Source organism: Pseudomonadota bacterium (assembly GCA_039028155.1).
Classification (GTDB): Bacteria; Pseudomonadota; Alphaproteobacteria; order SP197; family SP197; genus JANQGO01.
In genome coordinates this window covers 113,413-157,550 of the sequence record JBCCIS010000006.1, presented here as the reverse complement: position 1 = coordinate 157,550, position 44,138 = coordinate 113,413, and the positions used below count along the sequence as shown (strand labels likewise).

The window sequence follows — 44,138 nt, the reverse complement described above, 5'->3', positions numbered from 1 at the left end:
GATGCCCTTGTCCTCGATCGCACAGTGGAATTTGCCGCGCTCGCTCCACTGGCAATCGATATTATGGGTCTGGACGAGCTCGCGCAGCCAGTCGATCGCGGCGTGGTTCAGCCGGCGCGTGCGGTGGTTGACCGTCTGGTCTTCGATGTCGGTCGAATCGACGTGATGGGGCAGGTCGATGATGAAACCGGCATTGCGGCCCGACGCGCCCTGGCCGGCGCGCTGGGCGTCAATCAGCACGATGTGTTTGTCCGGCATATGGCTCGCCAACTGCCGCGCGACTGCCATGCCGGTGAAGCCGGCGCCCAGGATCACCCAGTCGGCGTCCTTGTCGCCCTGCAGCGGCGTCGCCGGATCCAGCGGCGGCAGGGTGTTGATCCAGCCGCAATCCGTATCGTCGTTGGGCAGCACGCTGACGCGCATTGTTTAGTCCCTCCTGCCTTACGCCCCGACTTTCGGCCCCGCCGGCATTTCAGTCAATCAACGCCTGATTGACGAGCACGCGCAGTTCTCGGCGCAGCGGATAGGCCGAGGACGGGATGAGCTGGGTCAGGAAGATCGCGGTGATGTCTTCCTTCGGGTCGACCCAGAAGGCGGTCGAGGCCATGCCGCCCCAGGCGTATTCGCCCTTCGTCGCCATGACCTGCGCCTTGGCCGGATCGACGACGACCGAGACGCCGAGGCCGAAGCCGATGCCCTCGAACGTCGTCTCGTTCCAGGTCGCCTGACCCATATCCGTCAGATCGCCGGAGAGATGATTCATCGCCATGAAGTCGACGGTGCGCGAGCCGAGCACCCGCTCGCCCTCCAGTTCGCCGCGCCGGCGCAGCATCTCGGTGAACCGGTGATAGTCGCCAAGCGTCGACAACAGCCCGCCGCCGCCGGAAAAGCAGGTGACGTCGTTGGCGTAGAGACTGTCCTCAACACCGTCGACGCGGCGAAAACCATCGCCCTCCTGCTCGTAACACGGCAGGTAACGGTCGAGTTTGTCGGCGGGCACCTGGAAGAACGTGTCGTGCATGGCAAGCGGTTCGAACAGCCGCTCACGCAAAAACACGTCGAATGTCTTGCCCGACAAGACCTCGACCAGATGGCCGAGCACGTCGTTCGACACGCCATAGGTCCAGCGCGCGCCCGGGTGATGATCGAGCGGCATGTCGGCAAGCCGCGCGACGACCTGGGCGAGCGGCCCGTCCTGCGGCTCGAAGTCGACATGACGCTCCAGGTAGAGACGGGTCAGCGCATCGCCGCCGGAGAAGCCGTAGGTGAAACCGGCCGTGTGCATGAAGAGATCGCGCACGGTGATCGCGCGGCCGGCCGGCTCGGTGTCCATGCTGTGCTCGTCGGACCCGGTCCTGACCTCCATCTCGGCCAAGGCCGGGATGAAGGCGCCGACCGGATCGTCCATCTGGAACCGGCCTTCCTCGTAGAGCATCAAGGCGGCGACGGCGGTGACCGGCTTCGACATCGAATAGAAGCGCAGGATGGCGTCTTGCGCGACCGGCTTGGCGGCGTCGACATCGCCCATGCCGGCCTTACCGACATAGACGATGTTGCCGCCGCGCGCGACCAGGCTCATCGCCCAGGGCAGCCTGCCGGTGTCGACATAGGACCGCATCCACGGGCTGATGCGCGCCAGCCGTTCCGCCGACATGCCAACGTTTTCCGGCTGGGTCGTGACCTCGAGAACCATGGTCGTCAGACCTGCTCGTTGCTGAGGCCACGCGGGATCAGCTTCTCAGCGTCATAGAACGGTAGGTCGACGACCTCGACGTCATGTTCGCTGCCGTCCGGCAGGCGCACGGTGAGCGCGTCGCCCGGCCCGAAGCCCGGGCCGTCGAAGCGGACGTAGCCGACACCGCATTCCAGATAGGGCGACCAGGCACCGGCCGTCGTCCAGCCGACAGTCTTGCCGTCACTCAGCACTTCGGTGCCGCGCACCGGCGCGCCGCCTGGCACCTTGATACCGTAGAGCAGGCAAGTGCGGTCGGCTTTCTCCAGCGCCGCCTTGCCGATGAAGTCGGCCTTGTTGAAATCGACGAACTTGCCCAGCCCCGCCTGAAACGGCGTCATGGCGCTATCCATGTCGGTGCCGTTATCCAGAATGCCGCCTTCGATGCGGCGAATGCCCATGGAATCGAGGCCGGTGCCGATGATGCCGTGCGGCTTTCCCGCCGCCATCAGGTCGTTCCACAGCTTGGGGCCATCGATATCATCCAAGGTGTAGACCTCGAAGCCCATCTCGTTGGTCCAGCCGGTGCGCGACACCGCGACCTCCTGACCGCCGATCCGACAGATGACAACATCGAAATACTTGAAGGGTTGCGGCAGACCGTCATCGGCGGCGGCGGCCAGAACGTCGAGCGACTTCGGACCCTGGACCTGCAGGACCCAGGAATCGGGATCCCTTACCGTGACGTCCATGCCGACACCATGGGCCTTCAGCCAACCCAGGAAATCGCCATCGGCCTGGACGTAGAAGAACCGGTCCGGCGCCAGACGCAACAGGACGCCGTCCATCAGGATGCCGCCGTCTTCCTGACATGCCAGGCCGTAGCCGGCGCGCCCGACCTTCAGCTTCGCCATGTCGCGGGTCAGCACCCGGTCCAGCAGGCGCTCGGCGTCCGGGCCGACAATTTCGATCGGCGTCTCCGGCACGTCATACATCGCGACCGCGCGGCGCAGCGTCCAGTAGTTCGCGACGACATCGTCGCCGATGCTCCACGGATAGATCCGCCTGTTGTAGACGGCGACCAGCGTGCCGGGCGGCGCATAAGTGTCGAAAAACGGCGACCGCGCGAAGCGATGGGCGCGGATGTTGAAGGGCTGTTCGGCGGCGATCGGCATGGCGGCTCCCAACAAAAAAGGTGCCGCGACGCTATAGCCGCGCGGCGTCTAAATCCAGCGCGGAAGGTGCTGCAAGATCTCCCTCTCCCCTTGAGGGGCGAGGGAGAATGCTCAGCGGAAGATGGCATCGCCCAGTTGCGTCTTCTTAGCCGTCCACCCATGGAAGTCGAGGACCTCGATTCCGTAGCGTGTAATCAGATCGGCGAGGCCGCCGGAGACCATCTCGTGGTACTGCGGCAGACCGGTCTCGTAGACTACGACGTGAACCCTGGCGGGGTCGGGCTCGATGAGGTCGAGCACAGCCTCGCGCCCTTCCGGGCTCATGACGGTCATCAGATAGGCGCCGCCATGGCTGCCGCCCATCAGGCCATAGAGCTCCATGACGGATGATCAGGCGGCGGTCGCCTGGGCCTGGGCGGCGACCTGTTCCTTGACCTTCAGGAACCGGATGTCCGGCGCATCTTCTTCGGCCTTGTTCAGGTGCCAGGCGTTCCTCGCCAGGAAAACCGGCGCGCCCGCATGGTCCTCGGCCATGGCCGAACGGTTGGCGTCGGCGAAGGCCTTGACGGTCTGGTCCTTGTCGGCCTCCAGCCAGCGGGCGGTATAGAGGTTCGCGTTCTCGAACCGAACGGGCACGTCGTACTCCGTGCGGATGCGGTCGGCCAGAACGTCAAACTGCAGCGGCCCCATGACGCCGACCACCCAGTCGGCGTCCATCACCGGCTTAAAGACGCGCGCCGCGCCCTCTTCTGCCAGCTGCTGCAGCGCGCGGCCAAGGTGCTTCGCCTTCATCGGATCGGTCGAGCGGACACGCTGCAGGTACTCCGGCGCGAAGCTCGGGATGCCGGTAAAGGCGAGGTCCTCGCCTTCGGTCAGCGTGTCGCCGATATGCAGGTTGCCGTGGTTGGGGATGCCGACGATGTCGCCGGCCCAGGCGTCCTCCGCGACCTCGCGGTCCTGGGCCAGGAACATCAGCGGATTGTGCATGGTCAGCACCTTGTCGGTCCTCAGGTGCTGCAGCTTCATGCCGCGTTTGAAGTGACCGGAGCAGAGGCGCACGAAGGCGATGCGGTCGCGGTGCTTGGGATCCATGTTGGCCTGGATCTTGAAGACGAAGGCCGCGACCTTGTCCTCGGTCGGCGCGACCTCGCGCGTCACGGCGGGCTGGGCGCGCGGCGTTGGCGCGAAATCGGCCAGGCCCTGGAGCAGTTCGCGCACGCCGAAATTGTTGATCGCGCTGCCGAAGAAGACTGGCGTCAGGTTGCCGGCGAGATAGGCCTCGCGGTCGAACGGTGCCATCAGGCCGCGCGCCATCTCGACCTGCTCACGCAGGGTGGCGACCGCGTGGTCGGGCAGCAGCTCATCCAGCTTGGGATCGTCCAGCCCCTCACAGGCGATGCCGCCGTCATCAATCTTGTCGCCCTTGCCGCGCGCCATCAGGATCAGGCGGTCGTTCAACAGGTCGTAGCAACCCAGGAAGTCGCGGCCCATGCCGATCGGCCAGCTTGCCGGCGTCGTGTCGATCTGCAGCGTTTGCTCGATCTCGTCGATCAGCTCAAAGGGATCGCGGCTTTCACGATCCAGCTTGTTGATGAAGGTCGCGATCGGCATGTCGCGCAGACGGCAGACCTCGAACAGCTTGCGCGTCTGCACCTCTATACCCTTGGCCGCGTCGATCACCATGACCGCGCTGTCGACGGCGGTCAGCACGCGGTAGGTGTCTTCGGAGAAATCCTCATGGCCCGGCGTGTCGAGCAGATTGAAGGCCCGACCCTCGAAGTCGTAGCTCATGACAGAGGCGGAGACCGAGATACCGCGCTCGCGCTCCACCTTCATCCAGTCCGAGCGCGCACGCCGGGCATCGCCCCGCGCCTTGACCGCGCCGGCAAGCTGGATCGCGCCGCCAAACAGCAACAGCTTTTCGGTCAGCGTCGTCTTGCCCGCGTCCGGGTGCGAAATAATGGCGAAGGTGCGCCGCCTGGCGACCTCGTCGGCAATGGTCATGGTTCTGATCCGTTATCGGACCGGCGCCCAAAGCAATCTGCCGGTCTCCTCGGGCGTCTATGTCGTCTGTTTGGGCCGGTTTGTCCAGTCGGCCGCCGCTATCGGCCCTGTTTCAGGACGTGGTCGCGGATCAAGCCCAGAGTCCACCAGGCCGAGCGCACGGCGCCTTCCTGCCAGCCCGACCAATAGCTCAGGCCGTCCCCCGCCATGTAGACCCGCGCGGAAGTGTCGATCGGCTGGATCAGCCGTGCATAGGCCTCGGGCCGGGTCAACGTCATGTCGAAGACCTGGAGGCCGTACTGGTAGGGCTGGTTGTTCCACGACACCGAAAGGCCTTCCTCGGCATAGACGTTCTCCGTGAAGCCCGGGTGCAACAGCTCGCCGCCCTCGAGCGCCAGCTTGGTGCGGCCGGCGTGATCCAACTCACCCCACAGGAACGCCGGGCGATCGGACATGGGAACACTGTCGGGATCAAGGGCCGTGCGGTAGTCGCTGTCGGCATCGTAGACCTTGCCGTCCATATCGGTCGCATACATGTCGTACATATAGGCACCGGTCAGAATCCCGGTCGGACCGTGATAGCCGTCGGAGGGGTACCAAATCTGCTTGATCTCCTGGGTCGTCCAGCTGATGCCACCGAAGATCTGGACATCCGGGTCCTCCCAAAAACGTCGGCGTGCTTGCCAGCCGTACTTGCCGCTGAAACCGTAAACGATGGAGCGCAGCATGTCGGCGACCCCGCTCGCCAGCAGACCGTCCATGTTCATGGCATCCATGACATGCGGCGATGAGGTCACGACGACATAGTCAAAGGTCTCCCGGCCGCTGCCGCCCGGGCTCTTGTAGCCGACCGAGACCGTCGAACCCCCATCACCGGCGTAACTCAGGTCGGTCACGTCATGCTCCAGATGCACGCGCTCTCTAAGCTCGGTGCCCGCGACCTCTTGTGCAAGGAAGGCCTGCCAGATCATGTCCATGCCGCCGATCGGCTGAAGCAAGGGGAACTGCCACATGTATCGTTCGCCCAGATAGAGATCGGGCCAGAGATCGCCGGCATTGAGGAGTTCATCAAGCGCCAGCGGTTCGTGCAACAGGCCGGCATTGGTGCCGGCGCCCGGTTCGATTGCGTAGCCCGACCGTGATGTGTTCTGAAAGGCGCCGTCCGGCGTCAGGTCACCAAACATCGTTAGTAGTTCGCGAAGTTTCGTCACCGCCGATGGATCCGCCGCCGCCACGCCGGCCGGCACAGCCTTGTCGGCTGTGGCGTAAAGCATGGCGCCGAAGTAGCCCTGCAGGTCATACTGGAACCGGCGCATCTGAACCGGCGTGCCGCCGTTCAGGTCCTCCGCTTGCATGAGGTTGGAGTCACCGGAGAAGATAAAAGGCTCCAGCGGCACGCCAAACGTGCGGCAATAGTGCAAAACGCCCGTGTGATGCGTTGGAATGCGGCCGGGGCCGCAGTTCAAGTGGAGGTCGACGTAGCCGTCGCCGACACGATAGGGCGTGAACTGCGAGACCAGTTCGCCAACCTGCGCACCGCGTACCTCTGCCGGGATGAAATCGCAGTAACTGTCAGCCTTCACGAACGGGTTGTTGTCCAGGTACCACGCCCTGTAATCGGCGTCGGAAGGACGAACTGTCAGACTGCGGCCGCCATAGCGCTTCTGGCCTTCATAAACAGTCACGTCAAAACCGGCCTTCAACAGTTCATAGGCCGAAGTCAGACCGGCAATGCCGGCACCAATCACCGCGACCCGCTTGTTTTGACCGAAACCGTCGGGAAAGTCAGGCAAGTCCTGTGCTGCCGCCGGGGGAATGCGCAACAGGCCACCCAGCAAGGGCGAGTGAAGGCCGCCAGCCATCAGCGCCATGGCGGCGGCGTTTCTGAGGAAGCGGCGACGGGACAGCATCATACTGAGCGACCTCTTTGGAAGATGACGCAGGCGGCGCGGCGGCGGGGCACCACACTAGTATGCACCGGCGAAGGCGGCGACCATGACCTGGTGCGAAGGTGCCACCGCCATCAGGGCATCGATTTAGCCATCCTTCGGGCGCAAAAAGGGCTCAATCCGGCGCTTTGGGGGGTACTTGTGCCCTCAACCCATTGTGATTTCACCGAATTGAGGCTCCGCGCCATATGTTGGCCGTGGTCACTGACTGACCTGACGCGAATTTGCTATGGTTGCATCATTATGACGTCGAATCGCACTTTTGCCGCGCTTTTCCTTGCGACGGGCCTCATCCTGTCCGGCCCGGCGCTGGCCTATGACGTGACCAGCCTGGCCTCGCCCGGCGGTATGCAGGTGGAAGCTTGGATCGAGGGCGACAACCGCCTCGTCATCGGCCTCATTCCCAATGACGGCAATAAGCTGAACGGCCAGCTGGGCGTGGCCATCAGTGCCGAGGCATCCGATGCCTGGAACCAGGATCTGCCACTCGTCGTGACCGAGGACGGCGACTATTTCGAGTTCCCGTTCAGCGAGACCGTGTCGTTCGACCCGGATGCGCTGAGCGAGCCGACCGCGCTGTCGGTCGAGTACGGCACCTGTCAGCTCGCCGCCGCGATTTGCGTCTTCGAGGAAACCGAGGTGACCGTCCACCCCGGTGAAGACGGCGCGCCCTGGGTATCGCTCAGTAACGTCATGCCCTGATTGATTGGGCCGGCTGCACCGCAAACTAATCCGTCATTGTAGGTAGACTGTAGCCGGCGGCATAGGTCCGCCGGATTGCCGCGAGGCACGCCGCACGCGATGTCGCGTTGTCGAACCGTGAGGGATGTACCATCGGCAAGTCGTCGCCTGGTTCACCCGCGACCATCCAATGCGCGAGAAACTCGCCGGAACCGCCGCCGGTACCGATGCCGATGTTGAAGCCCGTCGCCAGCCACAGGCCGTCATGGCCGACGACCGGGCCCAGCAGCGGCAAGCCGTCGGGCGTGTAGCAGATCGGCCCGTTGTTGACCGCCTTGATGCCGGCCGATCCAAAGGCCGGCAGTCGTTCGATGACACGCAGCAGGTGCGGTTCCAATCGTTCGAGATCCGGTGGCAGGAGTTCTTCGGTGAAGTCCGGCGGTATGCCGTCTATCGCCCAGAACTCTGGTTCGGACTCATAGACGCCGCACAGAAAGCCGTCGCGCTCCTGCCGTGTGTTCGAGGGTGCAGCGGGATCACGCACGGTCGGCACCTCGAAGTCGAGCGCCTTTAGCTCCGGCACCGCGTCGGTAACGACCTCATGATGCTGCAGCGGATAAAGCGGAAGGTTGAGACCAAGTCCAAGCACCATCTCGCGCGCCCAGAAACTGTTGGCCAGCACGACGTGTTCGGCCATGACGTCACCTTCCGCTGTTGCAACCCGCCAACCGTCCCTCGTCGATGTTAGGCCGGTTGCCCCACGCCAGCGTTTGATTGTCGCGCCCCGCGACGTCGCCGCCTTGGCAAGCGCCTGGGTCGCGCCGGATGGATCGACATGGCCGTCGGTCGGGGTATGGGCCGCACCGAACAAACCGTCGGTCACAAGCAGTGGATGGATGTCGGCGATCTGCTCGCGCGTCACGACCCGATAGGGCACGTCCATCGTCCGATAGAGCGGTTCCAGATGCCGATAGAACGCCAGTTCGTCGTGGGACGTGGCGAGACGGAGGCTGCCGGCGGAATGAAACCCGATCGCTTGGCCGCTCTCGTCCTCGGCCGCCAGATAGGTCTTTACTGAGTTGATGAAGAGCCTCGTGATCGCTGGGTAATGCCCGAAAAACGTGGTGTTGCCGGCGGCATGCCATGTCGAACCAGACGTGAGATCGCGGCGTTCCAACAGTAGGGTGTCGGTCCAGCCGAGCCTGGCAAGCCAGTAGAGAACGCTGGCACCGACGATGCCGCCGCCAACGACGACGACGCGATAGTGATCGCTCATGCAGACGTCGGGCCTAAGGCGTCACGGTTAAGGTTGATCACATAGGTCGTCCGCAGGTCGGCGTCGAGGTCCGGATCGATATGCCAAGGCCGATGGCTCTCAAGGACTGCGTGGACCACGCGCGTCGCCCGCTGCGCGATGTCCAAGGCACCGGCCTCGGCCCAATCGTCGGGGTTCGAGCGGTCGGCCAGGCGCGGGTAAACGTACTCGGTCTCCATCAGATCCATGGTCTGCCTGGTGCCCAGGAAGTGCCCGGGTCCGGCGGTGACGTCGCTGATGAGGTCGACCGACAACGTCTCGTCGTTGACCTCGATACCGCGCGCGATACGGCGGATGTTCGACAGCATCTCGTCATCGATCACCATGGCCTCGAGAGAACAGCCCAAAAGGCTCGCCACCATGCCGGCGGACTCGTAGACCATGCCGGAACCCGACAGCGCGGCGAGCGCTATGGTCAGACCTTTTTCGAAACCCGCCTGATTGTCGGGCAACTTCGAATCGGTCATGCCTGCGCCCATGCCACCGGGGACGCCATAGAATGCCGCCATCTGGCCGGCGGCAGCGCCGAGCAGTGCCTGTTCCGCGCCGCCGCCGCTAAAGGCGCCGGTCCGGAGGTCGGACACGAATGCCCAATTGCCGAGAACGACCGGGTGGCCAGGCTTCATAAGGTTGATGATCGTCAACGAAGCCAGCACCTCCGCACAGATCTGTGCCAGCGTACCAGCCAGCGCAGCCGGTGCCGTGGCGCCGGCCTGCGGCCCGCTCTGACAGTGGATCGGCATGCCGATATCAACCGCAGCACAGGCGACATCCAGACTGTCGGGCGCGAAGGTCATGGGCGAAACGACCATGGTCGCGTGCACGGTGCAGAACGGCCGCTTGGCGAACCGCCCTTCGCCGCCGGCCAAGCCATCGAGCAATGGCACCAAACGTTCTACGTGCTCGCCCAGGGTGATGCTGGTCGCGATGTGCTTTCTGGTGCCGGCGGCGCAGGCATAGATGGTGTTGACGTCGAGATCGAAAATGTCAGCGATGTCGGTGGCGACGACAGGTCGCGCGAACCACTGAATGTTGGGCAGGGTGTCGCACAGCCGCGCGAGATCATAGAGGTCGCGAAGCGTGCTGGGACGATAGGTCCGCGATTCCAGATCGAGCATGCTGACCGCCGCACCGCCGGTGCAGAAATTGACCGTGCCGACCCGTGCTTCGAAGTCGAACACGGGGTCGCGCCCATGCACAACGACAGACGTTGCCGCGCGCGCCAAGACGTCTTCGACAAGCAATCTTGGAAACAGGAGGCGTCCGGTCTCTGACAACGAACAGCCATTCGCCAGGGCAACCGCCGCGACCCGTTCCGTCGGCTGCGCCATGCCGATCCGCTCAAGCAGATCGAGCGCGGCCTGATGGATACGCAGGACATCCGAGTCGCTCAACGGCGCGAACCGGGACCCCAGTTTGGTGCCCGTCTCCATCGTGGTTCGCTCAGCTGTCTCTTTGCGCTGAAGGCGGCGGGCCTGGCGGCCCCCCTGGCGTTTGGTTGCCGTGCCGGCGTTTGTCATTGATTTGATTGTTCCATATTACAGAACTACTTGCCTGTAATACGGAACTCTGGCTTACTGCCTGTGCGAAGTCAATTCGCGCCGCGACAATGGGGGTCATGGCGATGAGTTCGATCGTTGCGAAATCAGCCGGTCTGCTGGACATCGTGTGCGCCAACAGCACACCGTTGACCTTTACTCGTTTGGTCGAGCTGTCCGGCATGACGAAAAGCTCGACGCACCGGATCCTCTCGGTCCTGGTCGCCGAACGCCTCCTCTCGTTCGACCCTGATCGGCAGACCTATCAGCCCGGCGTTAGGCTACTCGGCTGGTCGAGTCGTGCGCTCAGCGCGAACGACCTTCCCAGCGTCGCCTCCGACATCATGGAATCGCTCAATCGGAACACAGGCGCGCATGTCTGTCTGTCGGTGCTTGCCGGCAACACGGTCCTCTTTATCAAGACCGTCGACAGCATCGAACCCTATCGACTGGCGCCGCGGGTCGGTGAGTATTCGCAGATCCATGCCAGCGCCGCCGGCAAGGTCATGTTGGCCCATCTGCGCCCGGCCAAACGCGACGCCATAGTTGCCGAGATGAACCTGGAGAGATGCACGGAGAACACCATCACGTCGCGTCGCGCATTTGCCAAAGAGCTGCGCGATGTCGCCAAGCGCGGGATCGCGCTGTGCGACCGCGAGGAGTTCCTTCTGGTCAACGGTATCTCGGCGCCCGTCTTCGGACATCACGGCGAGGTAATCGCGGCGATGAGCCTGTGGGATCTCGTCGAACGCAATCCGATCAATGCGCTACTACGCCATGAGGAGGACCTTCGGGCAGCCGCCCGTGCTCTATCGGCGCGCCTCGGTGCCCAGGACGGCATGCCGGACGCAGCCTGATGGATCGTGTCGCGCATGCATCTCGGTCAACACCTGGCGCAGATCGCATAACCGTCTCGGGGACTAGGCAACCTACCGAATAGGTGGCGGATGCCGAGCCGTCCGCAAAACGATCAACAATGATGACAAAGGGAAGGATCAGGTCATGAAAGCAAGATCAGTTTTGGCAGGCCTCACCATGTTGCTGGCGTCAGCTACGGCGGCGCCCGCGATTGCCGCCGACATTGTCGTCGGCGTCCCCAACTGGCCGTCTGTTCGGGTGACCGCGCACATCGTGAAGGTCGTCCTGGAAGACAACCTGGGTGTCGAGGTCGAACTGCAGCAAGGCACCAACCCGATTGTCTTCGAGGCGATGGATCAGGGGTCGATGCATGTTCATCCAGAAGTCTGGCTGCCCAATCAGCAGAACCTGCACGACCAGTATGTGGTGGAAGCGCAGACCGTTGAGATGAACCCCAACGGCGTACCCGCGTTCACGGCATTTTGCGCAACTAAGTACACAGCTGACGAGCATGGCGTCACCAGCCTCACCGACCTCACGGATCCAGAGAAAGCCGCGCTGTTCGACACCGATGGCGACGGCATGGGCGAAATCTGGATCGGTGCGTCCGGTTGGGCGTCGACCAATATCGAGAAGATCCGCGCCAAGAGCTATGGCTTCGATCAGACCATGAACCTGCTTGAGATGGACGAGACCCTGGCGCTCGCCGCACTCGACGCGGCGGTCGAGGCGAACGACCCGTTTGTCATGATGTGCTACACCCCCCACCACATGTTCTCGCTGCATGACCTCGTGCCGCTGAGCGAACCAGACCACGACCCGGAGAAATGGGTCATCGTCCAGCCCACCGATGACGCTGACTGGCTCAACATGTCGAGCGCACCGGTTGCGTGGCCGGCGCCGCAGCTGCACCTGCACTTTGCGAAGTCACTGCGCGAGACCAATCCGGCAGCAGCGGAGTTACTCTCCAACATGGCCTTCGACACCGATCAGTTGAGCGCGATGACCTATGCTCTGGTTGTCGATGGGGTCGACCCTGAGGAATACGCGAGGAATTGGGTCCAGCAGAACTCCGACACTGTCGACTCCTGGCTCCAATAACATTCCGTCGTGTTCTAGGCTGAGCGGTCCGCCCCTTTCTAACGGGCGGCCGCTCTTCTCTTTGATCGCGCCCTGCGGGTCGCCGTGTCATTGACCTTACCGCTCGTGGCAATGACAACACCATAATCATCGCGTGCGGCCTTTCGGCTTAAGAGACCGGCCGCGACGTCGCGCTGCACATCCTCAGGCGGCCGCTCGAACGGGTCGCCGTAACCGCCGCCGCCAGGCGTCTGAAAGATCAGCCGTTCGCCGGCCGGGATCTGCTGCTGGCCCTTGCCGCTGAAGACCTGGCCGGAAGCCAACGCGATGTGGCCCGGCGCGCCGCTCGATCCGCCATCGCGGCCGAGCGCCGGATACTTGATCCGGTCGACCGACGCGAACAGTGAAAATGGCACGCCTTCCCGGTTCTCCACCTCGATGATCTGCCCAAGGCCCCCGCGCATGCGTCCGGGACCGCCGGAGTCTTGACGAAGTTCGCGGCGGCGGATCAGCAGCGGTGTGATGCTCTCACTGATCTCGACCTGGGATCCATAGACACCGCTCGGATATCCCGTCGCTGACAGACCGTCCTTGGCCGGGCGTGCGCCGGTGCCGCCGTTATGGGTCAGCTCGATAGCAAAGGGTGTCGCGTTGCCGCGCCCGCCCGCGTCGAAGCCGCCGCGGATGGGCAGGTCATACATGCATGAAGAGCCTTCAGCCGGTATCTGACCTGGCAGGGCTTGGTGCAGGCAGCCGAAGACCAAGTCCGGCATGATCTGGCCGATGATATGGCGCTGTGCAACCGGCGCCGGACGCTGTGCATTAAGGATGCACCATTTCGGTCCGGTAACACGAAACGGCGCCAGCGAGCCCGCGTTGTTGGGAACTTCCGGCGCCACGATGCAGCGCAACCCGAATACCGAATAGGCCGTCGCGTAGTTCAGCGGCACGTTGATGCCGTAACGCGAGCATGGCGAGCTGCCGTCGAAGTCGACGAGGATGTGGTCGTCGTGGACGCTGAGGCTGGCGACCAGTTCGATCTCGAAGTCGTAGCCGTCCAGCATCATGGTGTTGCGATAGACGCCGTTCGGGATCTCGCGAATCGCCTCGATCGTGACCTCCGACGATCGCCCGATGATGTAGTCAGCAAGCATGTCCAGGCGATCGATGCCGAACTCCGTCATCATCGCCGCGAGGCGATCGGTCGCGACATCGCAGCACGCGATCAACGCATAGATGTCGCCCTCGTTCTGCGACGGCGAGCGGGAGTTCGACTTGATAAGGGTGAGCAGTGTCTCGTTGATCGTACCGGCATCGACCAGCTTGATCGGCGGGATCAGGAGACCCTCGTCGAAAACATCGCTGCCGTCCGGTCCCATGCCCAGACCGCCGAGATCGACGAGATGGGATGTGCAGGAGACCAGGCCGACCAACTGTTTACCTTTGAACGACGGCTGCACCAGAACGAAGTCGTTCAGATGGCCAGATCCCAGCCAGGGGTCGTTGGTGAGGTAGGTGTCGCCGGGGCGCATGGTCTCCAGTGGAAACGCCTCGATGAAGTACTTGACCGATTCAGCCATGGTGTTGATGTGACCGGGCGTGCCGGTCACCGCCTGGGCCAGCATGTTGCCCTTAAGATCGAAGACGCCCGCGGAGATATCGCCGCTTTCGCGCACGATCGGGCTGAACGCCGCGCGCATCAGGGTCTCCGCCTGTTCATTGACGACGGACAACAGCCGGTTCCACATGACCTGAAGGTCGATGGCCGCGGCTTGCGAGATCTTTTTCATGACCTTCCTCCCGCCTGCGCATGTCGGTTCATCACGATGTTGCCGCCACGGTCGATCACCGCGTCGAAACGGGGACCGACCAGTGTCGTCGTCTGCGGCTCGACAATCAGTGCCGGTCCTTCGATACGGTCGCCTACCCTAAGGTCGTCACGGTCAAAGGACAGCACCTTGGACGCCCGCTTCGCGCCGCCAAGATAGATCGAGGCGCTGCCGTTGGCGGCCGGCTGTGTTGTCTTGCCGGACTTGCGCAGCTTTGCGACCGCCGTCTCCTCGGTCGACACGGTGACCGCCCAGTTCAGGATCTCGATGTCGACATTGGGCACGGTCCGCCCGAAGAGCTTCAAGTAGAGCGCGGTATAGGTCTCCAGCAAAACGGTGCCGGTCTTCGCGCTGATGCGGCCGTTGGGTACGGGCACCTCGAGCTCATGGCCCTGACCTTCGTAGCGCATGAAAGCGACGCGGCTCTTCTGCAACGCCCCCTTGGGCGCGCCCGCGCGCACCACCCCGGTCGCCTTCTTTTCCATCGCCGCGAACAGGCGGGCGACGGCCGGTGCGTTGAACGTCTCGATGGTCATGTAGAGGCTACGGATAATCTCGAACGAAATCGGCGCGCTCAGGAAGCCGACCGCGGAGCCGACGCCGGGATCACGCGGGATGATGATCTGCGACACGCCGATCTTGTCGGCGACCCGGCTGGCGTGAAGCGGCCCGTTGCCGCCGAACGCGATCAGCGATCGCGTCGTCAGCTCCTTGGCGTGCTCGACAGCGTGGACGCGCGCGGCGTTCGCCATGTTCTCGTCGACCATCTGCGCAATGCCATAGGCCGCCGTCGCGGTGCCGACGCCGAGCCGCTCGCCGATCTGTTCATCGACCGCAGCTACCGCCGCTTTCTTATCGAGGGTCACGCGACCTTCGGCGAACTTCTTCGGATCGATCAGGCCCAGCGCAACGTCGCTGTCGGTCACCGTCGGCGCCTCGCCACCGCGCCCGTAGCAGACCGGGCCGGGGTCGGCGCCGGCGCTTTCCGGGCCCACGGCGATACGCTCAAGCGAGTCGACCGTCGCGACGGAGCCGCCGCCCGCGCCGATCTCGATCATCTCGATCACCGGGATGCGCACCGGCAGGCCGCTTCCCTTCATGAAGCGGGCAGCACGCGCGATTTCGAACTCGCGCGACTTCTGCGGCTTCGCGTCGTCGATCAGGCAGACCTTCGCCGTTGTGCCGCCCATGTCGAACGACACGGCTTCGCGCAGGCCGCACTGGCGTGCGATGGTCGCGGCCAGGATGGCGCCGCCGCTGGGGCCTGACTCGACCAAGCGAATGGGAAACCGCACCGCCGTGTCGACCGTCGTCATACCGCCGCCCGAGGTCATGATGTAAAGCGGGCAAGTGAACCCCTCGCGTGCAAGTTCGCTCTGAAGCTCATGCAGGTAACGGCTCATCAACGGCTTGATATAGGCGTTGGCGATCGCCGTGCAGCAGCGGTCGTATTCGCGGATCTCCGGACAGACCTTCGATGACAGCGTGATCGAGATGTCGGGATGGCGCGCACGGATCAGTTCGCGAAGCCGTTCCTCGTGCGCCGCATTGGCGTAACTGTGCAGCAGACAGATTGCCAGACTTTCGACGCCATCGATCTTCAGCTGTTTGACGAGGTCGTCGATCTCGGACTCATCGAGCGGTTCGACCACATCGCCGTTCGTATCCAGGCGTTCGGCAATGGTGTAGCAGCGCTCGCGCGGCACCAGCATGTCGGGCTTGTCGAGATTGATTGCGTACTGGTCATAGCGCCGCTCGTAGGCGATCTCCAGGATGTCGCGAAAGCCGCGCGTGGTGATCAGACCGAGCTTCGCGCCCTTACGTTCGATCAGCGCGTTGGTCGCCAGCGTCGTGCCGTGGACCACAGACGCGACGACACCCGGTTCGATGCCGCTATCGGATAGGATGGTGTGCACACCCTCCAAGACGCCATCGACCGGATGGGGTGCCGTCGTCAGAGTTTTGGCGGTGATCAAAGAGCTGCCGACGGCAAGCGCCGTGTCGGTGAACGTGCCACCGATATCGATCGCAAGCCGGGCGGTGCGTTGTGTAGCCATCAGCTGGACAACGCCCAGGCGGCGCACGTGTCGTTAAAGGACATGGTTCGGCCTCGGTAACCGCGACAACAAGGAAACGCGTCTACTCATCGCCGAATTGTCCACTGGACGCCAACAATCAAACGACATGAGCGGACCCGCTTCCGACTCGCTGATGCCACGTGAAATCGACGTCAGATCTCAGAAAACCTAGTTCTTTGCTGCTCTCATCGCGTCAGCATGCGGATCGTCCGACGGCAACAAAGTCGACATCATGACGCGATCCTCGCTGGGCGGCAGACCGAACAATCGACGATAACAGCGCGCGAAATAGGAGGTCGATTCGAAGCCGCAGGCCGCCGCGACCTCCAGCACCGGCATGGATGTTCCCTTCAGCAGCGTCCGCGCGCGGTGCAGGCGAAGCTGCAGGTAGTAGGCGCGCGGCGTGCAGTTCATGTGGCGGCGGAACAGGCGTTCCAAATGGCGCACGGATATGTCGATGGATCGCGCGATCGCCACCAAGCTGACCGGCACCTCCAGGTTCTCTTCCATCACCTCGACGGCACGCACGATCGCGCGGTGCCGAATGCCCAGGCGGAACGGTAGTTCCGAGCGCTGGTGTTCGCGTTCCGACCGGATCTCTTTAACGATGACCTGTTCGGCGACTTTCAACGCCAGCTCGATGCCGTGGCGCACAGCCACCATGGACAACAGCATGTCCATGGCCGATGTGCCGCCGGAACAGGTGAAGATGGATCGATCGATCTCGAAGATCTCCGTCGAGACATCGAGATCAGGATAGGTCTCACGGAACGCGGCGAGGTCCTCCCAGTGGATTGTGCAACGCCGGCCGTCGAGCAGGCCGGCGCGCGCCAGGACCCAGGTGCCGGTAGAAATCGCGCCTACTCTGGCGCCATGCGCGTGCTGCCGGCGCAGCCAGGCGCCGACGCGGTCGTCATCGAACTGGTTGCCGCCGATACCGCAGCACACGACGATCGAGGACGATGCCGGGGCATTGTCGAGCGTATAGTCGGCGGCGACCTTGAAGCCGCTCACGCTGTCGACGGTGCCCGGCTCGACGCCGATCGAAAACCAGCGATAGAGCGGGCGGCCGCTGACATAGTTGGCCATCGCAAGCACATCGGCGGCCGACGACAGACCGACGAAGGAGAACCGCTCGATCAGAAGAAAGCCGAAGGTCTCGGTTTCCAGACTGTCGGCAAGATCGTCACGGTCAGGGGACATGGCCACACGGTGCGGTGCCGCGCCATCACGTGGCCGGCGGTCAAGGCTGGGCCGCTTTTGGGCGGCGTCAGGGCCTAGTCTGCGCCCAGGTAAGCCACACAATCCATCTTAATCAGCATGTCCCAGACTTGGCCCGCGCCGACGGTGAGCCGCGCTGGATAGGGCTCGGCGAAGTATTCGGCATAGACGGCGTTGAACGCCTCGTAGTCCGAACTCTCCTGCAGATAGACGCTCATCTTGACGACATCATCCAGGGTCGCGCCGCAGGCCCGCAGGATCGCCTCGATGTTTGCCATGGTGTGGCGCGTCTGCTCGGCGACCGTCGCGCCCTGAATGGCGTGGGTATCGGGATGCAGCGCGCCGATGCCCGACAGGAAGACGAAGTCGCCGGCCTTGACCGCCGGCGCGTAGGGACCGGCGCCAAAGGGCGCATCGTCGGCGATTACGGCTGTTCGCGGCATGGCGCCACCTCCTCAAAACGGTTGGTGGCCATGATGCGGCGCGGGTTGGACAACGAGCGGTTGGCCAGCGACATCCAGACGCCGGCAAACGACTCCTTGCTGTAGGGCTGCTGACCTTAGCTCGGCACGTTGTGCCAGGCGCCATCAAGGCCCAGAAACTCCGCACCATCGGCGCGATAGAACGAGGCTGCACCCGCATCCTTCAGGACCCGCAGCATTTGCGGCAACGGCTTGCCCTCGCCTTCCAAGCGCTCGATCACGGCACTGGGACCGATGATGTCGAGCATCTGAAACGGCCCGTTCTTCCAGGCGAAACCCCAGCGCATGGCGCGGTCGATGTTGACGATGTCGTCAGCGATCTGCGGCACCAGATTGGCGGCATAGAGCAGCGCGCCGCCCATCAGATCGCGGGCGAAGGCGCCCTGGGTGTCATCCGAGTTCATCAGCGAGACCAGTTCACTGTGGCTTTCGGCCAACGCGACCTCATCGGCCAGTCGCCAGTCGCCGGCATCCAGATCGAAAACCTCTTTCAACCGACCGCCGTCCTCGGTCTTGGTGACGCGATAGAAGCCGCCGCCGGTCTTGCGGCCCAACTGACCGCGCTCCAGCATCGCCTGTTCTTCCGGCGGGAACTTGGTATAGGCGTGACCGGGGTCGCCCTGGGGCAGGTTGATCGCCAGGTTCTTGCCGACGAAGTCCATGACGTCTAGGCCGATCAGGTCGATCAGGCCATAGAGACCTGTCGGCGGCAGGCCGACCGGCATCGACATCAGCGCGTCGATCGTTTCCATCGAGAGCCCGGCGCCGCGCGCTTCCTTCGCCTTGTGCAGTCCCGACAGCATCCAGAAACAGCCGATGCGGTTGCCGATGAAGTTGACGGTGTCCTTGGCGTGGACGACGCCCTTGCCCAGCTTCTCGGCGCCGAAACTCGCCATCGCCTGGATGACATCCGGCGTCGTCTCCTCGCCCGGCACGACCTCCAACAGCTTCATCACCTTCACGGGATTGAAGAAGTGGGTGACCACGACGTCGCGGCGCAGGCGCTCGGGCATGCCTTCGGTGATGTCGCGCAGCGGGATACCCGATGTGTTGGTGCTGACCACCGAACCCTCATCACGGGCCGCCTCCAACTTCACGAACAGATCGCGTTTGGTGGCGAGATCCTCGATCACCGCCTCGCAGATCCAGTCGTAGCCGGCTATGCGGTCGAGGTCGTCAAAGGTGCCGGTTTCGATCAGCTCGGCCTTGGCCGGGTCGTCCAGCGCCGGCGCGCGACCGCCGGTAATCCGCTCCATCGACTTGTCGACGGCCTCCTGGTTGATATCCAGAAGCAGCACCTTGCAATCGGACATGGCGCAGGCGCCGGCAATGCCGGCACCCATGGTGCCGCCGCCCAGAACGGCAACCGAGGTGATCTCGCGGGTCATGATGGTCGCTCCCCAAACGTTGTCCGGCGTTACCTAACCCAATTTCCCCCGACTTGGAAACGCCGCCTGATCGTGATCGTCCTCGTGCCTGGACCGCCGGTCACGGGGCGTTTAGGGTCGCCGCCGACAGCTCCAGGAGGCCGCCGATGGCACTACCCAATTATCCAGGTTTCGACACGCTGACGCTGCATGCCGGCCAGCAACCCGATCCCGTAACCGGCTCGCGCGCCGTGCCGATCTACCAGACGACATCCTATGTCTTCCGCGACGTCGATCAGGCCGCCGCGCTCTTCAACCTGGAGCGGCCGGGCCACATCTATTCGCGCATCTCGAATCCGACCGTGGCGGTGCTGGAGGAGCGGGTCGCCGCGCTCGAGGGCGGCGTCGGCGCCGTCTGCACCGCAAGCGGACAGGCGGCGCTGCATCTGGCGATAGTGACGCTGATGGACCAGGGCAGCCATATCGTGGCGTCCGGCTCGATCTATGGCGGCAGCCACAACATGTTCAACTACACCCTGCCGCGCTTCGGCATCGAGACGACCTTCGTCAACCCGCGCGACACCGAGGCGATCAAAAATGCCATCCGGCCGGAGACCCGGCTGATCTTCGGCGAGACGCTCGGCAACCCGGGCCTGGAGGTGATGGACATCCCCAAGGTCTCGGTGATCGCGCACGATCACGGCATTCCGCTGATGGTCGACAACACCTTCGCCTCGCCGGCGCTGGCCCAGCCGCTGACCATGGGCGCCGACATCGTCATGCATTCGGCGACCAAATTCATGGGCGGGCACGGCGTCGCCATCGGCGGCGTCATCGTCGACCGCGGCGCCTTCGACTGGGAGGCGTCGGGCAAGTTCCCGACGCTCACCGAACCTTACGCCGGCTATCACGGCATCGACTTCGCCGAGGAGTTCGGGCCCAACGCCTTGCTGATGCGCGCGCGGGCCGAGGGTGTGCGCGATTTCGGCGCCTGCCTGAGCCCGACCAACGCCTTTCACATTCTGCAGGGCGTCGAAACGCTGCCGCTGCGTATGGCGCGCCATGTCGAGAACACGAGGAAGATCGTCGCCTTCCTGGACGGCCACGACGCCATCGAATCTGTTGGCTATCCCGAGCTGGAAAGCCATCCCGATCACGCGCTCGCCAAGAAGCTGTTGCCCCACGGCTGCGGCGCGATCTTCAGCTTTGTCTTGAAGGGCGGGCGACCTGCGGGCGCCAAGTTCATCGAGGCGCTGCAGCTTTTCTCCCATCTCGCCAATGTCGGCGACGCGAAGTCGCTCGTCATTCATCCGGCCAGCACGACGCATCAGCAGATGGATGCCGCCGCACTGGAAGCAGCCGGCATCTCCGAGGGCCTGGTCCGGCTCTCGGTCGGGCTGGAGGATCCGAACGATCTGATCGAGGATCTCGAACGCGGCCTGCGTGCCGCCAAGAAGGTTTGAGGCGATGGCGCTCGATCTCACCGTCGACGGCAAAAAGGTCTTCGCGGCGACCGGGGGCAAAACCTTCGACCCCAGCCTGCCGGTCATGATGTTTGTCCACGGCGCCAGCATGAACCGGACGGTCTGGGCGCTGCCGGCGCGTTACTTCGCCCATCACGGTTATGCGGTGATGGCGGTCGACCTGCCCGGGCACGGTAACTCGGAAGGCCCGCCCCTGCCGACCATCAGCGCCATCGGCGACTGGCTGATCGCCGCCCTGGACGCGGCCGGCGTCGAACGCACCACGCTGGTCGGACACTCCATGGGCACCCTGCCCCTGATTGACGCGGCCGCGCGCCACGGCGATCGCATTGAGCGTGTCGTGCTGCTCGGTACGTCGGTGCCGATGCCGGTCGCCGATGCGCTGCTGGATAACGCCGAGGCCAACAACCACGCGGCGTTCGACATGGTGACGCTGTGGGGCTTCAGCAAAAAAGCACAGATCGGCGGCAACCGGGCGCCCGGCACCTGGGTGACGGAGACCGGCCTGCGTTTGTTGGAGCGCGGCGCACCGGGCGTGCTGCACAACGACATGAAGGCCTGCAACGACTATCAGTCGGGCCTCGAAGACGCCGCCAAGATCGCCTGCCCGGCGGTCCTCATCCTGGGCGACCGCGACATGATGACACCGCCGCGCAACGCCAAGAGCCTGATGGAGGCGTTGCCCAACGGCCGCATGATTGTGCTCAAGGGCTGCGGCCACATGATGATGGCCGAGCAGCCGGACGAGACCCTTGACGCCATGATCGAGGCGATGGCGCCCTAAAATCGACTGTCCCATAACGGGACCCAGATAACCGAATCGAAGCAGTTTCAGCGCTGGACGGGCCCCATGCCCGCCGGCGCTTTTGCTGTTCGCCACAATTTCGCTTGATTTGTCTCCAAACATCCCCATGTGTATACAAATGTAAACATTCGCTGACATAAGCTTGGAGGCTTCAGCCCCGTGCCCAACAAGACCGTGCCCTTGAGCGTCCGTATCTCGGAGGCGGACGCCGATTTTCTCAACGGCCTCGCCATACCCGGTGCCACGACCCACAGCGAAAAGCTGCGCGCCCTGATTGCCGAGGCGCGACGAAGACGGTCAGGAAACCGCAGTTATGCTGATGTTCTGGCCGTTTTGCAGGATATCGAAGCGCCGGCCGAGCGCCGGCTGCGGGATGCGGAGGGCCGCGTGAAGCAGCACTCCGAACTGCTGGCCCAGGCAGCATCCTGGCTGCCGGACACCATGGCCTACCTGATGGGCAATCTGCCCAACGCCGACGACGAGGAGGCGGCGGACAAGCTTCAGAAGCTGGAGGACGGCCTGGCCGACAGGGTGTTTGTTTTTGTTGAGCGGGTGTTACGTATGGCGGTAACGCGGCACAACCCTTGCTACGATAGCTCGGCTATCTCGCGCCGCATGGAACCCGTGGTTGAGCTTTGTGACATCATTCGTGCCCAACTAGAGACGGAGAAAGGAAGGACCGATGGCTGATAATCTTGGATCACGCGTTGGCCGTCTGATCAGCGGCGCTGCTAATCAGGTAATCGACGCGGCAGAGAACATGGCGCCCGAAGCGGTCATGGAACAGGCCGTGCGTGAAATCGACAAAGGCATCGACGACGTCCGCGCCGAACTCGGCAAGGTCGTCGCGCGCAAGCACCTGGCGTCGAACCGGCTTGCCGACGAGAACGCCAAACACAACGCGCTTTCCGAAAAGGTCCAGCTTGCGATCAAGGAAGGCCGTGAGGACCTGGCCGAGACGGCGGTTGGCAAACTGCTCGATATCGAGGCGCAGATCCCGGTGCTCGAACAGTCGATTGCCCAGGCCGGCGAAGACGAAGCTGAGATGGAAGGTTTCATCACGGCGCTTCAAGGCCGCAAGCGCGAAATGCAGGACGAGCTCGCTCAGTTCCGCAAAGCGCAGAAGCAAAGCGGAGCGCAAAGCGCGACCGGCGGCAGCCCGGCCGGCCCCAGTGTCGCCGAGTCGGTGAGCCGGGCCGAGAAAGCCTTCGACCGCGTGATGGAGCGTTCGGCGGGTCTTGCCCCCGGCAGCTCGACGCCTGACGCGAAGACGGCCAAAGAGCTCGCCGAGCTCGACGACCTCTCGCGCAAGAACCGCATTCAGGAGCGGTTGAGCCAATTCAAGTCAAGCGCGTCCTGATCGCGCCCGAGGAGGGATAACCACCACCATGTCCAGCCTGTTGCAGCCCGAGAACGTTCTTTTCACGACGGCCATCGTCGTGATGCTCGGCATCGCCGTGCTTGAAGGCGTCGCGACACTGCTGGGCATGGGCATGTCGTCGTTCATCGACAACATGCTGCCCGACACGCCCGACGTGGACGTGGATCTGGATGTCGACATGGATGTCGATATGGACATGGACCTCGATGCCGATGCGGCTATCGACGCACCGGAGCTCGGACATGCCAGCGCGCTGTCGTCCCTGTTGGGTTGGCTGTGCATCGGCAAGGTGCCGGCGCTGGTTCTGCTCGTCGTCCTGCTGACCGTGTTCGGTCTGGGCGGGCTGATCGTGCAGTCGATCATCGTCGGCGTCATCGGTGGCCCCCTCACTGCGTGGATCGTCGCGCCCATCGTGTTCATCGCCAGCTTGCCGGTGGTGCGCATGTTCGGGCTCGGCTTCTCCAAGCTCATACCGAAGGAGGAAACATCCGCGGTGACGCGCGACAGCTTTATCGGCCGCGTCGCCACCATTACCCTGGGCACCGCCAAGAAAGGCATGCCGGCCCAGGCCAAGCTCACCGACCAGCACGGCCAGACCCACTACGTCATGGTCGAGCCGGATGTCGACGGCGACGTCTTCGATTCCGGCGACCAGGTGCTCTTGGTCAGCGGCGAAAGCGCGGTCTTCCGCGCCATCACGGCGACCGGTGCGGTGCTCGATACCGATAGCTAAGCCAGCGCAAGAATGGCGGCCGTTAACCCCCTGACGACCAACAGACTGGAGTAGAGACCATGGCCATTATCGACATCCTTATCTTAGCAGGCATCGCCCTTGTCGCCCTGCTAACCATCGGGCTGATCATGGCGCGGCTCTACCAGCGCGCGACCAAGGAAATCTCGTTCGTGCGCACCGGCATGGGCGGTCAGAAGGTCGTCATGAACGGCGGCAGCCTGGTCTTCCCGGTGCTGCACGACACCATTCCCGTCAACATGAACACGCTGCGCCTGGAAGTGCGTCGCAACGATCAGCAGGCGCTGATTACCCGCGACCGCATGCGTGTCGACGTGCTGGCGGAGTTCTATGTCCGTGTCCAGCCGACCGCGGACTCGATTGCGGCCGCTGCCCAGACGCTGGGCAAGCGCACCATGCATCCGGAATCCTTGAAGGAACTGGTCGAAGGCAAGTTCGTCGACGCCTTGCGCGCGGTCGCCGCCGAGATGGCGATGGAGGAACTGCACGAACAACGCGTCCAATTCGTCCAGAAGGTCCAGACAGCGGTTTCCGAGGACCTGTTGAAGAACGGTCTGGAGCTTGAATCCGTGTCGCTGACCGGCCTCGACCAGACCGACCGCGACTTCTTCAACCCCAACAACGCGTTTGACGCCGCCGGTCTGACCAAACTGACCGACGAAATTGAAGACCGCCGCAAGCGGCGCAACGAGATCGAACGCGACACCAAGGTCGCGATCGAGTTGAAGGACCTGGAGACTGAGCGCCAGTCACTGCAGATCGGCCGCGACACCGAATACGCGCGCCTCGAACAGACCCGCGAGGTCGAAGTGCGCCGCGCCGCCCAGGTTGCCGAGATTGCCAGGGAGCAGGCCGAACAGGAGCGTGAGGCCGAACAGGCGCGCATCATGGCGACCCGCGACGTCGAGCAGTCGAAGATCGAGGCCGAGCGTGAGGTCGAACAGGCGCGCATTGAGAAAGACCGCGAGGTCAAGGAGCGCGACATCAACCGCAACAAGGCAGTCGAACTGGCAAACCAAGACCGCGAGATCGCCGTCGCCGAGAAGTCGAAGGCGCAATCGGTCGCCCAGGCCGAAGCCGACCGCGCGCGCGCCGAGGCAGTGCGCGAGGAGGAACTCGTCATCACCTCGCGCGAGACCGAACAGGCCGAGCGTCAGAAGATCGTCGAGCTGGTCGAGGCGAGCCGTGTCGCCGAACGCGACGCGATCAAGATCAAGGTCGCTGCCGAGGCCCAGAAAGAGGCCGCCAATGACGAGGCCGACGCCATCCGCACGCTCGCGGAAGCCGCGTCGGAAAAGGTGCGCATCGAGGCCACCGGCGAATCGGAGGCCGAGAAGCTGAAGGCCGTTGCGGCGGAGATCCGCTACGCGGTCGAAGCGGCCGGGCGCAAGGCGCTCAACGAGGCCGACAACACGCTGACCGAAGAAATCGTCGCGATGAAGGTGAAGCTCGCCATCATCGAGAACCTGCAGTCGATCATCCGCGAATCCGTCAAGCCGATGGAGCAGATCGACGGCATCAAGATCGTCCAGGTCGACGGCCTGACCGGCAACGGCAATGGCGGCGGCGGCAACGGTGGCGCCGCCGTCGAAGGCGCCGGCGCCGGCGGTGGTGCCGGCCTCGCTGACCAGGTGGTCGCCAGCGCGCTGCGTTATCGCAGCCAGGCGCCGCTGATCGACGCGCTGATGAAAGAGGTCGGCCTCAACGCCGACAACCTCGACGGGTTTGTCGACAGCTTGAAGGACGAGGTCGGCCGTAGCGACGCGGGGGACTAGGGCCCGCGCAAGGGGCGGCTTCGGCCGCCCCCTCAGACGAAGGAGGAACGTGGCATGAGTCTTCTGTTGTTCCTTGGTGTACCTCTCATCTTTGTCGGCGGCTGTCTGACCGCCGCCGGCTTCATCCGGCCCGGCAGCCACGCGTTCATCAGCGGCTACGGCCCGAAGCAACCGGTCGGCAGCCGCGCCTACCGCCAGCCCTTCGACCCCGGCAGCCGCAAACGGCGCATCACACTGGGCCTCAAACTGTTTGCTGTCGGCGCCGTTCTTGTGGTGGTGGCGGGTCTGTGATGCCGAAACGATGGACCAACCAGCGGAAGGGGGAGTGATATGTCCGCACTCGCGCTCTTGGCGTCCCCTCTCATTATCGTCGGCGGCTGTCTTGTCGCCGTAGGAGTCATGGGATCGATGGGCAGCGCCTACATATCTGCTGGGCACACGTCGAACACGTACGATGAAACACGTTCGCTTCGCGACGAGCAGAACCGAACAGGCCGCAAAGGCGCGGTCCTAAAGATCGGACTTATCGTACTGGCCACAGGCATTCTGCTTTTGCTACTGGCCATGCTCTAGGCGTGCCTGCGTGATGCGAGTACCAGCACGTCGGCTCGAATGGACGACCTGATAACCAACGACGAAGGAGAAGGAGCCATGGGATTTGTCATCGGATTAGCGTTTGTCTGTGTCGGTTGCCTTGTGACCGGCGTCGGCGTCTTCTCGGCCGCCAACCTCTACGGTCTGTTGGCAAAGGAAGAGCGTTATCATGGGACCACCACGGACAAGGGTGTGCATCGCACCAACCTGTGGGTCCTGTTGACCGGGCTCGGCCTGCTGGTTATCGGATTCGTAATGATGTTTCTTGTGGGCGCCTGATCCGGGCGACAACGACGGGGGATCGCGACTATGGCCCTTTCCGCAATCATCTTCATAGCCGTTGGCATCGTTCTCATCGGCTTCGGTCTGATGTCGCTCAGCAACATTTTCAACATGCCGTATACCGATCACCAGGAGGAGCATGCCGACATCACCAACACGAGCCATCAGCGCAAGCTCGCCAAGGTCACGTTGACCGGATTGATCATGATCGCCATCGGCGTCGGCCTGGCCCTGCTGACCGAGATATGAGCTGTGTGGAACGCGCTCGGTGACTGGATCGGACCAGCCAGCAACGCGCTGATCATCATCGGTGTTGCCATCTTCTATGTCGGCGTCACCCCACCGGACGTACCGAACTTCCCGAAGGACCACGGTACTACTGCGTCGAGGTCAAAGCGCCGGGTGACGCAAAGACTCCGTTGGCGGATGACTGGACTGGCATTGCTACTTTTGATCGCAGGTTTCGTCACACAACCAGCGTCGCCGTACAGCGGCCGTCTGCACATCATCCGAATGTTTGACGGGGGCGCAGAGCTACTCGCCACGATCCTCGTTTCTACCGCTGTGCTTCTGGCTGCAACATGGTGGCATGCGACGGACCGCATGCACCGTTACCGCTGGCAGGATCCGGAGCTCTATCGGATCGTCGACTTTCGCCAGGACATTGGTCTTTCAGCGCGCACCAACATGGTCGCGCTCGGCATGATCGCCTTGGCTTTCATCCTCTGCGCCTTAGCTGCGTGACCGCCGATGTATTACTACTACCTTAGCCCCGCTGAGTGGCTCGATTTCTTTGTAACGACCTTGATCTGCGTCGGCGTTGTTTGCGTCATCGGGGCGCTCGCGCCGGCGATGTTCGAGAACAACGTTCAAAGCCGTTACGTCACCATGGACGCGCGCAATCACCGCATCTGGCGATGGATCAGGCTTTGTGCCTTGTTCGGCGGCGTTGCCCTCATCATCGGCGGCACGCTGGCTCAGCTCTTCTGGCTTGATGGAACATGACGATGCCGACCCTTTCGGTCATGGGCTTTACATCGATTTCCCTTCTTGCCCTCGGCCTTGGAGCCATGATGCTCGCAGTTAACGCCTGGGTCCTCGGAAACCTGGTGAAGCGTCGGCAATTCGAACTCAACAGAGTCGCCGATCCCAACTTCGTTCAGAGTGTCTCCAGAATGTTCTTTTGCGGCCTCGCGATGATGGCGACTGGTGTCATGTTTGGGGTCGTGGTCATCGCGATAGAAGATCTTCTAGCATTCACGTCGGGGCCAACGTGACCGACGCTCTAAACATGGTGTGTGTTACGCTACCGGCCTAAAGCGAGGAGGCTTGAGCCATGGCCCTGTCCGCCATCATCTTTCTCGTCCTCGGCATCGCGTTGATCGGCTTCAGCGTGCTGTCATTTCAGAACATAGGCGACATGCCGTTCATGGACCGGGAGATGGAGCAGTCCGACAGGGCGGGGTCGCGCTTCGCGCGCTGGCATATCAACGTCGCGCTGTTCGGCGGTCTTCTACTGATCATCGGCGCGGCCTTGGCTCTGCTGTCGGAGTCCTAGATGAACATTTCCATCGAAGACCTCGGCATGGCCAGCAGCATCGGTGGTCTGATGGTCATGTTCGGGATGGCGATGATTGTCATGGTCTTCATTCCACAAAAGCTGACAAGAGGACACATCCATCGGTCGTCCGATTCCCTGGATCGCGATTACAGGCTCTGGCGCCGGTTCAAGGTCGGCATCGCCACGTTCGGCGTCGGACTAACGGTTGCCGGTACGCTGGTAGAGATGTATTGGATCTAGCATGACCTCCACCCTTCACATCCGCTGCGGCTCCGACATTCGCGACGGGCTCGGCCAAGCCGGTGTTCCCGGCGACTTCCTGGAATTCTCCGATCCCGTCTGCAAGGGAGGCACGCCGGCCGGTGACGACGATGCCTTCCATGCCGCGCGTCTGGACTATCTGACCGTCGAGCTTGGTGTGTCCCGCGCGCAGACAGACACAGGCCTGCGCGAAGCGCTGAACAGCCTGGAGCAAACACGAGACTACGAGCGGGTCGTCCTGTGGTTCGAGCACGATATCTACGACCAGGCGGTCCTGATCCGCTTGCTCTCGTGGTTCGCTGATCGCCCCGAGCTTGAGCCGCGCCTCAACATGATCTCGATCGACCGCTTCCCCGGCATCGACCGTTTCATCGGCCTGGGTCAACTCGAACCCGACCAGTTGAAGACGTTGTGGGGCAGCGAACGACCGGTGACGCCGGCGCAGATTACCCTAGGCCGACGCGCCTGGCAGGCGTTCCGCGCGCCGGAACCCCTCGCACTGTTTGAGCTCGCGGCGGCGGGCACACCCGATCTGCCGTTCCTGGCGCCGGCCCTGATGCGCCATCTGCGAGAGCTGCCGTGGACGACGGATGGGCTCTCGCTCACCGAACGGTTGACGCTGCGTGCCATCGCGGAAGGTGCGGAGACGCCCGGCCAGTGTTTCCGCGACCTGCACGGCCACCTCGAGCCGCAGCCGTTCCTGGGCGATATCATGTACTGGCCGATCGTGACCGGGCTTGCCCGCGCCAAGGTTGGCGCGCTGACCGAGCCGGAGACCTGGAAATCACCGATCGCATTGACGTCGTTAGGCAACGATCTCCTTGACGGCAAGACCGACTGGGTCGAAACCAACGGCATCGACCGTTGGGTCGGTGGCGTGCACGTCAGGCCCGGTAATCTCTGGCGCTGGGATCCCTCCGGCAGCAGGCCGGTAAAAGCCTCCGCTTAACTGAATACGGCGTCCGGCGCATCGTGCACGGCGGCGGCGCCTTGCGTGACGATAGCGGCAAGCGCGGCGGCCTTGGGCAACTCCTGATCCATGTAGAACCGGGCGGTCGCCCGTTTGGCCGCCATAAAATCGTGGTCGCCGAGATCTGACCGCTCTTGTGCGGCCAGCGCCTGGCACACCATCTGCCAGCCGCCGGCGACAGTACCGAACAACTGCTGATAGGTCGTTGCCGAGGCAAGCGCCATGTCGTTGTCGGTGGCGGCCGTCGCGATGATCCAGTCGGTCGCATCGCGCAGGCGACCCAGAGCCTCGTCCAATTGAGCAGCGAGGCGTTCGAAACCGTTGTCGCGCGCCGTGTTGGTGACGCGGTCAATCTCGTCAAACAGCGCGCGGGCCGCCGCGCCACCGTCGCGCACGACCTTTCGGCCGAGGAGGTCGATCGCCTGAATGCCGTTGGTGCCCTCATAAATGGGCAGAATGCGGACGTCGCGATAGTGCTGGGCCGCGCCCGTCTCCTCGACGAAACCCATGCCGCCATGAATCTGCAAAGCCGTCGACGTGATGTCGGCGGCGTTGTCGGTGCACCAGGCCTTGGTGACAGGCGTCAGAAGATCGAAGCGTGCGTGGGCCGCCTGGCGCACCGCCGGGTCGGGGTGCTTAGAGGCGCGGTCGAATGCGGCGGCCGCGCAGAACGTTAAACCTCGGCCCGCTTCGATGCGCGACTTCATCGACAGCAACATGCGCCGGACATCCGGGTGTTCGATGATCGTAGCGTCGGCACCGTTGCGCCGCCCCTGAACGCGATCACGCGCGAAGGCCAAGGCCTGCTGATAAGCGCGCTCGGCGATCGCGATACCCTGAACGGCGACGGCGACCCGGGCGTTGTTCATCATGGTGAACATGTACTCGAGCCCGCGGTTCTCCTCGCCGACCAGGAAGCCGGTCGCGCCGCCGTCATCGCCATAGGCCATGACACAGGTCGGGCTGCCGACGATGCCGAGCTTGTGCTCCAGCGACACGGCGCGCAGATCGTTGCGCGCACCGGGCGTGCCGTCGTCCCTGGGCACATACTTCGGCACGATGAAGAGCGAGATGCCTTTGACGCCAGCCGGCGCATCGGGCAGGCGCGCCAGCACCAGATGCACGATGTTCGCGGTCAGCTCGTGCTCGCCATAGGTGATGAAGATCTTCTGGCCCGTCACCGCGTAGGTCCCGTCGTCGCGTCGTTCGGCGCGGGTCCGGATCCGCGCGAGATCCGTCCCTGCCTGCGGCTCGGTCAGGTTCATGGTGCCCGACCACGTGCCGGCGATCATGTTCGGCAGATAGAGAGCCTTCTGCTCGGCCGAACCGTGATGACTCAGCAGTTCGACCGCGCCTCGGGTCAGCAGCGTGCCGACGGCGAACGCCATGTTGGCGGCCTCGAACATCTCCTGGACCACCAGCGACAAGGTCCACGGCAGGCCCTGGCCGCCATAGTCCGGATCGAAGGACAGCGTGTTCCAGCCGCCATCGACATAGGCGCGGTAGGCCGTATCGAAACCCTCCGGCAAGCGGACCACACCATTCTCCAGTCGCACGCCCTCCAGATCACCGGTTCTATTTGTCGGCGCCAACACGTCCGCTGCAAGCTTGCCGGCCTCCTCCAGAAGCGCCGCCACAAGGCCGTCATCCGCTGCCTCGAATCCGGGCAGGACAGCGAGGTCATCGAATTGCGCCTGGGCGGCCAAGGCAAACCGAATGTCGTACAAGGGGGCGGTGTAATCGCTCATCCAAAAAGGCTCTCAAGTTGACCGATGACGCACGTTGGCACAGGTGTCGCGGGTGATGCCAGCGTGAGACATCCAACTAGCGGTGGATCCCATCATGGACTACGCTTTTGGCAGCCTCACGGATTGGCCGTGGGGCGTGTTCTCAGGGCGGGGTGGAAGTCCCCACCGGCGGTGAGCACGACTGTGCAAGCCCGCGAGCGCCTTCCGGTGCCAGCCGGAAGGGTCAGCTGACCCGGTGCAACTCCGGGGCCGACGGTCAAAGTCCGGATGGGAGAGAACAATCAACGTGGCCCGCCCGATCCGGCGTGGGTTGACGCGTGATTGCACGCCCTGATTCAGGTCAAACGGAGTGATGACATGAATCAGACCACACAGACCCAAGACAGCTACAACATCGCTTTTGTCAAAGCACGTTGGCACGCCGACATCGTCGAGCGTTGTGAAGAGGGTTTCCTGGACGAGCTACGCCGGCGCGATTGGCGGGCCGGCCGGGTCGACACGTTTGCCGTACCCGGCTCGCTGGAGATACCGCTTCTGGCCCGCCAGCTCGCGCTGCGCGGCGACCACGCGGCGATCGTCGCGTCCGGCTTAATCGTCGACGGCGGCATCTATCGCCACGACTTCGTCGCGTCGACCGTGATCGATGCCTTGATGCGGGTTCAGCTTGAAACCGACGTGCCCGTGCTATCAGCGGTGCTGACGCCACACCACTTCCACGAACATGCGCCGCACACCGCCTTCTTCGCCGAGCACTTCGTGACCAAAGGTCGGGAAGCAGCGCAAGGCTGTCTCGCGGCGATCGAGGGGCTGGCGCGCCTTGCCCCTGAGAGCCGCATGGACTTTCAGGACACGAAAGCCATGGCGAGTTAACCGCGCCTTATTGCCGGGATGCCATCGCGCGGTTATGTGCTCTATGGTGCGCATCCCGGCAGAACGGAGGGACATCATGAGCGATGGCGGCGTCCAACAGTCGCAGCATCTGGAACTGGCCAACAGGTTTGTCGAAATCGCCAACGCCATGCTGCAGGAAGGCGGCGATGCCGAGGCGATCGGCCTCGCCATGACCCATGCCGCCGCCAACTTCACCGCCTTCGCCGCCATACAAATGGAAGGCAGCGAAGACGAGTTGAAGAACGTCGTCGGCGAGTACGAGCGGCTTCTGTTTGCCTATTACAAAAACCGCCAGCCACTGTAGATCCGTGTTCGTAAGAGGGTCCGTGTAACCATGGCGGCGCCTCCGGCCACGCTGCATCGCCATGCACCGGCCCAGGCAATTGTGCTGTGGTGTTTCGCCGCGCTTCTGTTCACCAGCCAGGGCGCCATCTTGAAGTGGCTGTCGGATCACTACCACTTCTCGGAGATCCTGTTCTTCCGATCAGTCGTGGTCGTCGCCGTCTTGACGATCTTCCTGGTTCGCGGCCCAGGCCTCGGCGCGCCGTTTCGCACCCGCCAGGCCAAACTCCATGTCGCGCGCTTCCTGTGCTTCTTTGTGGCGCTGACCTGCTTCATCGAAGCGGTCAAACAGATCTCGTTGAGCGATGCCATCGCCGTCACTTTCGCCGCACCGCTTATGATGACGGCGCTCGCCGTGCCGCTCCTGGGCGAACGCATCGGACCACGCCGTTGGACCGCCGTCATCGTCGGCCTGGGCGGCGTGCTGGTAATCGGCAACCCCTCCACCGGGATTTTCGAGGTCGCCGCGCTCTGGGCGCTGGGCTCGGCACTCGGCTACGCGCTCGCGATCATCGTGACTCGCAAGCTGACCGGCACCGATCCAACCGTGGTGATCGTCTGGACGCTGAACGCCCTTTACCTCGTCACCATGCCGTTCTTCATACCTTTCACCTGGGTCGTACCGACCTGGCCCCATCTCGCCCTTATGGCCGTTGGCGGCCTCGTCGTTCTGGTCGCGCAGCTGGTCGCGGTTCATGCCTGCCGGCTGGCGCCACCCCAGGTGCTGGCGCCCTTCGATTACACCGCGATGATCTGGGCCATTCTGCTGGACCTGATCATTTGGCACGTGCTGCCGTCGCTCACCGTCATCGGCGGCGCGGCGATCCTGATCGCATGCGGCATCTATATCCTCTATCGCGAGGCAAAGGTCTCGCGATCCAAGGCGCATGACACGACGGGTGGTTCTTAGGGCCGCGTCAATTCCTGGGCGACCCAGCGGGCGACGTGCTGATTGTGTTCTTCAAGCCAGCTGAGCGGTGCCGGCTGCGCCCAGGCGCTTTGCAAGCCTTTCTGGATGGCGGCGTTGACGACACGGTCCTCTTCGTTGAACTGGTGAAAAAAGGCGACCGCATCGGCCAGCCGGGTGTCGAAGTCCGGCATCGCCTTCGTTGAAGGCGGCACGAGAAAATCGACATACATCCGGATCCGGCCCGCGGCGGTCGGAAACATGCGCACCTTCATCCCGTAGTCGGGCTGCAGATAGATAAAGAAGTTCGGCAGAACATAGATCAGCATAAAGTTGTGCCGCTGCCGCTCGGTCAGTCCGGGGACGGGCTCGAAGTACATGGGCACGTAGTCGAGCCCGTCATCATGACGTGTCCTTTTGCTTTCCCTCGCCGCGCACCATTGGATGATGGTCGGGCCGTCACACTGGGTGACCGTCGTGCGTGCGGGAAAGTTGGCTTCGAAGGTCTCAGGGTGGGCGCCGATATGGTGGTAGCACTCACCGTTGTCCTGCATGACCTTCCAGTCCCACGGGTACTCATCGCAATCGACGGTCTCGACCACCTCCCAGGTCTCGACGCCGAACTCGGCGATCTCCTTATCGATTGGGGCTAGCTGCGGCGCCAATGGCTCGGCCTTGCCGTCCAGATTGACATAGACGAAACCCTGCCAGACCTCGTGACGCACCTCAGGCAATGCGACGGTTTTAGGATCGAAGCCAGGATGTTTCTTCATTTCGACGGCGCCGCGCAACCGGCCGTCCAGCTCATAAGTCCAGGCGTGATAGGGACAGACAAAGGCCTTGCGATTACCGGTGCCGTCGCACACCTTCATCCAGCGATGCCGGCAGACATTGGAAAGCACCCGGACCTCGCCCTTCTTGTCGCGCACCAAGACGATGGGTTCGCCGACGACGTCCAGCGCCATGTAGTCGCCGGGATTAGCCACCTGATCAACACGCCCGATGCACAGCCAGTGGCGGCGGAAGATCCTATCGACCTCCAGGGCGTGAAGCTCGGGCGAAAAGTACGCCTCGGGCGGCAGCGTCCGCCATGCGCTGTTCTCCGATTGCGCGATCTCGCGCAGGGAATCCATCAGGTTGTCTATCTCGGCGGACCCGGTGTTCTCGGCAAGCGATGCCATCGCGCCTCACATCGTTCGAACGACTGTTTGGCAAACAGTACTGGAGTTACCGCATAGCTCAATCCCCCACGTGCCCGCGCCGATTCCGATGGTATCCCGTCGACAACATGCGGTAGTCATGGGGACATCATCATTCCATGGTTATTCTCCATACGGCACGGGTTAGACAACCGGTGAAGGGGGCTTTCATTGCCTGAGCCAAAGCAGCAGGACGACAGCACGGGACGTGAAGGGCGGACGCCGCTCCTGACCATCTTCCTCGTGTTCCTGCGGCTGGGATGCACATCCTTTGGTGGTCCAGTCGCCCATATCGGCTACTTTCGCGACGAGTTTGTCGGGCGCCAGAAGTGGATCCAGGACCGCGCCTACGCCGACCTGGTCGCGCTGTGCCAGTTCCTGCCCGGACCCGCATCGAGCCAGGTCGGCATCGGTGTCGGACTCTCGCGCGGCGGCCTGCCGGGCGCGTTCGCCGCGTGGTTCGGTTTCACCATGCCGTCGGCGCTCCTCTTGATCGCGTTCGGCTATGGTGTCGTCGCGTTTCAGGACGCCATGGATTCCGGCCTGCTCCATGGCCTCAAGGTGGTCGCCGTTGCGGTCGTCGCCCAAGCTGTCTGGGGTATGGCGCGCAATCTGTGCCCGGACGTACAACGCGTTACCATCGCCGTGTTGGCCGCCTGCGCCGTGCTCGCCGCGCCGACACCGCTTGTGCAGGTCGGTGTCATCATTGTTGGCGGTCTGGTGGGTCTTGCCTTCCTGCGCACCGAGGTGACGACGGAGCATGTCTCGCTCGGGATTCCCGTCAGCCGCGGTCTCGCTATCGCGTTTCTGGTGGTGTTCTTCACCTTGCTGATCGGCCTGCCAATCCTGTTGACGGCCTATCCCTCTCACCTGCTCTCGCTTATCGAGAGCTTCTATTCGTCGGGATCGCTGGTGTTCGGCGGCGGCCATGTCGTCTTGCCGCTGCTGCAATCCGAAGTCGTGCCGCCAGGCTGGGTATCGAACGATGCGTTCCTGGCCGGCTACGGCGCCGCCCAGGCAATACCCGGTCCGCTCTTTACGTTCTCGGCTTACCTCGGAACGGTGTTGGAGCCGGTACCGAACGGCGTGGTCGGCGGCCTGATCTGTCTCGTCGCGATCTTCGTGCCCTCTTTCCTACTCGTCATCGGCGCCCTGCCGTTCTGGGATTCCATACGCCGGGCCAAGGTCATGCAAACGGCGCTGCTCGGCATCAACGCGGCGGTCGTCGGGCTCTTGCTCGCCGCGTTGTACGATCCCGTCTGGACAAGCGCCATTCTGTCACCGGCGGACTTTGGCCTGGCCATCGTCGCCTTCGCCCTGCTTGTGTTTTGGAAGCTGCCGCCGTGGCTGGTCGTCATCCTGTCGGCGCTCGGCGGCTGGGCGATCGCCGCCCTGCCGACGATCCTGACCTAGCAACCCGCCGGATCCGCGACGGTCAGTCCGCGAGCAACGTGTCGTAGAACGGCCGCGCCGAGTCCGTCTCGACCAGGCGGCCGCGCTCGATCACGAAGAAGCGGTTCGCGACATCGTCGACGAAGCGCCGGTCGTGGCTGACCATGACGGCGGTCAGGTCGCGGGTCAGGATTTCGTCTTCAAGGCGCTCGCGCCCGTCGATATCCAGATGGTTGGTCGGCTCGTCCAGAATCAGCAGGTTCGGTTGTTCGAACTTCAGGAGCAGGAACAGAAGCCGCGCGCGCTCGCCGCCGCTCAGGCTCTTGATCGCCCGGTCGTGCTCGACGAACGGAAAGCCGGCGCGTACCAACTCGGCACGCACCCGCGTATCCGCGACCGAAAACGTGCGCGCGAAGAACGCAAACATCGCCTGGTTGTCGGGCAGACGCGACAGATCCTGATCGAAGTAACCGGCGTCGACCTGCGGATTGAAGTAGACCGGCGCGGTCTCCGCGATGCGGTCGCCGTGATCGGCGTACTCGGCCAGCAGGTGGCGCAGAAAGGTCGACTTGCCGGACCCGTTGATGCCCAGGATTACCGCGCGGTCGCCGCGCGCCAGCGCCAGACGATCGATCCCGAAGAGCCCGGTGCCATCCGGCGCATCGATTGTCAGGTTGTTGCAGCGCAGCAGCATGTTCGACTGCACCTGGCCGTCGGCGAGTTCCAGGTTCCGCCGGTCGTCGGCCGCGACCTCCGTCATCGTGTCCTTCAGCTTGTCGATGCGCTTTTCCATGCTGCGCGCGCGCCGGGAGAACTTCTCGTTGTCGAAGACCTTGCCCCAGCTCGCCAGCCGCTTGGCGCTGCGCTCCAGCCGCTTGACCTCCGCCTCCTCGGCCTCGCGCGCCCTGGCCGCCGCCAGATCGTGCTCGGTCAGAAGCCGGCGCGCTTCCGTATAGGGCGCGGAGAAGTCATAGAGCTTGGTGTCGCGCAAAAACAGTGTTCGCCGCGTCACCCGGTCCAACACCTCACGGTCATGGCTGACGACGATCAGACCGCCCCGCACCTCGTCCGCCAGCCAGCGTTCGAGATGGAGGATCTTGGCGAGATCCAGATGGTTGGTCGGTTCGTCCAACAGCAGCAGATCGGGCTCGTTGATCGCGGCGCGCGCGATCAGCGCCAGCCGCTGCCAGCCCCCGCTGAGCGCGCCGAGTGCGCGGTCGTGGAACTCGTAAGGGAAACCGAGGCCGCTCATGATTACGTCGACACGCCAGGCTTCGTCGTCCTGGAGCGCGGCGGGCAGCGCCGCCAGCACCGCGTCGCGCAGCGTCACGTCGGTCAGATGTTCGGGAAGCTCCTGTTCGGCATAGCCGATCGTGAGTCCGCGTTTGAACGCCAGTTTGCCGCTATCGGCCTCGTGCTCGCCGGCCAAAACCCTTAGGAGCGTTGACTTTCCGCTGCCGTTGGCGCCGACAAGGCCCACGCGGTCGCCATCGCCGATCGAAAAACCGGCGTTCCGAAGCACGGTCGTCGCACCATGGGCGACGCCGAGATCAGAGGCGATGACGAGCGACATCTCACGTGGGTCTGAGCCCCAATTCGAATCAAGAGGGCGGCCCTTTTACTGCGTGATGCCCTGAACGTCGACCCCGGAACGCGAAAAAGTCGCCGTGGGGATGACTGGGGCAATCAGCGTGGCGATGGCAACCCATCCGCACTACATTAATCAAGACCGCTCAGACGACCGATGGAGACCACCCATGCTTGCTGTGATTTCACCCGCCAAGGCGCTTGATTTCGACCGGCCGACCAACGGCCTGGACAAGAGCGAGCCGATCTTCATCGACGACACCCGAAAGCTCGCGAAGACCGCGCGACGGCTGTCGCGGCGCAAGCTTTCCCAGATGATGGATATCAGCGCGGATCTGGCCGACCTCAACTGGCACCGCTTCCAGGCTTTCGAGGCGGAGCCTTCGGCAGAGGCCGTCAAGCCGGCCGCGCTCGCCTTCAACGGCGACACCTATCGCGGGCTCGACGCGCCCAGCCTCAGCCATGACGACATGGATTACGCCCAAGATCACCTGCGCATCCTGTCGGGTCTTTACGGTCTGCTGCGCCCGCTCGACATGATTCAGCCCTATCGTCTGGAGATGGGTGTGAAGATCCACACCCGGCGCGGCGAAACGCTTTATGACTTCTGGGGCGACCGCATCAGCAAGGCGCTCAACAAGGCGAGCGAAGACCACGACGACCGAACGCTGGTCAATCTGGCGTCCGCCGAGTACTTCAAGGCGATCAAGGCGAAGAAACTCGCCGGCCCGGTGCTGACCATGGCGTTCAAGGAAGAAAGCGGCGGCATGGCCAAGATGATCGGCTTCCTTGCCAAACAGGCGCGCGGCATGATGGCCCGTTACATGGTGCAGAACCGCATCGACCGACCCGATGGTCTCAAGGACTTCGATGGCGGCGGCTACCGCTACCAGCCCGCCCTATCGTCGGACAACGAGTGGGTGTTCACGCGGCCAGCCACCTAAGGTGAAAGCCGATGACAAGAATTGTCGTGACCTCCGAGGTTGAAGATCTGAAGGCTTTCGAGAAGGCGTTCAGGACACACGGCCCCATTCTGAAGAAACAAGGGGTCATCAGTCCGTGCGGTTACGGCTTCGCGACCGAGGGGAACAAAGCCGCGCTTTGTTTCGAGGTCGACGATGTCGAAGCGCTGAAGGAAGCCCTGAAGGACCAATCCGCCATCGACGCCATGGCCGAAGACGGTGTCGTTCCCGGCACCTATTCGCTCTTCGTGATCGACAAGAACCTCGAGTTTTAGGCGCGGCGCAACTGCGAGGCCCAGCGCGAAGACTCCTTCTCAGATCATTGATAGCCTTGTGCCCGACCAAGGAGGTGGGGTCATGGCAACATACATCCTGCTCGCCAACTGGACGGAGGCGGGTTTTCGGGAAATCAAGGATTCACCGGACCGTCTTGATAGCTTCAAGGCGGCGTGTCGGGAGCACGGCGGCGAGATCCTCGGCTACTACATGACGATGGGCCCTTACGACATGGTCATCATCGTCGAAGCGCCGGATGACGAGACCATCGCCCTGCTGGCGCTTGCCGGTGGCGCGCAAGGACGCACCCGAACACTAACGCTGAAGGCGTTCAACGAGGACGCGTACCGCAAGCTTGTAAGCGCGCTGCCGTAACACATGGTCTCCTCTCCCCTGGAGGGAGAGGGATACGCAGGCTTGGCGCGTCAGCGCCTTAGCCGGCGTTGGGTGAGGGGGACCGGCTCGGAAAACTCTGCCATGCTTCATCGCGCGCTGACGCGCGGACCCCTCACCCCGGCCCTCTCCCTCTAGGGGAGAGGGACACGCGCCTAAGCGCCGGCGCGCAGTTCGTCGACCATGTTGAGGTACTTCTCACGCCACGGCGATTCGATGGTTTCGAAGTAGACGCCGGTCGCAAGCGCCTCCTCAGGATTGGCGATCCCGATGCCTTTCAGCATCTCCTGATCGACCAGTTCGAAGGACTTGCGGTTGGCGGCGCCGAAGCCATAGGTGTTCAAGAGCGCGACGCCGGCCTCGACCGAAATCACCGCGTCCATGAAGTCATAGGCCTTCTGTTCGTCGCCCGCGCTGCCTTCGACCAGACAGTAACCGTCGGTCCAAGTCAGGATACCCTCAACCGGCACCATATAGCCGGTCGGCACGCCGTGGTTTGAAAGCGCGGCGGCGGTCGAGTTCCAGCCATAGGCGGCGACCACCTCGCCCGTCGCCATGGCTTGGGCGACATCGGTTTCGCTTTGCCAGTAGTAGCGCAGCAACGGACGCTGCTCGACCAGGAACTCTTTCACTTGCGCGATCTCCTCGTCGGTCATGGCAAACGGGTTTTCGATGCCGAGCACCAGTGCTGCCGGGATGACGATCGAATCCATCTGATCGTTGGTCGCGAGGCGCCCGGCGTAGCGCTCGTCCCACAGGATCTTCCAGGTGTTGTTCTCGATGTACTCGGGATCCACCAGGTCGGGCCGGTAGACGACAGACGACGTGCCCCAGTCCCACGGCACGTACCACGTCTGATCGCCGAACACGGTGCCGTCGACGGTTTTCAAACCCTCCAGCATGTCCGGCCAGTTCGACAGGCGCGAGGTGTCGATCGGCTTGATGATGCCGGCATCGTGGAACTTTTTGACCAGCGGGTTGGAGGGACAGACGAGGTCCGGGCGAAAACCGGCATTCACCTTCTGGAAGGCTTCGTCGTTGTCGGCGTAGAAGCTGAACGCGGGGTCGCTGCCATACTTCGCCGTGTAGGCCTCGAAAAACTCCGGCAGCTCATAGCCGCTCCAGGTGAAGACGGTCAGATCCCCTTCCGCCGCGGCCGGGCGGCGCAGCATCGGCATGGAAACCGAGGCCAGGCCGACCGCCGACATCGCAGTCATGATGTCGCGCCGGCTCAGCTTGCCGTCGGTGAGGTCGCGCAAAAACTTCTTGGTGTCCATGGGCGGGGTCCCCCTGTTTTTGAGAAGAAGTCAGTTAGACTAACAAGTTGAGATGGCTCAGCAAACCACACGTTTCGGTGACCCCAGTCACCATGCCGACTATGGCCTCAGTCCAGGGCGTGCTGCGCTAGCAGATCGGGCCAGATGTCGACCCAGCAGCAGTTGTGCGCCATGCCGTCGACCACGACGATCTCCGTCAGTGCGTCATCGGGCATGCGCGCGAGGTAGGCCTCGGCAACAACGACCGGCACGTTCGTATCGTCGGCGCCAACAAAATGGACCTGGGGCACCAACGCGAGATCGGCGGCGACACTGGTAGCGTTCAATGAGTTCCTAAGTCGCGAAAGTCCGTGGATCGCCGTCCACGTCTCATGGTCCAGGTTCGCTGCGACCGTCACAATCCCCGTGACGTCATCCCGGTTGGCGGCGACGAGTGTGGCAATCACGCCACCACCGGAAAAACCAAACAGGCGGACCTGCTGGCTTCGGGTCGTCCTGACAAAGTAGTCGACCATCAGATCGATCGACGCCACCACCTCCGGCGCGTAGCGCGCCATGAACCAGTAGTCCGACGAACAGGCAGCCAGTGACTCGGCATCAAGGAACTGGCAGGGACGCGCGATGTAGACGGTGTTGGGCGAAGGATCGCGCACCGCAAGTTCGAACGTGCGCGGCACACGCGGTGTCGGGTCGGTGGGCGGCTGGGTCGGTGAAGGCCATGCAGCGCCATCACCGCCGATATAGACCGCGAGCGTCTGGTCGGTGGGGTCGGTTATCCGGCTGTAGGCGGTCAGCAGAAAGTCGCCGGCCTGTACGCGATGGTATTGCCAGCCATTGGTCTCCGCGAGCCGCGTCGCCGCGACCCGGCCATCCTCGTCAGCCTCGGCGCAGTCCGGCGCGGCAAGCGCCAGACAGACGAGGATAGAACGGGTGATCCGGCGAATCAGGGCGCACCTCTGGGCGGCACCACGCCCGTTGCCTCGACAATCAGGCCGTAGTGTTCCGGCCGGCGATGGGCGGCGAAATTGAAGACGCTGCTCTTCAGGTAGTTGCCGGCGTCGAGATCACAGTCGGCGACGATCAGTTCATCTTCCAGCGTCACGGCCTGGGCGGCGATCTCGCCATTGGGCGAGACGATGGCGCTGCCGCCCATCAGGTCAAAGCCGTCCTCGCGGCCTGCCTTGGCGATGCAGGCGACCCAGGTGGCGTTCTGATAGGCGCCCGCCAGCATGGAAAGCGTGTTGTGATAGGCGCGCAGATGTGGCGGCTCGAAGGTCTGACCGTTCAGCGTCGGCGTGTTGTAGCCGATCATCACCAGCTCAACGCCCTGCAGGCCCAGCGTGCGGAAGGCTTCGGGCCAGCGCCGATCGTTGCAGATCAGCATGCCGATCTTGCCGCCCATGACCTCCCACACCGGAAAGCCGAGATCGCCGACCTCGAAATAGCGCTTCTCCAGATGCTGGAAGTCGCGGTCCGCCTCGAATTCGGCGTGGCCGGGCAGATGGATCTTGCGGTACTTGGCGACGATCTCACCTTTCTTGTCGACCAGGATCGCAGTGTTGAAGCGATGCTCGCCGGCAATCTCCGCATAGCCCAGATGAAAACCGATGCCGAGCTCCTTGGCCGTGTCGAACAGCGGCTGGACATCGGCGTTCGGCATGGTGGCCTCGAAGCAGGCGTCGAGCTCCGCCTTGTCCTCGATCAGCCAGCGCGGGAAAAAGGTCGTCAGCGCAAGCTCGGGGTAGACCACGAGGTCGCAGCCGCGTCCCGCCGCCTGGCGCATCAGGTCGACCAGCCTGGCCACGGCGGAAGCTTTGGTCTCCGCTCGTTGGATCGGTCCAAGCTGTGCGCCGCCAACCGTCAGAACCCGTGAAGCCATACAATCGTCTCCTTACTGCCGTGCCGCCTGCACGGCGCCAATTGCCAATGTTGTCGCGGCCTGTGTCGGATCAATGACCGGGATCCCCAGGTCCGTCTCCAAACCCGCACGGTACTGCGCCATACCGGCACAGCCCATGACCAGAACATCGCATCCATGGCCGTCGCGCAGTTCGGTCCCCACCTCGGTCATGCGCCCGCGCACCTTGTCGCCCTGATGCAGTTCCGTCACGCCAAGCTCGATCGCGATATCGCCACCCAACCGATCGAGCAGACCGAGAGACGCGATCTGCCGGCGGTGACGCGCCACCGACCGCGACAGGATCGAAATGACGCCAAAGCGGTCGCCGCGCGTCAGCGCGGTCGCATAGCCACTCTCGCCGATGCCGAAGACCGGCACCCGGCTCGCTTCGCGCGCGGCATGGATGCCGGGATCGGAAAAGCAGGCGATGACGAAAGCCGACGTCTGGTTCTGCTCGCGCTCGACGGTCGCGGTGATCGGTCCGGTGACCTCGGCGATATGCCGGTCGGTCTCGATCCCCGGCGGTCCTTCGGCCAGGGTCATGCAGTCGACAACCGGACCGTCCTCGAAGCGCAGCCCGTCCAGCGCCGCTGACATGCGCTGGGTGACATCCTCGCTGCTGTTGGGGTTGATGACCAGAATACGTTCGCTCATGGGACCCTCACGACGGTCTGACAAAACGGCCTGTGCCCGCGGGCGCCGTCATGGTCTCGCCATCAAAGACCTTGGTGCCGCGCAGCCAGACATCACCGACTCGGAAATCGAGTTCTCGGCCATGATAGATCGTCCAGGGCGCGAGCTCACAATGCAGTTTCGTCTCATCCACCGTGTGTCGCTCGCGGCGCAGGATGGCGAAATCGGCATCGCTGCCGACCCTGATCGCACCTTTCTGCGGGTAGAGACCGAAGTGACGGGCCGGCGCCTCGCACAGCATGTCGGCGACCACGCCCACATCATGACCGCGGCGGATGATTGCTTCATCGGCCATGACCGGAAACAGGCATTCGATACCGGGCGCGCCGGGCGCGGCCTGAAAGATGTCGTCGTCCGGCTTTCGCTCAAGCGGCCACGAGCAATGGTCCGAGGACACGAAAGCAACCTCGCCGTCCAGGATATGCTGCCAGATCAGCTCTTTCTGATCGGGCCTGATTGGCGGGTTCACCTTGCCGCGCGCGCCCATCTCGATGACATCGTCTTCGTCGAAGATCAGGTAGTGCAGGCAGGTCTCGGCCGTCGCGTGACAGCCCTGGTCGCGATAGCTGCGGGCCATGTCGAAACCGCGCGCCAGCGAGGAATGCACGATGTGCGCGCGCGCGCCAGTCGCCACGCCGATTTCCAGGATGATGCTGTTGGCCAGCAGCTCCGACAGCGGTGGTCGCGACGGATGGTGTTGGTTCGCGCCCTTCTGGCCGGCCTCCTGGAACCGCGCGATCGCGTCGTCAACGATCTCCTGATCTTCGTTGTGCACGGCAACGGTCAACCCGGTCTCGGCGATGGCGGCGAACGCACGCTCCATCTGGTGATGGGGAATGCGCGGGAAGCGCGCACTGGCATGATAGGTCGACATCTTGAACGCACAGGCGCCGGCATCGGTCTGGCGCGCAATTTCGTCGGTGTCGACATCCGGCTTCACGCCGCCATAGATCGCAACATCACAATAGGCGACCTTGTCCGCGGTCGCCGCCTTTTCGGCCAGCAGCGCGCCCGTCGTTACGGGATCAGGCGAATCGAACGGCATGTCGACGATGGTCGTGACGCCACCCGCCGCCGCACTGCGGGTGAGATCCTCCAGGCCGGGGAAACCGGCGATCGATCCGGCATGGGTCTGGCCGTCGACAATGCCGGGAAAGACGAGGCCATCGGCGGTGACGTGTTCGCCGGCATCAGGCATGTCGCCTTCGCCGATCGCGGCAATCTTGCCGCCCGTCACGGCGACCCAGCCGTTTTCCTTAACGCCATCGGGCAACACGAGATCGCCAGCAATGACCAAGTCGAACCTCATGGTTCTCTCCTCCAATCGAACAATAGCCTAGCAGGTCTTCGCCCGCTTCGGCATCAACGGCACATCAACACGATGTCGGCGGCACCATGCGATGCACATGATAGGGCCGGCTTGAAAAGCAGATGCAGTGATCGGCGACCAACGGTTCC

General features: G+C 63.4%; 47 protein-coding genes and 1 riboswitch (1 of these 48 running past the window's edge). Of the genes, 25 read left to right on the top strand and 22 right to left on the bottom strand.

Going from position 1 to position 44,138, the window contains the following annotated elements; translation table 11 throughout:
• The 6 genes from AAF563_05345 to AAF563_05320 form a co-directional block, all read right to left on the bottom strand.
• The coding region (locus AAF563_05345; protein ID MEM7120681.1) for an FAD-dependent oxidoreductase at positions 1 to 423 on the bottom strand (423 nt) is incomplete at its 3' end.
• A gap of 49 nt (positions 424 to 472) precedes the next feature.
• Complete coding sequence (locus tag AAF563_05340; GenBank protein MEM7120680.1) at positions 473 to 1,693, bottom strand: serine hydrolase domain-containing protein; 1,221 nt, start codon at positions 1,691 to 1,693, stop codon at positions 473 to 475.
• A gap of 5 nt (positions 1,694 to 1,698) precedes the next feature.
• Entirely contained in the window at positions 1,699 to 2,847 is a 1,149-nt protein-coding gene (locus tag AAF563_05335) for an aminomethyltransferase family protein (GenBank protein ID MEM7120679.1), read from the bottom strand.
• Positions 2,848 to 2,958: 111 nt separating this feature from the next.
• A complete protein-coding gene (locus AAF563_05330) occupies positions 2,959 to 3,228 on the bottom strand; it encodes a hypothetical protein (GenBank protein MEM7120678.1) in 270 nt (89 codons plus the stop codon).
• Between the two features lie 9 nt (positions 3,229 to 3,237).
• The gene (locus AAF563_05325; GenBank protein MEM7120677.1) at positions 3,238 to 4,851 is read right to left on the bottom strand and encodes a peptide chain release factor 3; all 1,614 of its coding nucleotides are present in this window, start codon (positions 4,849 to 4,851) and stop codon (positions 3,238 to 3,240) included.
• Between the two features lie 98 nt (positions 4,852 to 4,949).
• Entirely contained in the window at positions 4,950 to 6,764 is a 1,815-nt protein-coding gene (locus tag AAF563_05320; GenBank protein MEM7120676.1) for an FAD-dependent oxidoreductase, read from the bottom strand.
• A gap of 279 nt (positions 6,765 to 7,043) precedes the next feature.
• On the opposite strand from AAF563_05320, the gene AAF563_05315 reads away from it, so the two are divergent.
• On the top strand, positions 7,044 to 7,502 hold the full coding sequence (locus AAF563_05315) for a hypothetical protein (GenBank protein MEM7120675.1): 459 nt from the start codon (positions 7,044 to 7,046) through the stop codon (positions 7,500 to 7,502).
• 25 nt (positions 7,503 to 7,527) lie between these two features.
• On the opposite strand, the gene AAF563_05310 is transcribed toward AAF563_05315, so the two are convergent.
• Together AAF563_05310 and AAF563_05305 are read right to left on the bottom strand one after the other, a co-directional pair.
• Entirely contained in the window at positions 7,528 to 8,757 is a 1,230-nt protein-coding gene (locus AAF563_05310) for an FAD-binding oxidoreductase (protein MEM7120674.1), read from the bottom strand.
• Entirely contained in the window at positions 8,754 to 10,316 is a 1,563-nt protein-coding gene (locus AAF563_05305) for a trimethylamine methyltransferase family protein (protein MEM7120673.1), read from the bottom strand. Before AAF563_05305 ends, AAF563_05310 begins: the two co-directional genes overlap by 4 nt.
• A gap of 104 nt (positions 10,317 to 10,420) precedes the next feature.
• On the opposite strand from AAF563_05305, the gene AAF563_05300 reads away from it, so the two are divergent.
• Together AAF563_05300 and AAF563_05295 are read left to right on the top strand one after the other, a co-directional pair.
• Positions 10,421 to 11,191, top strand: a complete 771-nt coding sequence (locus AAF563_05300) for an IclR family transcriptional regulator (GenBank protein ID MEM7120672.1) — start codon at positions 10,421 to 10,423, stop codon at positions 11,189 to 11,191.
• 145 nt (positions 11,192 to 11,336) lie between these two features.
• Positions 11,337 to 12,293 (top strand): glycine betaine ABC transporter substrate-binding protein, encoded by a 957-nt coding sequence (locus tag AAF563_05295; protein ID MEM7120671.1) that lies wholly within the window; start codon positions 11,337 to 11,339, stop codon positions 12,291 to 12,293.
• Positions 12,294 to 12,331: 38 nt separating this feature from the next.
• On the opposite strand, the gene AAF563_05290 is transcribed toward AAF563_05295, so the two are convergent.
• The 5 genes from AAF563_05290 to AAF563_05270 all read right to left on the bottom strand — a co-directional run bounded on the left by AAF563_05290 (position 12,332) and on the right by AAF563_05270 (position 19,270).
• Complete coding sequence (locus AAF563_05290) at positions 12,332 to 14,062, bottom strand: hydantoinase B/oxoprolinase family protein (protein ID MEM7120670.1); 1,731 nt, start codon at positions 14,060 to 14,062, stop codon at positions 12,332 to 12,334.
• Positions 14,059 to 16,158, bottom strand: a complete 2,100-nt coding sequence (locus AAF563_05285) for a hydantoinase/oxoprolinase family protein (GenBank protein MEM7120669.1) — start codon at positions 16,156 to 16,158, stop codon at positions 14,059 to 14,061. The genes AAF563_05290 and AAF563_05285 overlap by 4 nt, the downstream gene beginning before the upstream one ends.
• A gap of 189 nt (positions 16,159 to 16,347) precedes the next feature.
• Entirely contained in the window at positions 16,348 to 17,382 is a 1,035-nt protein-coding gene (locus AAF563_05280; GenBank protein MEM7120668.1) for a GlxA family transcriptional regulator, read from the bottom strand.
• 74 nt (positions 17,383 to 17,456) lie between these two features.
• Positions 17,457 to 17,843 carry a Rid family hydrolase gene (locus AAF563_05275; protein ID MEM7120667.1) on the bottom strand — a complete coding sequence of 129 codons (387 nt, stop codon included), beginning with the start codon at positions 17,841 to 17,843 and terminating at the stop codon, positions 17,457 to 17,459.
• A gap of 116 nt (positions 17,844 to 17,959) precedes the next feature.
• A complete protein-coding gene (locus tag AAF563_05270) occupies positions 17,960 to 19,270 on the bottom strand; it encodes a 3-hydroxyacyl-CoA dehydrogenase family protein (GenBank protein MEM7120666.1) in 1,311 nt (436 codons plus the stop codon).
• Between the two features lie 146 nt (positions 19,271 to 19,416).
• On the opposite strand from AAF563_05270, the gene AAF563_05265 reads away from it, so the two are divergent.
• The 15 genes from AAF563_05265 (at position 19,417) to AAF563_05195 (ending at position 29,092) form a co-directional block, all read left to right on the top strand.
• Complete coding sequence (locus tag AAF563_05265; protein MEM7120665.1) at positions 19,417 to 20,712, top strand: O-acetylhomoserine aminocarboxypropyltransferase; 1,296 nt, start codon at positions 19,417 to 19,419, stop codon at positions 20,710 to 20,712.
• A gap of 4 nt (positions 20,713 to 20,716) precedes the next feature.
• Positions 20,717 to 21,517, top strand: a complete 801-nt coding sequence (locus AAF563_05260) for an alpha/beta hydrolase (GenBank protein ID MEM7120664.1) — start codon at positions 20,717 to 20,719, stop codon at positions 21,515 to 21,517.
• 180 nt (positions 21,518 to 21,697) lie between these two features.
• Entirely contained in the window at positions 21,698 to 22,228 is a 531-nt protein-coding gene (locus tag AAF563_05255) for a hypothetical protein (GenBank protein MEM7120663.1), read from the top strand.
• Positions 22,221 to 22,898 carry a PspA/IM30 family protein gene (locus AAF563_05250; GenBank protein ID MEM7120662.1) on the top strand — a complete coding sequence of 226 codons (678 nt, stop codon included), beginning with the start codon at positions 22,221 to 22,223 and terminating at the stop codon, positions 22,896 to 22,898. The genes AAF563_05255 and AAF563_05250 overlap by 8 nt, the downstream gene beginning before the upstream one ends.
• 28 nt (positions 22,899 to 22,926) lie before the next feature.
• Positions 22,927 to 23,652, top strand: coding sequence for a YqiJ family protein (locus tag AAF563_05245; protein ID MEM7120661.1), 726 nt, complete (start codon positions 22,927 to 22,929; stop codon positions 23,650 to 23,652).
• 59 nt (positions 23,653 to 23,711) lie between these two features.
• On the top strand, positions 23,712 to 25,445 hold the full coding sequence (locus AAF563_05240) for a flotillin domain-containing protein (GenBank protein MEM7120660.1): 1,734 nt from the start codon (positions 23,712 to 23,714) through the stop codon (positions 25,443 to 25,445).
• 54 nt (positions 25,446 to 25,499) lie between these two features.
• Complete coding sequence (locus AAF563_05235; GenBank protein ID MEM7120659.1) at positions 25,500 to 25,736, top strand: hypothetical protein; 237 nt, start codon at positions 25,500 to 25,502, stop codon at positions 25,734 to 25,736.
• 360 nt (positions 25,737 to 26,096) lie between these two features.
• The gene (locus AAF563_05230) at positions 26,097 to 26,318 is read left to right on the top strand and encodes a hypothetical protein (GenBank protein ID MEM7120658.1); all 222 of its coding nucleotides are present in this window, start codon (positions 26,097 to 26,099) and stop codon (positions 26,316 to 26,318) included.
• A gap of 30 nt (positions 26,319 to 26,348) precedes the next feature.
• A complete protein-coding gene (locus AAF563_05225; protein ID MEM7120657.1) occupies positions 26,349 to 26,570 on the top strand; it encodes a hypothetical protein in 222 nt (73 codons plus the stop codon).
• A gap of 3 nt (positions 26,571 to 26,573) precedes the next feature.
• Positions 26,574 to 27,065, top strand: coding sequence for a hypothetical protein (locus tag AAF563_05220; GenBank protein ID MEM7120656.1), 492 nt, complete (start codon positions 26,574 to 26,576; stop codon positions 27,063 to 27,065).
• A 6-nt stretch (positions 27,066 to 27,071) separates the two neighbouring features.
• Positions 27,072 to 27,326: a hypothetical protein gene (locus AAF563_05215; GenBank protein ID MEM7120655.1), complete on the top strand. Its 255-nt coding sequence runs from the start codon at positions 27,072 to 27,074 to the stop codon at positions 27,324 to 27,326.
• A complete protein-coding gene (locus tag AAF563_05210) occupies positions 27,323 to 27,598 on the top strand; it encodes a hypothetical protein (protein ID MEM7120654.1) in 276 nt (91 codons plus the stop codon). The genes AAF563_05215 and AAF563_05210 overlap by 4 nt, the downstream gene beginning before the upstream one ends.
• 59 nt (positions 27,599 to 27,657) lie before the next feature.
• A complete protein-coding gene (locus AAF563_05205) occupies positions 27,658 to 27,879 on the top strand; it encodes a hypothetical protein (protein MEM7120653.1) in 222 nt (73 codons plus the stop codon).
• Positions 27,880 to 28,122, top strand: a complete 243-nt coding sequence (locus AAF563_05200; GenBank protein ID MEM7120652.1) for a hypothetical protein — start codon at positions 27,880 to 27,882, stop codon at positions 28,120 to 28,122.
• 1 nt (position 28,123) lies between these two features.
• A complete protein-coding gene (locus tag AAF563_05195) occupies positions 28,124 to 29,092 on the top strand; it encodes a DUF1835 domain-containing protein (protein ID MEM7120651.1) in 969 nt (322 codons plus the stop codon).
• On the opposite strand, the gene AAF563_05190 is transcribed toward AAF563_05195, so the two are convergent.
• Positions 29,089 to 30,861: an acyl-CoA dehydrogenase gene (locus tag AAF563_05190; GenBank protein MEM7120650.1), complete on the bottom strand. Its 1,773-nt coding sequence runs from the start codon at positions 30,859 to 30,861 to the stop codon at positions 29,089 to 29,091. The genes AAF563_05195 and AAF563_05190 overlap by 4 nt on opposite strands.
• A 134-nt stretch (positions 30,862 to 30,995) precedes the next feature.
• Positions 30,996 to 31,144: riboswitch (FMN riboswitch) on the top strand.
• Positions 31,145 to 31,218: 74 nt separating this feature from the next.
• Here AAF563_05190 and AAF563_05185 point away from each other — a divergent pair.
• The 3 genes from AAF563_05185 to AAF563_05175 all read left to right on the top strand — a co-directional run bounded on the left by AAF563_05185 (position 31,219) and on the right by AAF563_05175 (position 33,004).
• Positions 31,219 to 31,731, top strand: a complete 513-nt coding sequence (locus tag AAF563_05185) for a 6,7-dimethyl-8-ribityllumazine synthase (protein MEM7120649.1) — start codon at positions 31,219 to 31,221, stop codon at positions 31,729 to 31,731.
• A gap of 76 nt (positions 31,732 to 31,807) precedes the next feature.
• Positions 31,808 to 32,056 (top strand): DUF3144 domain-containing protein, encoded by a 249-nt coding sequence (locus AAF563_05180; GenBank protein ID MEM7120648.1) that lies wholly within the window; start codon positions 31,808 to 31,810, stop codon positions 32,054 to 32,056.
• A gap of 30 nt (positions 32,057 to 32,086) precedes the next feature.
• A complete protein-coding gene (locus AAF563_05175; GenBank protein MEM7120647.1) occupies positions 32,087 to 33,004 on the top strand; it encodes a DMT family transporter in 918 nt (305 codons plus the stop codon).
• On the opposite strand, the gene AAF563_05170 is transcribed toward AAF563_05175, so the two are convergent.
• A complete protein-coding gene (locus tag AAF563_05170; GenBank protein ID MEM7120646.1) occupies positions 33,001 to 34,182 on the bottom strand; it encodes an aromatic ring-hydroxylating dioxygenase subunit alpha in 1,182 nt (393 codons plus the stop codon). The two genes, AAF563_05175 and AAF563_05170, sit on opposite strands and share 4 nt — an antisense overlap.
• Positions 34,183 to 34,428: 246 nt before the next feature.
• Here AAF563_05170 and chrA point away from each other — a divergent pair, with 246 nt between their 5' ends.
• Positions 34,429 to 35,613: a chromate efflux transporter gene (gene chrA / locus AAF563_05165; protein ID MEM7120645.1), complete on the top strand. Its 1,185-nt coding sequence runs from the start codon at positions 34,429 to 34,431 to the stop codon at positions 35,611 to 35,613.
• 22 nt (positions 35,614 to 35,635) lie between these two features.
• Here the strand turns inward: chrA and AAF563_05160 are convergent, their stop codons facing one another.
• A complete protein-coding gene (locus tag AAF563_05160; protein ID MEM7120644.1) occupies positions 35,636 to 37,165 on the bottom strand; it encodes an ABC-F family ATP-binding cassette domain-containing protein in 1,530 nt (509 codons plus the stop codon).
• A gap of 184 nt (positions 37,166 to 37,349) precedes the next feature.
• Here AAF563_05160 and yaaA point away from each other — a divergent pair, with 184 nt between their 5' ends.
• From yaaA to AAF563_05145, 3 genes are all read left to right on the top strand, one after another.
• Entirely contained in the window at positions 37,350 to 38,123 is a 774-nt protein-coding gene (gene yaaA, locus AAF563_05155) for a peroxide stress protein YaaA (protein MEM7120643.1), read from the top strand.
• A gap of 11 nt (positions 38,124 to 38,134) precedes the next feature.
• Complete coding sequence (locus AAF563_05150; protein MEM7120642.1) at positions 38,135 to 38,416, top strand: hypothetical protein; 282 nt, start codon at positions 38,135 to 38,137, stop codon at positions 38,414 to 38,416.
• Positions 38,417 to 38,498: 82 nt separating this feature from the next.
• Positions 38,499 to 38,792 (top strand): GYD domain-containing protein, encoded by a 294-nt coding sequence (locus tag AAF563_05145; protein MEM7120641.1) that lies wholly within the window; start codon positions 38,499 to 38,501, stop codon positions 38,790 to 38,792.
• 173 nt (positions 38,793 to 38,965) lie between these two features.
• Here AAF563_05145 and AAF563_05140 read toward each other — a convergent pair whose 3' ends face one another.
• The 6 genes from AAF563_05140 to AAF563_05115 all read right to left on the bottom strand — a co-directional run.
• Positions 38,966 to 40,087 (bottom strand): extracellular solute-binding protein, encoded by a 1,122-nt coding sequence (locus AAF563_05140; GenBank protein MEM7120640.1) that lies wholly within the window; start codon positions 40,085 to 40,087, stop codon positions 38,966 to 38,968.
• 107 nt (positions 40,088 to 40,194) lie between these two features.
• Complete coding sequence (locus AAF563_05135; protein ID MEM7120639.1) at positions 40,195 to 40,764, bottom strand: hypothetical protein; 570 nt, start codon at positions 40,762 to 40,764, stop codon at positions 40,195 to 40,197.
• A 266-nt stretch (positions 40,765 to 41,030) separates the two neighbouring features.
• A complete protein-coding gene (locus tag AAF563_05130; GenBank protein ID MEM7120638.1) occupies positions 41,031 to 41,966 on the bottom strand; it encodes an N-carbamoyl-D-amino-acid hydrolase in 936 nt (311 codons plus the stop codon).
• 12 nt (positions 41,967 to 41,978) lie between these two features.
• Positions 41,979 to 42,641, bottom strand: a complete 663-nt coding sequence (locus AAF563_05125; protein ID MEM7120637.1) for an aspartate/glutamate racemase family protein — start codon at positions 42,639 to 42,641, stop codon at positions 41,979 to 41,981.
• Between the two features lie 7 nt (positions 42,642 to 42,648).
• Positions 42,649 to 43,989, bottom strand: coding sequence for an amidohydrolase family protein (locus AAF563_05120; protein MEM7120636.1), 1,341 nt, complete (start codon positions 43,987 to 43,989; stop codon positions 42,649 to 42,651).
• Between the two features lie 64 nt (positions 43,990 to 44,053).
• A protein-coding gene (locus AAF563_05115) for an amidohydrolase family protein (protein MEM7120635.1) crosses the window boundary here: on the bottom strand, positions 44,054 to 44,138 show its 3' portion. 1,427 nt of this gene lie beyond the right edge of the window; only the last 85 of its 1,512 coding nucleotides appear in the window; the start codon falls outside the window, past its right edge; its stop codon occupies positions 44,054 to 44,056.

What these genes read in the sequence shown, in the direction of transcription:
- AAF563_05340 (MEM7120680.1), bottom strand. Translation starts at nt 1,693, where the DNA reads ATGGTTCTCGAGGTCACGACCCAGCCGGAAAACGTTGGCATGTCGGCG.
- AAF563_05335 (MEM7120679.1), bottom strand. Translation starts at nt 2,847, where the DNA reads ATGCCGATCGCCGCCGAACAGCCCTTCAACATCCGCGCCCATCGCTTC.
- AAF563_05330 (MEM7120678.1), bottom strand. Translation starts at nt 3,228, where the DNA reads ATGGAGCTCTATGGCCTGATGGGCGGCAGCCATGGCGGCGCCTATCTG.
- AAF563_05325 (MEM7120677.1), bottom strand. Translation starts at nt 4,851, where the DNA reads ATGACCATTGCCGACGAGGTCGCCAGGCGGCGCACCTTCGCCATTATT.
- AAF563_05320 (MEM7120676.1), bottom strand. Translation starts at nt 6,764, where the DNA reads ATGATGCTGTCCCGTCGCCGCTTCCTCAGAAACGCCGCCGCCATGGCG.
- AAF563_05315 (MEM7120675.1), top strand. Translation starts at nt 7,044, where the DNA reads ATGACGTCGAATCGCACTTTTGCCGCGCTTTTCCTTGCGACGGGCCTC.
- AAF563_05310 (MEM7120674.1), bottom strand. Translation starts at nt 8,757, where the DNA reads ATGAGCGATCACTATCGCGTCGTCGTCGTTGGCGGCGGCATCGTCGGT.
- AAF563_05305 (MEM7120673.1), bottom strand. Translation starts at nt 10,316, where the DNA reads ATGACAAACGCCGGCACGGCAACCAAACGCCAGGGGGGCCGCCAGGCC.
- AAF563_05300 (MEM7120672.1), top strand. Translation starts at nt 10,421, where the DNA reads ATGAGTTCGATCGTTGCGAAATCAGCCGGTCTGCTGGACATCGTGTGC.
- AAF563_05295 (MEM7120671.1), top strand. Translation starts at nt 11,337, where the DNA reads ATGAAAGCAAGATCAGTTTTGGCAGGCCTCACCATGTTGCTGGCGTCA.
- AAF563_05290 (MEM7120670.1), bottom strand. Translation starts at nt 14,062, where the DNA reads ATGAAAAAGATCTCGCAAGCCGCGGCCATCGACCTTCAGGTCATGTGG.
- AAF563_05285 (MEM7120669.1), bottom strand. Translation starts at nt 16,158, where the DNA reads ATGGCTACACAACGCACCGCCCGGCTTGCGATCGATATCGGTGGCACG.
- AAF563_05280 (MEM7120668.1), bottom strand. Translation starts at nt 17,382, where the DNA reads ATGTCCCCTGACCGTGACGATCTTGCCGACAGTCTGGAAACCGAGACC.
- AAF563_05275 (MEM7120667.1), bottom strand. Translation starts at nt 17,843, where the DNA reads ATGCCGCGAACAGCCGTAATCGCCGACGATGCGCCCTTTGGCGCCGGT.
- AAF563_05270 (MEM7120666.1), bottom strand. Translation starts at nt 19,270, where the DNA reads ATGACCCGCGAGATCACCTCGGTTGCCGTTCTGGGCGGCGGCACCATG.
- AAF563_05265 (MEM7120665.1), top strand. Translation starts at nt 19,417, where the DNA reads ATGGCACTACCCAATTATCCAGGTTTCGACACGCTGACGCTGCATGCC.
- AAF563_05260 (MEM7120664.1), top strand. Translation starts at nt 20,717, where the DNA reads ATGGCGCTCGATCTCACCGTCGACGGCAAAAAGGTCTTCGCGGCGACC.
- AAF563_05250 (MEM7120662.1), top strand. Translation starts at nt 22,221, where the DNA reads ATGGCTGATAATCTTGGATCACGCGTTGGCCGTCTGATCAGCGGCGCT.
- AAF563_05245 (MEM7120661.1), top strand. Translation starts at nt 22,927, where the DNA reads ATGTCCAGCCTGTTGCAGCCCGAGAACGTTCTTTTCACGACGGCCATC.
- AAF563_05240 (MEM7120660.1), top strand. Translation starts at nt 23,712, where the DNA reads ATGGCCATTATCGACATCCTTATCTTAGCAGGCATCGCCCTTGTCGCC.
- AAF563_05235 (MEM7120659.1), top strand. Translation starts at nt 25,500, where the DNA reads ATGAGTCTTCTGTTGTTCCTTGGTGTACCTCTCATCTTTGTCGGCGGC.
- AAF563_05230 (MEM7120658.1), top strand. Translation starts at nt 26,097, where the DNA reads ATGGGATTTGTCATCGGATTAGCGTTTGTCTGTGTCGGTTGCCTTGTG.
- AAF563_05225 (MEM7120657.1), top strand. Translation starts at nt 26,349, where the DNA reads ATGGCCCTTTCCGCAATCATCTTCATAGCCGTTGGCATCGTTCTCATC.
- AAF563_05215 (MEM7120655.1), top strand. Translation starts at nt 27,072, where the DNA reads ATGTATTACTACTACCTTAGCCCCGCTGAGTGGCTCGATTTCTTTGTA.
- AAF563_05210 (MEM7120654.1), top strand. Translation starts at nt 27,323, where the DNA reads ATGACGATGCCGACCCTTTCGGTCATGGGCTTTACATCGATTTCCCTT.
- AAF563_05205 (MEM7120653.1), top strand. Translation starts at nt 27,658, where the DNA reads ATGGCCCTGTCCGCCATCATCTTTCTCGTCCTCGGCATCGCGTTGATC.
- AAF563_05200 (MEM7120652.1), top strand. Translation starts at nt 27,880, where the DNA reads ATGAACATTTCCATCGAAGACCTCGGCATGGCCAGCAGCATCGGTGGT.
- AAF563_05195 (MEM7120651.1), top strand. Translation starts at nt 28,124, where the DNA reads ATGACCTCCACCCTTCACATCCGCTGCGGCTCCGACATTCGCGACGGG.
- AAF563_05190 (MEM7120650.1), bottom strand. Translation starts at nt 30,861, where the DNA reads ATGAGCGATTACACCGCCCCCTTGTACGACATTCGGTTTGCCTTGGCC.
- AAF563_05185 (MEM7120649.1), top strand. Translation starts at nt 31,219, where the DNA reads ATGAATCAGACCACACAGACCCAAGACAGCTACAACATCGCTTTTGTC.
- AAF563_05180 (MEM7120648.1), top strand. Translation starts at nt 31,808, where the DNA reads ATGAGCGATGGCGGCGTCCAACAGTCGCAGCATCTGGAACTGGCCAAC.
- AAF563_05175 (MEM7120647.1), top strand. Translation starts at nt 32,087, where the DNA reads ATGGCGGCGCCTCCGGCCACGCTGCATCGCCATGCACCGGCCCAGGCA.
- AAF563_05170 (MEM7120646.1), bottom strand. Translation starts at nt 34,182, where the DNA reads ATGGCATCGCTTGCCGAGAACACCGGGTCCGCCGAGATAGACAACCTG.
- AAF563_05160 (MEM7120644.1), bottom strand. Translation starts at nt 37,165, where the DNA reads ATGTCGCTCGTCATCGCCTCTGATCTCGGCGTCGCCCATGGTGCGACG.
- yaaA (MEM7120643.1), top strand. Translation starts at nt 37,350, where the DNA reads ATGCTTGCTGTGATTTCACCCGCCAAGGCGCTTGATTTCGACCGGCCG.
- AAF563_05150 (MEM7120642.1), top strand. Translation starts at nt 38,135, where the DNA reads ATGACAAGAATTGTCGTGACCTCCGAGGTTGAAGATCTGAAGGCTTTC.
- AAF563_05145 (MEM7120641.1), top strand. Translation starts at nt 38,499, where the DNA reads ATGGCAACATACATCCTGCTCGCCAACTGGACGGAGGCGGGTTTTCGG.
- AAF563_05140 (MEM7120640.1), bottom strand. Translation starts at nt 40,087, where the DNA reads ATGGACACCAAGAAGTTTTTGCGCGACCTCACCGACGGCAAGCTGAGC.
- AAF563_05130 (MEM7120638.1), bottom strand. Translation starts at nt 41,966, where the DNA reads ATGGCTTCACGGGTTCTGACGGTTGGCGGCGCACAGCTTGGACCGATC.
- AAF563_05125 (MEM7120637.1), bottom strand. Translation starts at nt 42,641, where the DNA reads ATGAGCGAACGTATTCTGGTCATCAACCCCAACAGCAGCGAGGATGTC.
- AAF563_05120 (MEM7120636.1), bottom strand. Translation starts at nt 43,989, where the DNA reads ATGAGGTTCGACTTGGTCATTGCTGGCGATCTCGTGTTGCCCGATGGC.